The organism is Pseudomonas sp. B111 (assembly GCF_026428275.1).
In the GTDB taxonomy this organism is placed as follows: Bacteria; Pseudomonadota; Gammaproteobacteria; order Pseudomonadales; family Pseudomonadaceae; genus Pseudomonas; species Pseudomonas aeruginosa.
In genome coordinates, this window is sequence record NZ_CP097857.1 from 56,465 (window position 1) to 112,955 (window position 56,491).

Below are 56,491 nucleotides of genomic sequence, written 5' to 3' on the forward strand. Positions count from 1 at the left end.
CCTCGGCCGCCGCTACGCTGAGGCGCTCCATGGCGCCGGGCTGCGTGAGGTTGACCTGCTCGGCTACTGCTCCGGCGGGCTGGTCGCCCTGGAGACCGCCAAGTCCCTGGTCCAGCGCGGGGTGCGCGTGCGCCAGCTGGATATCGTCTCCAGCTACCGGATTCCCTACCGGGTGGACGACGAGCGCCTACTGTTGTTCAGCTTCGCCGCGACCCTCGGACTGGATACCGCGGCGCTCGGCTTCCCCGCGCCGGAACGTCTCGGCCAGGCGGTGCAGGCGGCGCTCGCGCAGACACCGGAGCGCCTGGGCGCCGAGGCGCTGGCGGAGCTACCGGGCCTGGCCGATCTCGTCGCCCTGCGCGGCCGCGTGCTACAGGCGGCCAGCGGTAGCGCCGACGCCGCCAGCGTCGAACGCGACACCCTCTACCGACTGTTCTGCCACTCGGTGCGTGCCAGCCAGGCCGCGGCGCCGGAGCCCTACGTCGGCGCGCTGCGGCTGTTCGTGCCGGACGCCGGCAACCCATTGGTGCCGTGCTACGCCGAGGCCCTGGAGACCCAATGGCGGGCCGCCGCGCTCGGCGCGTGCGGCATCCACGAGGTGCCCGGCGGGCACTTCGACTGCCTGGGCGAAGCCCTGGCGCAATCCCTGTCGAAACCCATGCCAGAGGAGGCGAGCCGATGAGCGACGTCCGTTCCGTGGTGGTCGCCGGTTCCCGGTTCGGCCAGTTCTATGCCGCCGGCGTCGCCGCCGATCCGCGCTTCGTCCTGCGCGGGATCCTTGGCCAGGGCAGCCGGCGTTCGCGGGCGTTGGCCGAGCGCCTCGGGGTGGAGATCTGGTGCGAGGTCGAGGCGTTGCCCGACGATGTCCGCCTGGCCTGCGTCGCGGTCGGCGGCGCGGCACGCGGCGAGCAGGGCCCGGCGCTGGCCGAGGCGCTGATGGCGCGTGGCATCGACGTGCTGATCGAGCATCCGTTGCTGCCGCGCGAATGGCAGGACCTGCTGCGCAGCGCCGAGCGCCTGGGCCGGCGCTGCCTGCTCAACACCTTCTATCCGCAGTTGCCGGCGGTGGCGCGTTTCATCGAACTGGGCCGCCAGTTGCACCACCGGCGCGGCATCCGCCACCTGGACGCGGCCTGCGGGGTGCAGGTCGGTTTCGCCACCCTGGACATCCTCGCCGCGTTGCTGGAGGGCGTCGGCCCCTGGTCGCTGGAGTCGCCCTCGAACGACCTGTCGGCGATGCGCGGGCTGTCCCTGGTGTTGGCGGAAGTGCCGTTGAGCCTGCACGTGCTCAACGAACTGGCGGCCGCCGACGACGGGCGCATGACCTTGTTGCAGCGCGTCAGCCTGACCACCGATCGCGGCACGCTGAGCCTGCTCAGCCCCCATGGCCCGTTGCTGTGGACGCCTGCGGTGGCGGTACCGGCAGAGGATGACGACGGCCTGTTCGCGCTGTTCGACGAGATAGCCGGCGAACCGCTGCCCAGCGCCCAGCTCTGGTATGCCGAACCGTGCAACTGGGCCCAGGTGCACCAGCGCCTGTGGCCGGCGGCGGCGGCCGAGGCGCTGGCGCTGCTCGCCGACGGCGACGAGGTGCGCCGGCGCAACCAGCGCAGCCTGGAGGTCGCCGCCCTGTGGCAGCGGATCGGCGAGCGCCTTGGCTTCCCCGAGGCGCCGCCGGCGTCGCTGGCGCCGGCGAGCCTGGAACAGGTGCTGGAGCAAGCCTCGTGACCCCGGTGCTGTGGCGCCTGCTGCGCACCTATCGCTGGCGGCTGGCGGCGGCCATGGGGTTGCAGGCCCTGGCCGGGCTCTGCTCGCTGTTGCCCTGGATGCTTCTCGCCTGGCTCGCCGAGCCGCTGGCGCGCGGCCAGGCGCAGCCGGCCCTGCTGGCCCTGGTGCTGCTGGCGGTGCTGGCCTGGCTGGGCTGCCAGGCGCTGGCCGCGCACCTGGCCCACCGGGTCGACGCGGACCTCTGCAACGACCTGCGCCTGCGCCTGCTGGCGCACCTGCAACGGCTGCCGCTGGACTGGTTCGGTCGCCAGGGCCCGGACGGCGTGGCGCGCCTCGTGGAGCAGGACGTGCGGGCCCTGCACCAACTGATCGCGCACGCTCCCAACGATCTCAGCAACCTGTTGGTGGTGCCGCTCGTCGCGTTGCTCTGGCTGGCCTGGCTGCACCCCTGGCTGCTGCTGTTCTGCCTGCTGCCGCTGGTGCTGGCCGCCGCCGGCTTCCTGCTGCTGCGCTCGGCGCGCTACCGCGACCTGGTGCTGCGGCGCAACGCCGCGCTGGAAAGGCTCTCGGCGGACTATGGCGAATTCGCCCACAACCTGCTGCTGGCCCGACAGTACCCCGGCGCCGGCATACAACAGGGCGCCGAGGCGTCGGCGGCGGCCTTCGGCGAAGCGTTCGGCGCCTGGGTGAAGCGGGTCGGCCACCTCGCCGCGCTGGTCTACGTGCAGTTGTCGACGCCCTGGCTGCTGGCCTGGGTCCTGCTCGGCGCGCTGGTCCTGGATGCCCTCGGCGTGCCGCTGGCGCTCGGCCAGGCCTGTGCCTTCCTGCTCCTGCTGCGGGCCCTGGCCGCCCCGGTGCAGGCGCTCGGCCACGGCGGCGACGCGCTGCTGGGCGCGCGCGCCGCCGCCGAGCGCCTGCAGCAGGTATTCGACCAGGCGCCGTTGGCCGAGGGCCGCTCGACCCGCGAGCCGGTCGATGGCGCGGTGGCGCTGCACGGCCTGGGCCATGCCTACGAGGGCGTGGAGGTCCTGGCCGATATCGATCTGGAGCTGAAGGATGGCAACCTGGTGGCCCTGGTCGGTCCCTCGGGCTCCGGCAAGAGCACCCTGCTGCACCTGCTGGCGCGCTACATGGACGCGCAGCGCGGCGAACTGGAGATTGGCGGCCTGGCACTGAAGGACATGCCCGATGCCGTGCGCCATCGGCATATCGCGCTGGTCGGCCAGCAGGCGGCGGCGCTGGAGATATCCCTGGCCGACAATATCGCCCTGTTCCGCCCCGATGCCGATCTCCCGGAGATTCGCCAGGCGGCCCGTGACGCCTGCCTCGACGAGCGCATCATGGCCCTGCCGCGTGGCTACGACAGCGTGCCGGGACGCGACCTGCAACTGTCCGGCGGCGAACTGCAACGACTGGCCCTGGCCCGTGCGCTGCTATCGCCGGCGCGCCTGTTGCTGCTCGACGAGCCGACCTCGGCGCTGGATCCGCAGACCGCCCGGCAGGTCCTGCACAACCTGCGCGAGCGTGGCGGCGGCCGGACCCGGGTGATCGTCGCCCATCGTCTGGCCGAAGTCAGCGATGCCGACCTGATCCTGGTGCTGGTCGCTGGCCGTCTGGTCGAACGCGGCGAGCACGCGGCGCTGTTGGCGGCGGACGGCGCCTATGCGCGCTTGTGGCGTGAACAGAACAGCGCGGAGGTGGCGGCATGACCCTGTTCGAACGAATGCGTGCGCTGCCCGAAGACTGCCGTGCCGCGTTGCGCCGGGCAAGCGCTTGGGCGGTCCTGGCGGCGCTGCTGGACGCCGCTTGCGGCGTATTGCTGGTGCCGTTGGTCGAGGCCTGGTTCGCCGAAGGCGCGTTGCCCTGGCGCTGGGTCGCCGCGTTGCTCGGCTTGAGCCTGGCGCAGGCGCTGTTGCAGTACCTGGCCCTGCGTCGCGGTTTCGCCGCCGGCGGCTCGCTGGCGGCTGGACTGGTGCGCAGCCTGGTGGCGCGCTTGCCGCGCCTGGCGCCGCCGGCGCTGCGCCGGGTCGCGCCGGCCGAAGGCCTGCTGCGCGGCCCGGTGATGCAGGCGATGGGCATTCCGGCGCACCTGCTGGGGCCGCTGATCGCCGCGATGGTGACGCCGCTCGGGGTGATCCTCGGGCTGTTCCTGATCGACCCGTCCATCGCCCTCGGCCTGCTCGTCGCCGGTGCCGTCCTCGCCGCGCTGTTGCGCTGGAGCGGGCGGCGCAATCTGGCGGCGGAGGATGCCCGGCTGGCCGCCGAGCGCGACGCCGCACGGCAGTTGCAGGCGTTCGCCGAACGCCAGCCGCTGCTGCGCGCGGCGCAGCGCGAAAGCGTCGCCCGCCAGGGGCTGGAAGAGGCCTTGCGCAGTCTCCACCGCAGCACCCTGGAACTGTTGCGGCGCAGCCTGCCCAGCGGCCTCGGCTTTGCCCTGGCGGTGCAGGCGGCGTTCGCCTTCGCCCTGCTCGGCGGCGCCTGGGCGGTGGAGCGGCAATGGCTGGACGGCGCGCGGCTGGTGGCCGTGCTGGTGCTGCTGGTGCGCTTCATCGAGCCGCTGGCCCAGCTCACCCATCTCGACCAGGCGTTGCGCGGCGCCTGGCAGGCGCTGGACACCCTGCTGCGGGTTTTCGCCCTGGCTCCGCTGCACAGCCCCGAGCCGGGCGAGCGGCCGCACGACGCCAGCCTGGCGGCCGAGGCCGTGGAATTGCGCCTGGAAGATGGCCGCGCCTTGCTCGAGGACATTTCCCTGAGGCTGGAGCCGGGTTCGCTGAACGTCCTCGTCGGACCCTCCGGGGCCGGCAAGAGCAGCCTGCTGGCGCTGCTCGGGCGGCTCTACGACGTCGATGCCGGGCGTGTCCTGCTGGGTGGCGTGGATATCCGCCGGTTGAGCGAAACGACCCTCGCCGCCAGTCGCAACCTGGTGTTCCAGGACAACGGCCTGTTCCGCGGCAGCGTTGCCTGGAACCTGCGCATGGCGCGAGCGGACGCCGATCTCGAAGCGCTGCGCGAGGCGGCGCGGGCGGTTGGCCTGCTGGAAGAGATCGAGGCCTGGCCGCAGGGCTGGGACAGCGACGTCGGCCCCGGCGGCGCACTGCTTTCCGGCGGCCAGCGGCAACGCCTGTGCCTGGCTCGCGGGCTGCTCTCGACGGCGCCGTTGCTGCTGCTCGACGAGCCCACCGCCAGCCTCGACGCCGCCAGCGAGGCGCAGGTGCTGCGCAGCCTGCTCGGGTTGCGCGGCCAGCGCACCCTGCTGGTAGTGACCCACCGCCCGGCGCTGGCGCGTCAGGCCGACCAGGTACTGCTGCTGGAGGAGGGGCGCCTGCGCCTCAGCGGACGTCACGCCGATCTGCTCGTCCGGGACGACTGGTATGCCGGTTTCGTCGGGCTGGCGGGCGAGGAAAGTTCCGCGACGGTCGTGGATCGATAGAGAAAGACCGGCAATCGAAAAAGCCCCGGAGACGATTTCTTCATAATGATAAGCATTATCAAATCGTATATCCCCCGAGGCTGTTCGAACGATGAAAACGGAGACGAAGGTGATCAAGGGACGCCAGGGCATCGCCCGCAATCGGCACACCCCGTTGTGCCTGGGGCTGCTGCTGGCGCTGAGTCCGCTGGCGGCGGCCGTGGCCGACGCGCGCAAGGACGGCGAGACGGAACTGCCGGACATGGTGATCAGCGGAGAAAGCACGTCTGCCACCCAGCCGCCGGGGGTGACTACCCTGGGCAAGGTGCCGCTCAAGCCGCGCGAGCTGCCGCAGTCCGCCAGCGTCATCGACCATGAGCGCCTCGAACAGCAGAATCTGTTCAGCCTCGACGAAGCCATGCAGCAGGCCACCGGGGTCACCGTGCAGCCGTTCCAGCTGCTGACCACCGCCTACTACGTGCGCGGCTTCAAGGTCGACTCCTTCGAGCTGGACGGGGTGCCGGCGCTGCTTGGCAATACTGCCAGTTCGCCGCAGGACATGGCGATCTACGAGCGGGTCGAGATCCTTCGCGGCTCCAACGGACTGCTGCATGGCACCGGCAACCCGGCGGCCACCGTCAACCTGGTGCGCAAGCGGCCGCAGCGCGAATTCGCCGCCAGCACCACCCTCAGCGCCGGGCGCTGGGACCGCTACCGCGCCGAGGTCGACGTCGGCGGCCCGCTGAGCGCCAGCGGCAACGTGCGCGGCCGAGCGGTGGCCGCCTACGAGGACCGCGACTACTTCTACGACGTGGCCGACCAGGGCACCCGCCTGCTCTACGGGGTGACCGAGTTCGACCTGAGCCCCGACACCCTGCTCACCGTCGGTGCGCAATACCAGCACATCGACTCGATCACCAACATGGCCGGGGTACCGATGGCCAAGGATGGGTCCAATCTCGGGCTGTCCCGCGACACCTACCTCGATGTCGACTGGGACCGCTTCAAGTGGGACACCTACCGCGCCTTCGGCTCCCTCGAACAGCAACTGGGCGGCGGCTGGAAAGGCAAGGTCAGCGCCGAATACCAGGAAGCCGATTCGCGCCTGCGTTACGCCGGCTCCTTCGGCGCCATCGACCCGCAGACCGGCGACGGTGGCCAGCTGATGGGCGCCGCCTACAAGTTCAAGAGCATCCAGCGCAGCCTCGACGCCAACCTCAATGGGCCGGTGCGACTGTTCGGCCTGACCCACGAACTGCTCGGTGGGGTCACCTACGCCCAGGGCGAGACCCGCCAGGACACCGCACGCTTCCTCAACCTGCCGAACACCCCGGTCAATGTCTACCGCTGGGACCCGCACGGCGTGCCGCGCCCGCAGATCGGCCAGTACACTTCGCCGGGCACCACCACCACCACCCAGAAAGGCCTCTATGCCCTGGGCCGGATCAAGCTCGCCGAGCCGCTGACCCTGGTGGTCGGCGGCCGCGAAAGCTGGTGGGACCAGGACACCCCGGCCACCCGCTTCAAGCCCGGTCGCCAGTTCACGCCCTACGGCGGGCTGATCTGGGACTTCGCCAGGGACTGGTCGTGGTATGTCAGCTACGCCGAGGTCTACCAGCCGCAGGCGGATCGCCAGACCTGGAACAGCGAGCCGCTGAGCCCGGTGGAAGGCAAGACCTACGAAACCGGGATCAAGGGCGAACTGGCCGACGGCCGCCTGAACCTGTCGCTGGCGGCGTTCCGCATCGACCTGGAGAACAATCCGCAGGAAGACCCGGACCATCCGGGGCCGCCCAACAATCCGTTCTACATCAGCGGCGGCAAGGTGCGCAGCCAGGGCTTCGAGCTGGAAGGCACCGGCTACCTGACGCCCTACTGGAGTCTCTCGGCCGGCTACACCTACACCAGCACCGAGTACCTCAAGGACAGCCAGAACGACTCGGGGACGCGCTACTCCACCTTCACCCCGAGGCACCTGCTGCGCCTGTGGAGCAACTACGACCTGCCCTGGCAGGATCGGCGCTGGAGCGTCGGCGGCGGACTCCAGGCGCAGAGCGACTACAGCGTCGACTACCGTGGCGTGAGCATGCGCCAGGGCGGCTACGCACTGGTCAACATGCGCCTGGGCTACAAGATCGACGAGCACTGGACGGCGGCGGTCAACGTCAACAACCTGTTCGACCGGACCTACTACCAGAGCCTGTCCAACCCCAACTGGAACAACCGCTACGGCGAACCGCGCAGCTTCAACGTCAGCCTGCGGGGCGCGTTCTGATGCCGCGCCGGCCGGGCTTCGGCTGGGCCTGGCGGGTTCCGCTGGCGCTCGCCGGCAGCCTGGCGGCGGCGACCGCCAGCGGCTATCTGTTGACTCGCGGGCTGCCCCTGGACGACCCGCTCGAGCGTCTCTACGCCGGGCTCTTCGGCGCGCTCGGGGTGGGCTTGTTGCTGCTTGTCGGCGGGTTGCTGGCGCGTGATCCGGGCAACTTCGCCTGGCGCCTGGGCGGTAGCCTGCTGGCACTGGGCCTGGCGTTGTGGCTGCTGGCGGGGCGCGGTTGAAGTGGCGGCGCGTCCTCTCCTGCTCTCGCTGCACGGTGGCGCCGGCGCGCTGTTCGGCGTGCTGCTGTTCGTGGTGCTGTTCAGTGGCGCCTGGAGTCTTGGCCACGACGACCTGCGCGAGTGGCTGCGGGCCCCGGCGCAGGCGGGAGGAGAAGCCCTTGCGCTGGAGCGCCTGCTCGAACGGGCGGGCGAGGAAGGCGTCGACATCGGCGATACGACCCTGCTGCTGCCCGCTCCCGGCCATGCCGCCTTCAGCGTCTGCGATGCGCGCCTGGACTGCCGGCTGGACCTCGACCCGGCCAGCGGCCGGGTGCTGCCACCGACGCCGGCGCTGGACCTCCTGCTGAACCTGCACAAGAGCCTGTTCGTCGGCTTCCCCGGGCGGGTGCTGGTCAGCCTGTTCGGTGTATCGCTGTTGCTGCTGTGCCTGGCCGGCGTGCTGCTGCACAGCCGCCGCTGGCGCGACCTGCGGCGTTGGCGGCGGGATCGCGGGCTGCGCCTGGCGCTGTTCGACCTGCATGGCCTGATCGGCATCTGGGGACTGCCCTGGCTGCTGTTGTTCGGTTTCACCGGCGCGCTCAGCGGGCTGGGCGCTCTCGGGACCCTGCTGCTGGCGCCGGTGGCCTACCCGCAGGAACCGAACCGGGTGTTCGTCGAGTTGATGGGACCGCCGCCGCCCGCCGCCGAGGGGCGGCCATTGGCGTCCCGCATCGATCTCGACCGCCTGCTTGCCGGCGATGCCGTGCGGGCGCCCGGCTTCGTTGCCCAGCGTTTGAGCCTCAGCCATGCCGGGGATGTCGCCGGCAGCGTGGAGATCGCCGGTATCCAGCGTGGCCTGCCGAGTACCGCGAACTTCGAGCGGCACCGCTATCGGCTGGCCGACGGCGCCCTGCTCGGCGAGCGCAGCTCGGCGCAGCGCGGGTTCTGGCTGCGCGCCTTCATCGCCGTGCAGCCGTTGCATTTCGCCCAGTACCAGTGGCTCGGGCCGGGCTGGTCCGCCGCGTTGCGCGGCCTGCACCTGGCGATGGGCCTCGGCGCCTGCCTGCTCTGCGCCAGCGGCCTGTACCTGTGGCTGCAACGACGCGCCTCGGCGCCGGACGCCCGCGTACGGCTCTTGCAGCGCCTGAGCCAGGGTTTCTGTGCCGGCCTGGTGGCGGCGGCCGCGTTGCTCCTGCTGGGGCTGCAACTCGCCCCCTCGGAGCTACTCGCCGGACCCTGGCCGGGGCGGCTGTTCCTTGTCCTGTGGGCCGCCGCTGGCCTGGCGGCGTTGCTGCTGCCGGGCGACTGGCCGCTGGCGCGCGGGTTGCTCGGCGTCGCCGGGTTGGCCTGCCTGGCGGCCGCCGTCGCGCACCTGGCGCCCTGGCTCATGCGCGGCCGGCTGCCGGCCCTGGGCTCCGACCTCACCTTGATCCTCTGCGGCGCGCCGCTCATCCGGCACGCCTGGATGCAGGCGCGCGCCGCCGCGCCACCCGCCCACCCCCGTGTCACCGGAGACCACCATGCTTGAGCTGTATCGCCACCGCCGCCTGGTCATCACCCTGGCGTTGCTCTACCTGTCCCAGGGCATTCCCATCGGCCTGGCCATGGACGCCCTGCCCACCCTACTGCGCCAGGATGGCGCGCCATTGCAGGCGCTGGCGTTCCTGCCCCTGGTGGGGCTGCCCTGGGTGGTCAAGTTCCTCTGGGCGCCCTGGGTTGACAACCATTGGTCGCGCCGTCTCGGCCGGCGGCGTAGCTGGATCCTGCCGATGCAATGCATCGTCCTCGCCTGCCTGCTCGGCCTGGCGACGCTCGGCCTCGGCGTGGCCAGCGCCGGTTGGGCGGTCGGCCTGCTGGCGCTGGCTTCGCTGGCCAGCGCGACCCAGGACATCGCCACCGACGGCATGGCGGCGGAGCACTTCAGCGGCGAGCTGCTGGCCAAGGTCAACGCGGTACAGATCGCCGGGGTGATGATCGGCTTCTTCGGCGGCGGCGCCGGCAGCCTGATCCTCGCCGGGCATTTCGGCCAGCGCACGGCGTTCCTGGTCATGGCCTGCGTGCCGCTGGCAAGCCTGTGCTGCGTGCTCGCCCTGGGGCGCGGCGACCCCCACGAACTCCCCCCGGCACCGGCCGCCAAGGCCAGCCTGCTGCGCTTCCTGCGTCGGCCGCTGGCGCCTTCGCTGCTGGCGCTGGCACTGCTGTCGGCGATGACCGCGGTATCCGGCTTCGGCCTGTCCAAGCTGTACCTCAGCGATGCCGGCTGGGCCTTGCAGGACATCGGCCGGCTGGGCATGAGCGGTGGCCTGGTCACGGTATTCCTCGGCTGCGGCGGCGGCGCCTGGCTGGTCAGGCGGATCGGCCTGTGGCGCGGTTTCGCCCTTGGCGTGGTGCTCGCCGGTTGTTCGGCGCTGCTCTGGTATCTGCAGGCCGGTCGCTGGTTGGCACTGAGCGAAGGATTGGCGTGGACCTGCGTGCTGATCGGCTCGCTGGCTACCGGCATCACCTCGGTGGCGATCCTCACCGCGGCGATGCGCTTCGCCGGCCAGGGCGGCCAGGCCGGCACCGATGTCACCGCGGTGCAGAGCACCCGAGACCTCGGCGAGATGCTGGCGTCTTCGTTCCTGGTCAGCCTCACCGCGCAGATCGGCTATGCCGGCGGTTTCCTCACCGGCAGCGCCCTGGCGGTGCTGGCCCTGCTGCTCGCCCTGCGCCTGCAGGCCGGCGAGGGGCGCGGGGAGTGGAAGGGGCGGGCGGAAGAGGCCTGAGGCGTTGCCGATAGGCGCGCAGCGCCCGGCACCCGCACGGATGCCGCCTCTCCCGCGGACGGGAGAGGCGGGAGAGGGCAGGCGCGGTGGCCTGCCCGGTATTGCTAGCGTGGCCGTTCCACTTGGTTGCGGTAGCTGCCGGTGATCGCTTCCAGCGCCGCGCTCTTCTCGGTCTTCGGTCGCGAAGCCGCGGCCCATTCCTCTTTTTCCCGTTCGCGGTTGGCCAGGATGATCTTGTTGGCGGTCGGCCGCCGCGCTTCTTCGTATTCGCGCAGGGCTGCGGCCACGTCGGCGTTGCGCGCCAGCGCGGCGGCCAGCTCGATGCCGTCGAGGATCGCCTGCGAAGCGCCGTTGGCGCCCATCGGATACATCAGGTGGGCGGCGTCGCCGAGCAGCGTGATGCGTCCCCGGCCCCAGTGCGGCAGCGGATCGCGGTCGACCATCGGGTACTGCAGGATCAACTGGTTGCGGGTCAGCAGGTCGCGGATGTCGAACCAGCCCAGGTCCCAGTCGGCGAAGAACGGCAACACGTCTTCCAGGCGTCCGTTGCGGTTCCAGTCGGCCTCGTTGTCGAGCTGGCCGACGGCGGCGCTCGGCACCATGCACACCCAGTTCACCAGCGACTTGCCTTCGGCCGCGTGGCGCGCCGAGATCGGATAGGCGACCAGGCGCGACCAGTGCTCGTCGTTGGCGACGATCATGGTCTTGCCGTCGAGGAAGCGGTCGAACTCGGTGACGCCGCGCCACATGGTGATCCCACCGTGGGACAGCGGCCCCTGGTCGGGATGCAGGTGCACGCGGACCGCCGAATGGATGCCGTCGGCGCCGACCAGCACATCGGCACCGAGCGCCAGGGGCTTGCCGTGTCCGTCGCGGGCGCCGATCAGTACGCGGCCGTCGCGCTCTTCGATGCGCTCCACGCCGAGACCGGTGCGTACCGCCTGTTGGCCGAGACGCTCGCGCACCGCGGCGAGCAGGATCATCTGCAGTTCGCCGCGATGGATCGAGTACTGCGGATAGGCGTTGCCGGCTTCCACCCCGCGCGGCTCGGACCATACCGTGGCGCCGCTCTGGTCGATGTAGCGCAGCTCGTGGGTGGGGATGGCGGTGGCCGCCAGCGCCGGGCCGAGGCCCAGTTCGGCGAGGGCCTCGACCGCCGCCGGCTGGATATTGATGCCGACGCCAAGGGGGCGTATCTCGCTGCTGCTTTCCAGCAGCGTGACCTTGCCGATGCCGGCCTGGTGCAGGGCCAGGGCGCAACTGAGGCCGCCGATGCCGGCGCCGGCAATGAGGATATCGATGGGTTCGCTCATGGGTGCTTCCTTTTCTCGAGTGTTCGAATCGATGGGGGTTCGGCTGGGACGGATGACCGTTTACCGCGATGAAACGTCGGCGCAGCGGCGGATAACGCCGGTGGCGTTATTCGCCCTACGGCCCGACTACGGGGCCGCGGGACGCATATCCGCCATGAAACGCCGGCGCAGCGGTGTCGTCACGGTTGCAGGTAGCGGTGCTTCCAGCCTCCTTCGTCGCGGTCGTAGCGCAGGCGCTCGTGCAGCCGCTCGGTGCCGTTGCCCCAGAACTCCACCGACTCCAGGCACAGTTCGAACAGGCAGTAGCCCGGCGGGCGCGGCAGCGGGCCGTCGGTTTCCGCCAGGCGCCGGGCTTCGGCGCGCAGGGCGTGGATGTCGGCGAGGGTTTCGCTCTGCCGCGAGGCGATCGACATCGGGTGGGTCTGGTACGGGCGGCTCAGCCACTGGGCGTCGGCACGCTCGTCGGGCAGGCGTTCGGCGTGGCCGTTGAGGATGATCTGCTGGCTGCTCTCGCGCCAGTACAGCACCCCCGAGGCCCAGGGGTTCTGCGCCAGTTCGCGGCCCTTCTGGCTATCGGCGTGGGTGGCGAACACCACCCCGCGCTCGCCCAGCTCGGCGATCACCACGATCCGCGTCGACGGCCGGCCCTGCCCGTCGACCGTGGCCAGGGCCAGTGCCCGCGGCTCGCGCACGCCGTAGCGGCGGGCGCGTTCCAGCCAGTTGCGCAGCACCTCCATGGGGTTCGCCGGCGGCGCCTCGAACTCCGGGAAAGGGGCTTCGATGGTCCCGGTGAGGGACTCGGAAATGTTCGCGTTGACGCCCATCATGGCGTTCCTCCGTTCTGCCCGTTCACAGGTAGGCCCGGCCTTCGGCGAAGGCCGCGCCGTTGCCCGACACTTCCACCGTCGAGACCCGCTCGCCGGCACCCTCGGCGCGGGCGTACATGCGCGACGGCCGGCCGATCTCGACGCCCTGGAGGATCTCGATCTGCTGCCCGTAGGGGATCTGCCGGTGGCGCGCCAGGTGGATCGCCAGCGGCCCGGCGGCGGAACCGGTGGCGGCGTCCTCGACCACGCCGTAGGCCGGCGAGAACATGCGGCTGCGCCAGTGCCGCCCGGCGCCGGCGAAGCAGTTCACCGCCAGGTCCGGGAAGTCGCACAGCGCGCGGTGGTCGGGGTGCAGCGCGGACAGCGCGGCGACGCTCTCCAGGCCGACGAAGACGTGGCGCGGGCCGTTGCGGTAGACCTCGATGGGAAAGGTCGAGCCCTTCAGGCCGAGGGCGGCGAGCAGCTCGGCCGGGCGGCTGAAGTGCTCCCAGGTGGGGATCGGCTGCTGCATGCTGCAGGCCACCACCTTGCCGTCCTGGCGCTCCAGGGCGAAGGGCACGGTGCCCATCCTGGTCTCCAGGAACAGCCTGTCCTTGTCGGTCTCGGCGCCCAGGGCGATGGCGGTGCCCAGCAGCGGGTGGCCGGCGAACGGCAGTTCGTTGACCGGGGTGAAGATGCGGATGCGCGCGTCGCCGTCCTGTTGCGGGCGGAGCACGAAGGTGCTCTCCGACAGGTTCATCTCCCGCGCCATGCGCTGCATGCGCTCGCCGCTGAGGTCGTCGCAGTCGAAGAACACCGCCACCGGGTTGCCTTGCAGCGGTTCGCTGGCGAAGGCGTCTATCACGACATATCTGTGCATGGGCTCTCCTGGCTCAGGGCCGCCGCTCGACCAGCGCGTGGCGCAGCAGGTCGGCGATGATGCGCGGACCCTCGCGGGTCAGCACCGATTCGGGGTGGAATTGCATGGAGGCGAAGCGCGGCCCGCGCAGGGCGTGGACCTCGCCGGTCTCGCGGTCGCGGCTGATCTCGATCGGGCCGACCTCGGGGATCTCGATGCGGTCCTGCAGGGCGCGCGCGGCGAAGGTGTTGTAGAAGCCGACGCGCTCGGCGGCGCCGAACAGGTCGATCTGTTTCTGCACGCCCTGGTTGGGTTCCTGCCGGCGTTGCAGGTCCAGGCCCAGGCACAGGCTCAGCACCTGGTGGCTCAGGCACACGGCGAGGAACGGCCGGCGCTCGCTGAGCAGCGAACGGATGGCCAGGTGCAGGTGGCCGATCTTCGGCTGGCCGATCTCGGTGGGGTTGCCCGGGCCGGGGCCCATGATCACCAGGTCGTAGCCGTCGAACGAGTACGGCTCCTGGAAGCCGCGCACGGTCACCGTCAGGCCCAGCGACTTGAGCTGCTTGGCGATCATCGAGGTGAAGGTGTCCTCGGCATCGACGATCAGCACCTCGCGTCCGGACAGGTCGGCCTGCAACTGCTGGCGCTCGCTGGCGCCGCGCAGCCAGAAGTCGGCGATCGGCGCGTTGCGGCTGGCCAGCGCCGCCACCACGTGCGGGTGCGAGCCCAGGCGCTGCGGCGCCTGGCTCTTCAGCGCGGCGATCAGCCCGGAAGCCTTGGCCCGGCTTTCCGCCGCCTCGCCCAGGGGATCGGAGTGGCGCACGATGGTCGAGCCGACGCCGATGCGCAGGCGGCCGTCGCCCTCGATCTCGGCGGTGCGGATCAGGATCGCCGAGTCCAGCGTGCGCCCGCCCTGGCCGTCGCCGCCGATCAGCGCCGCCACCCCGCTGTAGTAGCCGCGACCCTGCGGCTCGTAGCGGCGGATCACCCGGCAGGCGCTTTCCAGCGGGCTGCCGGTGACGGTCGGGGCGAACAGCGTCTCGCGCAGCACCTCGCGCACGTCGCGGTTGGTCTGGCCCTCGATGAAGTACTCGGTGTGCGCCAAGTGCGCCATCTCCTTGAGGTAGGGACCGAGCACCCGGCCGCCGTCCTCGCAGATCCGCGCCATCATCTTCAGCTCCTCGTCCACCACCATGTACAGCTCGTCGGCTTCCTTGCGGTTGTCGAGGAATTCCATGACCTCGGCCAGGTTCGGCCCGGCCGGCGGGTAGCGGTAGGTGCCGCTGATCGGGTTCATCACCGCCAGGCCGTCGCGCACGCTGATGTGCCGCTCGGGCGAGGCGCCGACCAGGGTGCGTTCGCCGGTGTGGACGATGAAGGTCCAGTAGGCGCCCTTCTCGCGCAGCAGCAACTGGCGGAAGAAACTCAGCGCGCTGGCCGTGGCGTAGCCGTCGATGCGCGCCTGGAAGCGCCGCTTGATCACGAAGTTGGCGCCTTCGCCGCGACCGATCTCGTCGGCGATGACCCGCCCGACCACTTCGGCGTAGGCCTCGTCGTCGAGGTCGAAAGCTTCCTCGCTCAGTTCCAGCGCCTGGTTCGGCAGCAGCGCCAGGGCCTGCTCCAGCGGCAGCAGTTCCTGCTCCAGGACCTTCAGCGCCAGCAGCGGCGTGCCGTCGTCGAGCGCCTCGAAGCCGCGCTCGGCGATCTGCCGGTAGGGAATCAGCGCCAGCAGGTCATGGCGCGGCAGGCCCGGGCCGGGCTCGTCCAGTGGCAGGTCGGCCAGGCCGTGCAGTTCGAGCGTCTCGCCGCGAATCACGTCGAGCAGGCCCGGGCCATTGCTTTCCGGGCGGTAGAGCAAGGCGAACGGCGCCGGCCGTTCGAGCAGGCGCTGCAACAGCGATGTGGGCAGGGCGTTCATTCCAGCACCTCGTCGGTGGTGACCACCATCGCGCAGCGGCTGGCGGCGTACTCCAGGGCCATGCGGTGGTGCGCCTCGCTGAAGTCGGCGATGGCGTCGGCCACCAGGAACGGCTGGATGTCGTTGGAGTAGGCGTCGACCGTGGAGATCAGCACCCCGACGTGGGCGTATACGCCGCACAGCACCAACTGGTCGCGGCCGGCGGCGCGCATCCGCTGGAGCAGGTCGGAGTGGAAGAAGGCGCTGTAGCGCCACTTGGTCAGCAGCCAGTCGTCCGGCCCCGGCGCCAGCTCCTCGACCACTTCGCGGTCGGCCGGACTGGCGCGCATGCCCGGCCCCCAGAAGTCCTTGAGCAGGCCGCGCTGCTCCTCGGTCATGCTGCCCGGCTGGGCGGTGTAGGCGATCTGCACGCCCTGCTCGACGCACCAGCGGCGCAGCCGCGCGGCGTTGGCCACCAGCCCGGCACGCAGGCTCTCGGGCAGCGGGCGCAGGAAGTAGCGCTGCATGTCGTGCACCAGCAGCACCGCGCGCCGCGGCTCCAGGCTCCAGCGCGCCAGGTTGGCCGGCAGCTGCTGGGCGGTCGGCAAGGGATAGGCGGTGATTTCGGGAATGCCGCTCATGCCACGGTCTCCAGGGGGAAGGTTGCGCTCGGGATCGCTTCTGCGCCGGACCAGGCCATCACCGCGCTGAGCGCCTGCCAGGGGTTCAGCCGCGGATCGCAGAGGCTGGTGTAGTGCCGGCTGACCTGGTGCAGGCCGCTGGAATCGGCGACGCACTCGGTGACGTCGTCCGGGGTGGTTTCCAGGTGCAGCCCGGCGGCCACGCCGCCGGAGCCGGACACCGCCAGGCGGAACGCCGCCACCTCCTCGGCGATGCTGCGCACCAGGCGGGTCTTGTTGCCGCAGGGCGCGACGATGGTGTTGCCGTGCATCGGGTCGCTCAGCCAGATCACCGGGTGCCCGGCCGCGCGCACCGCCTCCACCAGCGGTGGCAGGCGCTCGCCGACCTTCTGCGCGCCCATCCGCGCGATCAGCGTCAGGCGCCCCGGCTCGCGGCGCGGGTCGAGGCGCTCGCAGAGCGCCAGCAACTGGTCGCGGCCGATCTCCGGACCGACCTTGCAGGCCACCGGGTTGAGCACCTCGGCCAGCAGCGCCACATGGGCGCCGTCGACCTGGCGGGTGCGCTCGCCGATCCACGGCCAGTGGGTCGAACCGAGGTAGACCCGGCGCTGCTCGTCCTCGCGCAGCATCGACAGCTCGTAGTCGAGCAGCAGCATCTCGTGGCTGGTCCAGACCGGCGAGGCATTCGCCTCCTGCCCGGACGCGGCGTCCCAGCCCAGGTGGCGCATGATGTTGCGCGCCGCCGCGTAGCCCTTGAGGATCCGCTGCGGATCGGCCCGGCGCTGCTCGGCATGGGCCTCGCGGCCGTTGACCATGTCGCCACGATAGACCGGCAGGGTCTGCTCGCCGACCTGCTCGTGCGGCTTGGAACGCGGCTTGGCGTACTGCCCGGCGATGCGCCCGACGCGGATCACCGGCCGCCGGCCGGCCAGGCGCAGGGCGCCGGCCAGCAGTTCCAGCACGGCGGCCTTGCGCGCCACGTTCTCGGCATGGTGGTCGTCCATGTCCTCGGCGCAGTCGCCGCACTGCACCACCAGCGCCTCGCCGCGGGCGACCCGCGCCAGGGTCGCGCGCAGGGCCAGGATGTCGCCGGCGCGGATCAGCGCCGGACTGCCGCGCAGGTACGCCTGCACGTCGCGCAGGCGCGACGGATCGCCCCATTCGGGTTGCTGCAGCGCTTCGCAGCGCCGTACGCGTTGCAATAGATCGTCCATAGTTCACCCCTTCCAGGATGGCCTCAGGTGGGAATGCCTTCGCGTTTGATCTGCGGGACCGGAATGCTCAGGGCGCGCAATTGCTGGAAGACGTTCATGAATTCGCGGTTGCGCTTGATCTTGCCGTCGTCCAGCTCGAAGGAATGCAGGAAGTGGTTTTCGTAATAACCTTCGGGATATCCGGGGAAAAGAATCTTGCCGTGACCGTCGCATTCGACCCAGAAATGATTGGGGTCGTCGGTTCCGAATATATTTATGTTGTACCACTCCCAATCGGGAAAGCACTTCAATGACCAGACGGCATGTTCCGCAAGTTTGTCTTTGCCACGAATGACGATGGGCGAGCCGGTATCGGTGGTCCATAAACCGCCACAGCCGTCCTCGACGAAAAGTTCATGGCGGCGCAGGCGATCCTGGCCTTTGGTATTCATGTACTTCTCGACGGTGGCGCGATTCTTTTCGCGAAGTTCGTTGGCATCGGTGAAACCGATTGGATTTGTCGTGTCAGGCATCGTCAATGCTCCTTGGCGGTAGATGTCATTCAAGTGGGAATACCGTCACGTTTTATTTGCGGAACGGCTATTCCCAATGCACGCAATTTCTGCATCGGGTTCATGAACTCGCGATTGCGTTTTATCCGGCCGTTCTCGAGTTCGAAGGAATGGATGTAGTGGTTCTCGCAATAGCCCTGCGGATACCCCGGGACCAGCGCCTTGCCGCGCCCGTCGCACTCGACCCAGAAGTGGTTCGGATCCTCGGTCTCGAAGATCCGCACGTTGTGCCACTCCCAGTCGGGGAAGCAGCGCTCGAGCCACTCGGCGAGCCGCCTGAGGCTCTCATGGCCCCGGAAGACCAGGGGTTCACCGCTTTCCGTGGTCCAGTTACCGGCGCAGCCGTCCTCGACGAACAGGCTGTGCCGCTGTAACCGTTCGGCCCCCTTCATTGCCATGTAGCGCTCCACCGTGGCGCGATTCAGGCGCCGCAGACGCTCGATGTCGAGGGGTGTTTCCCTGTACCGCTGACCGTTCATGCGCCGCCTCCGAGAGGGCTCTCCAGGTATGCCGGAGAAACTTTTCCCTCGCGGCATCGGTTATTCGCTGGCGCGCAGGAGTTCGTCGCTCGGTAAGGGAGCGATATTCGCTGGGCGCATTGTTTATACGTAGGGTGAAATTTCGCGTTACATATGTTCGCCTGTCGTTTCCAGTTTTCGAAAGGCAATAGGAGTTTCATCCAGGGTTTCTTTTGGAAACCTGTCGGTAATGGATTCGCAATGCTTTCGTTAAGGTGCGACAGACGAGGTCGCGAAGACTTTCAGCGTCATTCCGTGAAGTGTTTCAAATAGCCAGCATCCCTGGTCGCTGATGTGGATTGCATAAAACACAGAACGCTCGTACCGGCTCAACTACAAGATCTGGTAGGTGCCAGACAGGGTATGCGGGATTGCTAAGCTGATGCTTCCTGCAATGCCGGAGGTTGTAGCCAAGTTGTAATTTTATTCTTTCGGTACGCAGGAAAAGGCTCTGGAACAGGCAGTTGGAAAGTTCCAGGGTTGTTTCCGCAACGAGATCCAGGCAGCGCTGATCCGGGGGATGAGCGCATTTTTTCTCAAAGTTCCGAATGAACCGGGGTGTTCTGCGGTATTTCTCGCCGAGCGGGCAAGAAGTGCGAAATAGAGCGCTTGGGTACTTCTCGGGTTACGGAAATGTGTAACGAGAGAGAATAAAAGATGAATAATTCGAATCTTGCTGCTGCGCGTAATTTGATACAAGTTGTTACCGGGGAATGGAAGTCCCGTTGCGTCTACGTCGCTACGCGCCTCGGGCTGGCCGATCTGATCGAGAGCGGGATCGACAGCGACGAGACGCTGGCCGCCGCGGTCGGTTCCGATGCCGAGCGCATCCATCGACTGATGCGCCTGCTGGTGGCCTTCGAGATCTTTCAGGGCGATACCCGCGACGGCTACGCCAATACCCCCACCAGCCACCTGCTGAGGGATGTCGAGGGCTCCTTCCGCGACATGGTGCTGTTCTACGGCGAGGAGTTCCACGCCGCCTGGACGCCCGCCTGCGAGGCACTGCTCAGCGGTACCCCAGGCTTCGAGCTGGCCTTCGGCGAAGACTTCTACAGCTACCTCAAGCGCTACCCGGATGCCGGCCGGCGCTTCCTGTTGGCGATGAAGGCGAGCAACCTGGCCTTCCACGAGATCCCCAGGCTCCTGGATTTCCGCGGGCGTAGCTTCGTCGACGTCGGTGGCGGTTCCGGCGAATTGACCAAGGCCATCCTGCAGGCCGAGCCCAGCGCCCGGGGCGTGATGCTCGACCGCGAGGGTTCCCTCGGCGTGGCCCGCGACAACCTCTCCAGCCTGTTGGCAGGGGAGCGCGTCAGCCTGGTGGGCGGCGACATGCTGCAAGAGGTGCCGTCCAACGGCGATATCTACCTGCTGTCGCGGATCATCGGCGATCTGGACGAAGCCGCCAGCCTGAGGTTGCTCGGCAATTGCCGCGAGGCGATGGCCGGCGACGGCCGGGTGGTGGTGATCGAGCGGACCATCTCGGCCAGCGAGCCGTCGCCGATGTCGGTGCTCTGGGACGTGCACCTGTTCATGGCCTGCGCTGGCCGCCACCGCACCACCGAGGAGGTGGTCGACCTGCTCGGGCGCGGCGGCTTCGCGGTGGAGCGGATCGTCGACCTGCCGATGGAAACCCGCATGATCGTCGCTGCCAGGGCCTGAATCGGAACTCTCAACGGTTGGCCCCGGCGGTTTCGCCGGCGGCCAGTTGGCCGGCGCCCGGCGCCAGGTCGCCGCTGCCCCAGCCGAGCGCCTTGTAGAGGGCGATGACGTTGACGAACGAGGCGGTCTCCGCCTGCGCCAGTTCCTCGCGGATCTGGTACAGCGCGCGCTGGTTCTCCAGCACCGCCAGGTAGCTGCCGGCGCCGGCGCGGTAGCGTTCGTTGGCGATCTCCAGGGCGTTCGCGCCATGGGTCGCGGACTGGAACAGGGCGACCAGCCGACGCTGGTGTTCGGCCAGTTGGTTGAGCGCGTTGCCGACGTCCTCCTGGGCCAGCAGCAGGGAGCGCTGGTAGCGCGCCAGCGCGGCGTCGGACTGCGCCTCGACGGCGCGCAGGCGGGCCCGTACGTTGCCCAGGCGGAACGCCGGCCAACTGACGCTGGGCGCCAGTTCGAAGGCGCGCGAGGCACTGCCGAGGTCGCCGCTGCGCAGGGCGAAGAAACCGATGAAGCCGCCCAGGTCGAGGCGCGGATAGAGTTCGGCGGTGGCCGCGCCGACGTCTTCGGTGCTCGCTGCCAGTTGCCGCTCGGCGCTGACTACGTCGGGGCGCTGGAGGATCAGGCGGTCGACGTCGCCCAGCGGCAGGTTCTTCGCCAATGGCGCGGCGCCGCTGCCGTCGAGGATCGGCGCGCCGCTGCCCGGCGCCTCGCCGCGCAGCACGTCGAGGCGATAGCGGGCGCTCTCCAGCGCGGTCGTCAGTGGCGGAATCGCCGCTTCGCTGCGCAGCAGGTTGGCCTGGGCGTTCTCCACGTCCTCCGGCAGCCCGCTGCCCAGTTGCAGGCTGCTGCGGGTCAGCTCCAGGGTGTCGCGCCAACTGCGCACCTGGGCGCGCGCCACGTCCAGTCGGCGCTGGTAGCCCTGGATCTCGAAGTAGGCGCGGGCGGTGTCGGCGGCGATGCTCAGGCGTACCAGCCGGAGGTCGGCGTCGGCCGCTTCGGCGCGGGCCAGGGCGGCGTCGGAAAGTCGGCCGAGGCGGCCGAACAGGTCGATTTCCCACTGCGCGTCGAAGCCGGCGCGGTAGCTCTCCGCCAGGCGCCGGCGCGGCTCGCCGTCGTAGTCCAGCTGTTGTTCGATGCTGCGGTTGTAGCCGGCCTGGCTGGTGACCTGCGGCAACTGGTCGAGCCAGCGGTCGTCGAACAGCGCGCGGGCGCTGCGCAGGTTGGCGCGGGCCTCGCGGATGTCGTGGTTGCGCGCCAGTGCCTGGTCGACCAGGCGCACCAGTTGCGGATCGTCGAAGAAGCTCCACCAGGGTGCTTCCCGCCGCTCGCCGGAGAATTCGCCGAGGTGCTCGCTGGCGACGCGTGGCGGCGGCGACTGCGGACGCTGGTAGTCGGGGCCGACGCTGCAGGCGGCCAGGCCGGTGCCGACCGCCAGGGCCAGCGCCAAGCGCGAAAGGTTCGGGTAGGAGCGCTTCATGCCTTGTTCACCAGCAGATCGGCCTCGGCCAGTTGCCGGCTGCGCGGGCTCTTGTCGACTTCCGCGTGGTTGCGCGCCAGCAGGGTATAGACGGTGGGCAGCACGAACAGGGTGAAGAGGGTGCCGACCAGCATCCCGGAGACGATCACCACGCCCAGGCCGAAGCGGCTGGCGGCGCCGGCGCCGCTGGCGAAGAGCAGCGGCACCAGGCCGAAGACCATTGCCGCAGTGGTCATCAGCACCGGCCGCAGGCGGATCTGCGCGGCGCGCAGGATCGCCGCGCGGCGGTCGAGGCGCTCGTGGAGTTGCAGTTCGTTGGCGAACTCGACCATGAGGATGCCGTGCTTGCTGATCAGGCCGATCAGGGTGACCAGGCCGATCTGCGTATAGATGTTCATCGTCGCGTAGCCCAGCGCCAGCGGCAGCAGCGCGCCGCAGATCGACAGCGGCACGGTGATCAGGATGATCAGCGGGTCGGCCAGGCTCTCGTACTGCGCGGCGAGCACCAGGTAGATCACCACCAGGGCGGCGAGGAAGGCGAACACCAGGGTGTTGCCTTCCTGGGTGTATTGCCGCGAGTCGGATTGCCAGTCGTGGCTGAAGCCGGCCGGCAGGCCGCGCGCCACGTCGTCGAGGAAGGCCACCGCCTGGCCCATGGAGACGCCGGGCGCGGGGATCGCCTGGAGGGTCGCGGCGTTCTGCTGGTCGAACTGGATCAGCTTGTTCGGTTCGACCTGAAGCTCCACCCGGACCACCGTCGACAGCGGCACCAGGTTGCCGTCCTGGGTGCGCACGAACTGTCGTGCCAGCGCTTGCGGAGTGAAACGCTGGTCGCGCAGGCTCTGTGGGATCACGTCGTAGGAGCGGCCCTCCATGCCGAAGCGGTTGACGTAGTTCTCGCCCACCAGCACCGCCAGCGACTCGCCGATGTCCTGCATGCGGATGCCCAGGCTGTTGGCCTTGGCGCGGTCGATGCGGACCTGGACCACCGGGTTGTTGTAGTCGAGGTCGCTGTCGACCACTACGAACAGCCCGCTCTGTCGGGCCTTCTGCTTGATCTCTTCCATGGTCCGGTAGAGCACCGGATAGTCCTGCGGGCTGCGCAGCACCATCTGCACCGGCAGGCCGCCGGTGGAGCCGGGCAGGGCGGCCAACTGGAAGGCGAAGATGCTGCTGCCCTCGACGTCGCCGACCTTGCCTTGCAGCTCGGACTGGATCGCCGAGGCGTCGCGCTCGCGTTTTTCCCAGGCCGCCAGGTTGATCCCGCCGAAGCTCGCCGCCGGTCCGTCGGTGCCGTTGATGATCCAGGTGCTCACGGTTTCCGGGATGCTGGTGTAGACCTGGTCGAGCTTGCGCGCGAACAGTTCGACGTAGTCGAGGTTGGCGTGCTGCGGCGCCTTGATCGCGGTGAGCACCGCGGCCTGGTCCTCGGTCGGCGCCAGTTCGCGCTTGGGCATTGAATACAGCAGCGGCAGGCTGATGCACACCAGCAATGCCAGGCCGCCGGTCAGCCAGCGGTGGCCCAGGGAGAACTCCAGGACCTGCCCGTAGCGCCGCGTCAGGCCGCCGAAGAACCACTCGGCGGCGCGGCCCATGCGCCCCTCGTTCTGGTGTGCCTGGAGCAGCAGCGAACTCATCACCGGCGACAGGGTCAGCGCCACCACCCCGGACACGATCACCGCGCCCGCCAGGGTCAGGGCGAACTCGCGGAACAGCGCGCCGGTGAGGCCGCCCATCAGGCCGATGGGGGTGTACACGGCGGCCAGGGTGATGGTCATGGCGATCACCGGGCCGGCCACTTCGCGGGCGCCGATCAGCGCCGCCGCCACCGGCGACTTGCCTTCCTCGATGTGGCGGTGGACGTTCTCCACCACCACGATGGCGTCGTCCACCACCAGCCCGATGGCCAGCACCATCGCCAGCAGGGTCAGCAGGTTGACGCTGAAGCCGAAGGCCAGCATCAGCGCGGCGGCGCCGAGCATCGACAGGGGAATGGTCGCCACCGGGATCAGCACGCTGCGCAGCGAGCCGAGGCAGAGGTAGATCACCAGCACCACGATCAGCAGCGCTTCCACCAGGGTCCGCACCACCTCGTCGATGGAGGCCTGGATGAAGCGCGAAGTCTCGTAGGCGAGGTCGACGCGGACATCCGGCGGCAGGGTCTTCTGGATCTCCGGCAGCAGCTTGCGGATGCCGTCGACGATCACCAGCGGGTTGCCGGTGGGCGTCGGGAACAACCCCAGGTGCACCGCCGGGTCGCCGTCCATCAGTGCGCTGGTCTCGGTGGCCGCGGCGCCCAGTTCGACGGTACCGACGTCGCGCAGGCGCACCAGGCCGTTGCCATCGTTGCGGATGACCATCTCGCGGAAGTCGTCGACGTTGGTCAGGTCGGTGTTGACCCGCACGTTGGACAGCACGTACTGCCCCTTCACCATCCCCGGCGCCGCCTGGTAGTTGTTGCGGCGGATCGCCTCGGCCACGTCGGAGGCGGTCAGGCCGCGCCCGGCGAGGCGGTCGGCGTCGAGCCAGAGGCGCATGGCCAGGCGCTGGCCGCCAAAGGTCTGGACCTTGGCCACGCCGTCGATGGAAGAGAACATCGGCTCGACCACCCGCGACAGGTAATCGGTCAACGCCGGGATCGGCAGGGTTTTGCTGGAAAAGCCAACGTAGGCTACCGCGGTGGTCTCGCCGGAAGAGCGTTCGATCACCGAGTCGTAGGCACGCTCGGGCAGCTTGTAGCGCACCGAGTTGACCTTGGCCATGGTCTCGGTCATCGCCTGGGTCGAATCGCGGTTGAGCAGCATGCGGATGGTCACCACGCTACGCCCCTGCACCGAGGTCGAGGAAAGGTAGTCGATGCCCTCCACTGACGACACCGCCTGGGCGATCGGCTGGGTGACGAAGCCCTGCATGAGATCGGCGGAGGCGCCGGGGTACTCGGTGGTGACGGTGATGGTCGAGCTTTCCAGCAGCGGGTACTGGCGGATCGGCAGCTTGCCCAGGGAGAACAGGCCGAGCAGCAGGATCAGCGTGCTGACCACCAGCGCCAGCACCGGCCGGCGGACGAACAGGTCGGTAAAGGTCATCGCGGGGTTCCTTCAGCGGCCGGCGACCGGCACGGGGGGCGCGGCACTGCTCAGGGTGTCTTCCTTGACCGGTTCCACGGCCATCCCGTCGCTCAGGTTGATCTGCCCGGAAGTCACTACCCGGTCGCCCTCGGCGAGGCCCTGGAGGATTTCCACGCGACCGTCCCAGCGCTCGCCGATCCGCACCGAGACGCGCTTGGCGCTGAGCGGCCGGTCGCCTTCCTGGTGGGCGACGAACACGGTGTCGCCGTAGGCGGTATAGGTGACCGCGGTTTCCGGCACGCTCAGCGACGGCGCGTCGGCTTTGCGCGAGACCCGGATGCTGGCGAACATGCCGGCGGCGAGGAGGCCTTCGGGGTTGTCCAGCAAGGCCTGGACCTGCACCGTGCGCGACTTGCCGATCAGCGGGTCGATGGCGCTGATGCGCGCCGGGAAGCTGCGCCCCGGATAGGCGTCGACCAGGACCTCGAGGGTCTGGCCGAGCTTCAGCTCGGGGCTGGTGCTTTCGTCCAGGGAGAAATTGCTTTTCAGGGTCCGCGCATCCACCAGGCTGGCCACCGGCTCGGCGACGCCGAGGTACTGGCCGAGGTGCACGCGGCGGATGCCGAGCTGGCCGGAGAAGGGCGCGCGGATCGCCTTCTGGTCGATCAGCGCCTGGGTCTGGCGCACCGCGCCGAGCGCCATGTCGCGGGCGGCGACGGCGTTGTCCAGCTGTTCCTGCGAGGCGACGTTGCGCTCTACCAGCTTGCGCGCACGGGCATGGAGGATCTCGGCATTGCGCAACTGCGCCTTGAGACGGATCAGCTCGGCCTGTTCCACCGCGTCGTTGAGTTGCACCAGCAACTGCCCTTGCTGCACCTGCTGGCCCGATTCGAAGGCGATGCGGGTGATCCGTCCTGCCGCTTCGGCGGCCACCTGGACCTGGCGACCGGCCTCCAGCTCGCCGACGCCATCGAAGACGCGCGGCACCACCCGCCGCTCCACCGAGGCGAGGGCGACCTTCACCGGCGGGTAGCCGGCGAAACCGCCGGCGTCTTTCTTCGCCGAGCCGGTGGCGTAGACGGCGATGCCGATAACCGCCGCGCAGATGAGCGCGGCACTGGCGATCAGGACGGGTTTCTGCATGATCGCCTCAGGCCTTCTGGTAGGTGGCGGCCACGGAGACGTCCTGGCGCAGCCGCTGGCGTTGCGCGCTGGCGATGGCCGTGGCGATCAGGCCGCCGATCACCGCGATGTGCTCGAGGGCGAAGAACATCGCCAGCTTGGCTTCGACGCCGGTCTTGCTCCAGAAGGTGTGGACGATGAGGATGGTCAGCAGCAGGAACACCGCCAGCGCCCCGGCGCCGAGCCATAGCTTGCGGTCCAGCAGGACCAGTGCGGAGCCGGCCAGCAGGGTCACGGCGGTGGCGATGTTGAACAGCCAGGCCGGCTCCAGGCCGGCGGCGCGCATTTCCTCCAGGCTGGCCTGATAGTCGAACAGCTTCGCCAGTCCCGAGGCGACGAACATCAGGGCCAGGCAGATCCGGGCGGTCAGCCAGAGCCAGTTGCTTTCGAGCGAGTTATCGATGAAGCGCTGCATGGGTCGTTCCTTGTGCTGGTCGCCATCCGGCGCCGCGAAGCGGCCGTGGGGGCGGTTCGTGGTCCTGGGGAAACGGGGCGGTATGACCGCAGCGGGGACTATAAAACCTCAAGTTAAGTTGAGGTCAAGGGCGTCTGTGATTAGCACTGTAGGCCTTGCTGGACGTGGGTCTCAGGTGGATTCGTTGGTGTCGCGGGACGGTGGGATGAGGGGCTGACGATTGGTCGCGGGGACTATTGGGGGAGGGGCTGGGTGTAGCTTGCGGGCAACCCGTCGCGACGGTTCCCCTGGAGCGAGACGCCTTCGCGGCATCACTGTCGCTCGACCCGCTGCGCGACGATTCGACCTCCTGCCGGGGCGAGTTAGCTACCCCATCGTCTGGAGGGTAAGCATGACAAACCTCTACGTGGCGGATCCTGGTTCCGTAGGGCGAATAACCGCTTGCGGTTATCCGCCGGTTCTTCGGGACAGCGGCGGATAACGCCCCTGGCGTTATTCGCCCTACAGGACTTGCCGTATGTGGGCGGAAGCTCCATGCCTGTGGGCCTCGGAGCCAGGGCGGGCTTCGGCTCTGGCTCCGTAGTGCGGATGACCGCTTAGCGCCGATCCGCCGGCCCAGCGGCGTATCGGCGGATGGCCGAGCGCAAGGTCACGGCACCGCCACGAAGCGCAGATCGCTCGGTGACCCCACCTCGACGCTTTGCAGCGTCTTGCCCACCTGGCCGCTCTGCGGATCGCGGGCGAACACCCGCAACTGGTCGCTGTTCTGGTTGGCCACGAGGACGAAGCGCCCGCCGGGCGAGAAGGCGAATTCGCGCGGTTCGGTGCCTTCCACCGAGCGCCGTTCGACGAAACGCAACTGGCCGCTGGCCGGGTCGACGGCGAAGGTCACCAGTTGGTTGTCGTCGCCGCGATTGAGTACGCCGAGGAAGCGGCCGTCGGCGGACAGGTGCAGGGCGCCGGCGCCGACCTTGCCCTGGAAGCCGGCAGGCGCCAGGTCGTGGGTCTGCAACTGGCGCAGGCGGCCATTGCCCTCATGGGCGAACACCATCACCTGGCCGCTCAGTTCCAGGGTCAGGTAGGCGAAACGCCCGTCGGCGCTGAAGATCAGATGGCGCGGGCCGCTGCCGGGCGGGGTCGGGACGAATGCCGGATCGGCCGCCTGCAGCGGACGTTCGGCCTGTTCCGGGGCGTAGCGGTAGACGAATACCTTGTCGGCGCCGAGGTCGGGGGCGAACAGGTACTGGCCGTCGGGCGAGGACACCACCGAGTGCACATGACCGGAAACCTGGCGCGGATGCACCTTGCTGGCCTGGTGCGACTCCACCTGCACCACCGGTGCCAGCGAGCCGTCCGCGCGCACCGGCAGTACCGCCACCGAACCTTCCGGCTGTACCGAGTAGTTGGCGACGAACAGGTAGCGACCGTCGTGGCTGAGGCTGCTGTAGGTCGGATGATCGCCGAGGGTCTGGACCTGGCTGATCTGTTGCAGGCGGCCGCTGATCGGATCGAAACGGTAGGACGTGGCGCGACCGACGGTGTCGCCCTTGCCGCCCCGTCCGTTCTCGTTGACCACGAACAGAGTGCGTTGGTCCGGGGCGACGGTCAGGTACGAGGGGTTGCTGGTATGGGCCACGCGCAGCGGGCCTTTCACCGAGCCGTCGGCGCCGTCGAAGCGGTAGACCTGGATGCCCTCGCTGGAGCCTTCGGTATAGGTCCCCACCAGCAGGTTGTAGAGGCTGGCGGCCTGGGCCTGGGGCGCCATGCCGGTGAGCGGCGCGAGGGCCAGCAGGCAGAGGGTGGGCAGTCTTCTCATGGGCAACTCCTTGGCTCGCTATTGTTCTGATGGCTCGGGGTTGGACCGGAGCCAGGCCGTTGGGTTCGCCCCTGGCCGCTCAGTCGCCGGCCTGGCCCAGCACGCCGCGCCAGCGTTCGAAGGCGGCGGTCGCGTAGCCTTCGCGCCAGACCAGCCAGGTGTCTACTTCGGCAAAGGGCAGGCTGCGCAGCGGCGGCGTGCCGAGCAGTTGCAGCACCGAGCGCGGCAGCACGCCGACACAGGCGCCGGCGGCGACGCAGGCGAGGATCGCATGGTAGGAGCCGACTTCCTGCACCGTCAGCGGCGCGCCCAGGCTGTCCTCGGCCAGTTGCCGGTAGGTGCAGCCACGGGCGAAGCCGGCCAGGGTGCGCAGGCGCACCTCGGCGACGTCGTGGACCGGCGGGTGTTCGGCCGGCAGGATCATCAGCAGGTCCTCGCGGAACAGCGGCTCGCCGCGCAGGCCGCTGCCATCGAGTTCGTCGGCCCAGCCCGGGCCGGCGGCCACCAGCGCGCAATCCAGGCGCCGCGCCCGCACCCCATCGAACAACGCGCGACTGGTGCCGGTGGAGACTTCCAGGGCGACCCGCGGACAGGCCTTGTGATAGCTCGCCAGCAGCGCCGGCAGGCGGCTGGCCGCGGTGCTTTCCATGCTGCCCAGGCGCAGGCGCCCGCCGGGCTCGGCGGGATGCATCGACTGGCGCGCCTCGTCGGCGAGAGCCAGCAACTGCTCGGCGTAGGCGAGAAATTCGCTGCCGCGTTCGGTCAGGCTCATGCGCTTGCCGTCGCGCAGGAACAGTTCGACGCCCAGGTCCTCCTCGAGCTGGCGGATCCGCGTGGTGACGTTCGACTGCGCTCGCTGCAACTGCTGAGCGGCGCGGGTGACGCTGGCTTCGCGGGCGACCGCGCGGAAGATTTCGAGGGAGGAAAGGTCCATCGATTTATCTCTTTATGAGAATGATTTGTTAAAAATATTCTTTTATGAAGATATATTGGTCAAGCGTCGGCCGACGCGGTGTCGTCCGACCGGGAGAGGGAATCGCCATGACTGACCGCTTCACGCGCCTGCTCGGCATCCAGCAGCCGATCGTCCAGGCACCCATGCTCGGCGTCTCCACGCCGGCGCTGGCCGCCGCCGTATCCAACGCTGGCGGGCTCGGTTCGATCGCCATCACCGGTAGCGCCGCCGAGAAAGGCCGGGCGCTGATCCGCGAGGTGCGCGGGCTGACCGACAAGCCGTTCAATGTCAACCTGTTCTGCCACCGCCCGGGTCAGGCCGACCCGGCCCGCGAGCGCGCCTGGCTGGACTACCTGAAGCCGCTGTTCGCCGAGTTCGGCGCCGAGCCGCCGGCGCGCCTGAACAACATCTACCTGAGCTTCCTCGAAGACCCGACCCTGCTGCCGATGCTGCTGGAAGAGCGGCCGGCGGCGGTCAGCTTCCATTTCGGCGCGCCGCCCCGCGAGCAGGTTCGCGCGTTGCAGGCGGCGGGCATCCGCGTACTGGTCAGTGCCACCACGCCGGAGGAAGCGGCCCTGGTGGAGGCCGCCGGCGCCGATGCGGTGGTCGCCCAGGGCATCGAGGCCGGTGGCCATCGCGGGGTGTTCGAGCCGGAGCGCGGCGACGCCGCCATCGGCACCCTGGCGCTGGTCCGCCTGCTGGCGGCGCGCGGTTCGCTACCGGTGGTCGCTGCCGGCGGGATCATGGACGGACGGGGCATCCGCGCCGCCCTGGAGCTGGGCGCGAGCGCCGTGCAGATGGGCACCGCCTTCGTCCTCTGTCCGGAGTCCTCGGCCAACGCCGCCTACCGCGAGGCGCTGAAGGGGCCGCGCGCGGCGCGCACCGCGCTGACCGTGACCCTGTCCGGGCGCAGCGCCCGCGGCCTGCCCAACCGGATGTTCTTCGATGCCGCCGCGCCTGGAGTGCCGCCCTTGCCGGACTATCCGTTCGTCTACGACGCGACCAAAGCGTTGCAGACCGCCGCTCTGGCTCGCGGCAACCATGATTTCGCCGCCCAGTGGGCCGGCCAGGGCGCGGCGCTGGCGCGGGAGCTGCCGGCCGCCGAACTGCTGCGCACGCTGGTCGAGGAACTGCGCGGCTGAGGGAGGCCGTTCGCTGCGCGCGACGATGACTGTCTCTGTTCAGTTACCCCTGTGTTGTGCTTTTCTGCCTCCAGCACTGGAACGACAGGTGGAACATGGGACAGGACAAGTTGAAGGTCGCCGTTCTCTTCGGCGGCAGCAGTGAGGAACGGGACGTCTCCATCGCCAGCGGCGCGCAGGTGATCCAGGCGTTGCGCAGCGCCGGCCACCAGGTGCTGGCGGTGGATACCGCCAGCGGCCTGCTCGGCGCGGAGGAAGAGCGCCGCCTGCTGGCGAGCAAGGTCAAGGAGGTCCCGCCGGACTCCGACTCGCTGGCGATCATCCGCAGCGGCAAGCAGAGCCTGCTGAGCGCCGGCGAACTGGCTGGGGTCGACGTGTTCTTTCTCGCCCTGCACGGCGGCACCGGCGAGGACGGCACCCTGCAGGCGCTGCTGGATGCCGGTGGTTTCGCCTATACCGGCAGCGGCCACCTGGCCAGCGCCATGGCGATGGACAAGGACGTGGCCAAGCGCCTGTTCCTCGCCGCCGGGGTGGAGACCGCCAGTTGGCTGATGGCGCCGGCCTCGGAAGAGGCGGTGCGCGAGCAACTGGGCTTCCCCCTGGTGGTCAAGCCGAACAGCCAGGGCTCCACTGTGGGGCTGTCCATCGTGCATTCCCAGGCCGAATTGCAGCCGGCTATCGAGCTGGCCGGGCGCTATGGCGACGAGGTGATGCTGGAGCGCTTCGTCGCCGGCCGCGAGGTCACCGTCGGGGTGCTCGACGACCAGGCGCTGCCGGTGGGCGAGATTCTCCTCGGCGGCCAGGAGGTCTTCGACTACGAGCACAAGTACCAGGCCGGCGCGGTGCGCGAGGTGTTTCCCGCCGACCTGCCGCCGGCGATCGCCGCCGAGGCCCAGCGTCTGGCGCTGAAGGTACACCGGGCGCTGAAGCTGAGCGGCTACAGCCGCACCGACTTCCGCCTCGACGAACAGGGCCGGCTCTGGTGCCTGGAGGTCAATACCCTGCCGGGAATGACCGCCACCAGCCTGCTGCCGCAGGCCGCGGCGGCGGCCGGGATCGGTTTCGCCGAACTCTGCGAGCGGATCTGCCGGCTCGGCATCGAGCGCTGCAAGGGCGCGCGCAAGGCGCGTTCCTGATTCCCGCGGCCCGCCGCCGGGGCGGGCCGCGCCTTTCGCTCAGGCCTCGAGGTTCTCGACCCGCTCGAGGGTGTCGTAGAGGCTGTAGCGCTCCTGTTCGTCGCGTCGCACCCGGCCCATGGCGACGCACGGATCATGGGTGAAGACCAGTCGGCCGTTGCGGGCGATGAGGCTGTCCAGCAGGCGTTCCTTTTCCTCGATCAGGCCTTCCGGGAAGCGGTCGTAGCCCATGGTCAGCGGCAGGTGTACCCAGGGTGCGCCGGGGATCAGGTCGCCGCTGAATACCACCGGGCCGTCGGGCATGGCGATCTCCGGGAGCATCTGGCCCGGGGTATGGCCTTCGCTGAAATGGAAACGCCAGCCCTCGCCCAGATGCGCCGAGCGCTCGCCGTCGTCGAGCAGCTCCAGGCGTCCGCTGGCCTGCAGCAGGTCGAGCAGTTCCGGCACGAACGAGGCGCGGTCGCGCGGGTGCGGCTGGCGCGCGCGCTGCCAGTGGCGGCGGCCGCTGACGAAATGCGCGTTGGGGAACAGCAGGCGCGCCGGCTGGCCTTCTTCCCAGGCGGCGAGCAGGCCGCCGGCGTGGTCGAAGTGCAGGTGGGTGAGCAGCACCACGTCGATGTCGGCGTCGTCCAGGCCGACCGCGGCGAGGCTGTCGAGCAGTACGTGGCGCTCTTCCTGGACGCCGTAGCGCTGGCGCAGGGCGGGCGGGAAGAACGCGCCGATGCCGGTCTCCACCAGTACGTTGCGCTCGCCGTCGCGCACCAGCAGGGCGCGGCAGCCGAGGTCGATGCGGTTCTCCGCATCGGGCTGCATCCAGCGTGACCAGAGCGCGCGCGGGGCATTGCCGAACATGGCGCCGCCGTCGAGTTTCTGGCTGTTGCCGAGGAGGGTGGTGAGGGTTCGCATGGATATGTCCTTGTTCCTGGTCTAGCGAATAACCGGCGGTTGCGTCGTTTTTCAGGAATGCCTGGCCGGCTTCCCGGGCGTCGGAGGGCGAATAACCGCTTCGCGGTTATCCGCCGTTATCGCGGGCTGTCGGCGGACAGCGCGTTGCATGCTGTCCCGGAAAAAACACGCGGCCCACGGGCCGCGCGACAACGCTCGACGGAAGCTTCAGAACTGTTCCGCCTCCAGGCCGTACAGGCTTTCGCTGCCGGCTTCGACGGCGGCGGCGAGGGAGTGCACGCGGGGCAGGATGCGGGCGAAGTAGAAGCGCGCGGTGGCCAGCTTGCCGTCGTGGAACGCCGGGTCGGCCTCGCGCTGGCGCCGCGCGGCGGCGGCCATGCGCGCCCAGAGGTAGGCGTAGGCGGTATAGCCGAACAGATGCAGGTATTCCACCGAAGCTGCGCCGATCTCGCGCGGGTCGTTGCCGGCGCGGGCGACGATGCCCTGGGTGAGGTTGTCCAGCAGGTCCAGGGCGGTCAGCAGCGGGGTGACGAACTCCGCCAGTTCGGCGTTGGCGCCGGCGGCGAAGGCTCGCACCTCGCGGCTGAAGATGGAGAGGAACAGCCCGCCGTTGGCGACCACCTTGCGGCCCATCAGGTCGAGCGCCTGGATGCCGTTGGTGCCTTCGTAGATCTGCGCGATGCGTACGTCGCGCACCAGTTGCTCCTGGCCCCATTCGCGGATGTAGCCGTGGCCGCCGAACACCTGCTGGCCGAGCACGCAGCTCTCCAGGCCGGTATCGGTGAAGAAGGCCTTGGCCACCGGGGTCAACAGGGCCACCAGGGCTTCGGCCTGGCTGCGTTCTTCCTGGTCCTCGGCGTACTTGGCCAGGTCGAGCTGCTGCCCGACATAGGTGGAAAAGGCGCGGCCGCCCTCGGTCAGCGCCTTCATGGTGAGCAGCATGCGGCGCACGTCGGGGTGCACGATGATCGGGTCGGCGGCCTTGTCCCTGGCCACCGGGCCGGTCGGCGCGCGGCTTTGCAGGCGCTCGCGGGCGTAGGCGACGGCGCTCTGGTAGGACATCTCGGCGCAGCCGATGCCCTGGATGCCGATGGACAGGCGCTCGTAGTTCATCATGGTGAACATCGCCGCCAGGCCCTTGTTGACTTCGCCGACCAGCCAGCCACTGGCGCCGTCGAAGTTCATCACGCAGGTGGCCGAGGCCTTGATCCCCATCTTGTGCTCGATGGAGCCGCAGTGCACCGCGTTGCGTGCGCCGAGCGCGCCGTCGTCGCCGACCAGGAACTTCGGCACCAGGAACAGCGAGATGCCGCGCGAACCGGCCGGCGCGTCGGGCAGCTTGGCCAGCACCAGGTGAATGATGTTCTCGGTGAGGTCCTGTTCGCCGCCGGTGATGAAGATCTTCGTCCCGCTGATCCTGTAGGAACCGTCGGCCTGCGGCTCGGCCTTGGTGCGGATGATGCCCAGGTCGGTGCCGGCATGCGGTTCGGTCAGACACATGGAGCCGGCCCAGGTGCCGGCGTACATGTTCGGCAGGTACCTGTTCTTCAGCTCCTCGCTGCCGTGCGCATCGAGGGCCAGGCAGGCGCCGGCGGAAAGGGTCGAGTAGAGGCTGAAGCTGGCGTTGGCCGCGTACATCATCTCCTCGAACTGCACTGCCAGCATCTTCGGCATGCCCATGCCGCCATGGGCCGGATTGCCGGTGAGGCCGACCCAGCCGCCCTCGGCGTAGGTCGCGTAGGCCTCGCGGAAGCCGGCCGGGGTGCGCACGGCGCCGTCCTGCCACTGCGCGCCTTCTTCGTCGCCACTGCGGTTGAGCGGCGCGAGCAGGCCGCCGGTGACCTTGGCCGCTTCCTCGAGGATGGCGTCGGCGGTGTCGGCGTCGATCCGCTCGGCCAGTCGCGGCAGGCGCTGCCACAGGGAGGGGGCGTCGAACACGTCGTTGAGCAGGAAGCGCATGTCGCGCAGCGGGGCGTTGTATTCAGGCATTGCACACCTCGTCGGTGAACGGCCGGCGGGACGGCCGCAGGTACAGGGTTGCCCGTGCGCATCCTGCCTACGGCCGCCGTGGCACGGCCGCTGCACGGGCAATTCGGCTGGCGGCGCTCAGAGGGCGGCGGCCCACTCGCGCAGCACGTATTTCTGGATCTTGCCGGTGGAGGTCTTCGGCAGTTCCGAGAACACCACGGTACGCGGAATCTTGAACGCGGCCAGGTGTTCGCGACAGAACGCGACGATCTCGCTCTCGGCGAGCCCCTGATGATCGCTCTTCAGGGTAATGAACGCACAGGGCGTTTCCCCCCACTTTTCGTCGGGCCGCGCCACCACCGCCGCCTCCAGCACCGCCGGGTGGCGGTAGAGCACGCCCTCCAATTCGATGGTGGAGATGTTTTCGCCGCCGGAGATGATGATGTCCTTGAGCCGGTCGCGGATCTCGATGTAGCCGTCCGGATGGCAGACCGCCAGGTCGCCGGTATGGAACCAGCCGCCGGCGAAGGCTTCCTCGGTGGCGCTGGGGTTCTTCAGGTAGCCCTTCATCACGGTATTGCCGCGCATGAAGATCTCGCCGATGGACTGGCCGTCGCGCGGCACCGGCTCGAGGGTCTTCGGGTCGGCCACCATCACCCCTTCGAGGGTCGGGTAGCGCACGCCCTGGCGCGACTTGATCGCGGCGCGTCGCTCCAGCGGCAGGTCGTCCCACTCGCCGTGCCAGGCGCAGACCGTGACCGGGCCGTAGACCTCGGTGAGGCCGTAGACATGGGTGACGCGGATGCCCATCTCTTCCACCGCGCCGATCACCTTGGCCGGTGGCGCGGCGCCGGCGACCATGGCATGCACCGGGTGGTCGATGGCGGCCTTGGCCGAGTCGGGCATGTTGATCAGGGCGTTGAGCACGATGGGCGCGCCGCACAGGTGGCTGACCTGGTGCTCGCGGATCAGGGTGAGGACCTTTTGCGGATCGACCCGCCGCAGGCAGACGTGGACGCCGGCCAACGCGGTCACCGTCCACGGATAGCACCAGCCGTTGCAGTGGAACATCGGCAGGGTCCAGAGGTACACCGGGTGCTGGCCCATGGACCAGGTCATCTGGTTGCCCAGCGCGTTCAGGTAGGCGCCGCGGTGATGGTAGACCACGCCCTTGGGGTTGCCGGTGGTGCCCGAGGTGTAGTTCAGCGAGATCGCCTGCCACTCGTCCCGGGGCCATTCCCAGGCGAACTGCGGGTCGCCCTCGGCGAGCAGCGCCTCGTAGTCCAGTTCGCCAACCGGGCGGCCTTCGCCATATTCGGGGTCGTTGACGTCGACCACCAGCGGCGGGTGGTCGAGCATGCCGATGGCGGCATGGATCACCTCGTGGAATTCGTAGTCGGTGATCAGCACCTTGGCTTCGCCGTGTTGCAGCATGAAGGCGATGGCTTCGGCGTCGAGGCGTACGTTGAGGGTGTTCAGCACCGCGCCGATCATCGGCACGCCATAGTGCGCCTCGAGCATCTCGGGGATGTTCGGCAGCATCACCGCCACCGTGTCGCCCTGGCCGATGCCGCGCCCGGCCAGGGCCGAGGCCAGGCGTCGGCAGCGTTGGTAGGTCTGCGCCCAGTCGCGGCGGATGTTGCCGTGGATCACCGCGGGGTAGTGCGGATAGACGCTGGCGGTGCGCTCGATGAAGCTCAGCGGCGTCAGGGCGATGTGGTTGACGGCGGCGGGCGCGAGACCCTGTTCGAAGATCGACATGAAGAGTACCCCGTGGCTGATTGTTAGCTCTGTTCTGGGTAAGGGTCACGATCTGCCGCGCGCGGAGAGACTGCGTCGAAAACGGCTGGTTTCTCTGGCTCGGCAGATCGTGAACAGCTTCCAAGGACCAGGCGAAGCGCTCCTTGGGTTGGGGCGATTTATAGCAACGATGAAAAATATATGGAAGTTAAACCATAAGCTTATAGTATAAATACCATATAAGTTCCCAGGATCATCTTCCGCCCATGAGTCCGCTTCCCGCTTCGCCTGCCCTCAACAGCCTCCTGCGCCTGCTGCGCGAGGGCGCGCCGCTGGTCGAGCGGGTCGGTGCACTGCGCCGCTTGCTGCTCGAACATCCGGGCACGCGCCAGGCCTGGTACCTGGCCTGGCAGCCGCAGGCGCAGACCTATACCCCGGTGCCGCCGTCGCCGGCGCTGCCGCCGGGCGCCGGCGAGCCGAACCGGGCCAGCGACCTGGCGTTGCGCGAGCGCCTGGCGCGCGACGGCCGGCTGGCGCTGGACGAATTGCGGCGTTCCGCGTCCTGGCTCGGCGCGCGCTTGCGGCGTGCCGGCGTGGAGCATGGCATGGCCTTCGCCCTCGACCTGCAGGCCGGCGACGAAGGCCTGCTGCTGGTGGCCAGCGATACGCCGCAGAGCGCCGCGCTGGACTGGCTCGGCCTGCTCCTCGCACCGTTGCTCGCCGCCGCCCGTGGCGTCACCCGCGCCGCGCCGTTCCTCGCCGCCGACCCGCAGCCCGCGCTGCTGCTCGACGGCGAGGCGCAGGCAGTGGAATTCAACCAGGCCTTCCTTGCCTTGCTTGGCGAGCGGCCGCGCGAGGCCTGGCGCGCCTTCCTCCCGGCCAACCATGGGCAACTGGTGCGCGCCAGCCTGGGGCAGGCGCGGGCCCTCGGCGAGGTGGAGGCGGAGTGCGACGGACGCATCCTGCTCTGGCAGTTCATTCCCGACAGCGCCGAGGCCCGGGTGCTGGCGCGCTGCCGCGACGCCACCGCCAGCCTGCGCGGCGAGCGCGAGGCGGCGCGGGCCAGCCGGCTGTACCGGCTGATCACCGAGAACACCACCGACCTGATTTCCCGGCATACCCTCGACGGCATTTTCCTCGACGCCTCGCCGGCCTCCTGGACCCTGCTCGGCTACTGGCCGGAGGAACTGCGCGGGCGTCCGGCGCAGGCGTTGTTCCACCCCCAGGACCGCGGCCAGGTGGCGCTGCGCGCGCGCGAAGCGCTGGAGCAGGACGGCTACCTGACCATCACCTACCGTATCCGCCACCGCGACGGCCGCTACCGCTGGTTCGAGACCGCCAGCCGGGCGATCCGCGAGACCTACACCGGGGCGGTGGTGGAGGTGGTCAGCGTGTCCCGCGATGTCACCCGGCGGGTCGAGGCGGAGGAGAACCGCCGGCGCCTGGCCGAAGTGGTCGAGGCGAACACCGACCTGGTGCTGTTCGTCGAGCATGGCGGCCGCGTCACCTACCTCAATCCTTCGGCACGCGCCGCCCTCGGCATCGCCGACGGGCAGGAGGCGCCGGCGCTGGAACACCTGCTGGCCGGCGACACTCCGGCGCGGCTGGCCGAAGAGGGTTGGCGACAGGCGCGCGATGGCGGCGTGTGGAGCCGCGAGGGGCGCCTGCAACCGCAGGACGGGCGTCCGTCGCTGCCAGTCTCGCTGGTGTTGCTGGCCCATCGCGGCCGCGGCGAGGAGCGCTATTACTCGCTGGTGGCCCGCGACATGACCGAACGCGAACTGCGCGAGGCCCAGCAGCGCCGTCACCAGGACGAACTGGCGCACACTGCGCGGCTGGTCACTCTCGGCGAACTGGCCTCGGGCATCGCCCACGAGATCAACCAGCCGCTGGCGGCGGTGATGAACTACGCCAGCGCCAGCCAGCGTTACCTGGCCGTCCTCGGCAGCCAGCCCGAGGCCGCCGGGCGGGTGGCCGAGGGGCTGGCGCGGATCGGCGAGCACGCCGGCCACGCGGCGGAGGTGATCAAGCGCCTGCGCGCCTTCCTGCGCAAGGGCCAGCGGCGCCTGCAGGCGCTCGACCTCAACCAGGTGGCACGCGAGGCCATCGGCCTCTGCGCGTGGGAAGCCGGGCACTGGCAAGTGGCGGTGGAAGAAGCGATGACCGACAATCCGCCGCCGCTGTATGCCGACCGCGTGCTGCTCGAACAGGTGTTCCTCAATCTGCTGCGCAACGCCATCGAAGCCAACCGCGAGGCGCATCCCGGCTCGCCGTCGCGGGTCGTCATCGGTAGCCGCGTCGAGCCCGGCGGGCTGCTCTGCCTGTGGGTTCGCGACCAGGGACCGGGAGTGCCGGCGGATCAGCTGGAACACATTTTCACGCCGTTCCACACCAGCAAGCCGGAAGGGCTGGGCCTGGGCCTGTCGATGAGCCGCAGCATCGTCGAGGGCTTCGGCGGCACCCTCGAAGCCGAGCTGCCGGCGGATGGCGGGTTGCTCATGAACTGCCGGCTGCCGCTCGCCGCCGGCGCCACGGGAGGTTAAGGATGGCTATGCCTGACGAAGCGCTGGTCTACGTGGTCGACGACGACCAGGGCATGCTCGAATCGACGGTCTGGCTGCTGGAATCGGTCGGCCTCAAGGCACGGCCCTTCACCCAGGGCCGGGACTTCCTCGACGCCTGCGAGGGCGGCCGCCATGCCTGCGTCCTGCTCGACGTGCGGATGCCCGGCATGGGCGGGCTGAACGTGCAGGACGAACTGCTGGCGCGCGGCATCGACCTGCCGGTGATCTTCGTCAGCGGCCATGCCGACGTGCCCATCGTGGTGCGCGCCTTCAAGGCCGGGGCGGTGGATTTCATCGAGAAACCCTACAACGAACAATTGCTGCTCGACAGCGTGCAGCAGGCCCTCGATCGCCACGCCCGTCGGCGCCGCCACCGCGATCTCGACGCCGGGTTGCGCGAACGCCTGGACAGCCTCACCCCGCGCGAGCGCGACGTGCTCTTGCCGCTGGTGCGCGGCTATACCAGCCGCGAGGTGGCCGAGCAACTGGAAGTCAGCGTGAAGACCGTCGACCTCTACCGCGCGCGGGTGATGAAGCGCATGCAGGCCCAGACCCTGCCGGAGCTGGTGGGCATGGCCATCGCCGCCGGGCTGGTGGACCCGCTGCGCTTGCGCGAGGACGCCTGAGGGCTCAGCCGCGCGGAGCCTCCAGGGACGGCGACCGCACCGGCTGATAGGAACGCTCGCCGCCCAGCGCTTCCGGCGCCCGGCTGCTGCCCTGCAGGGCGGTGTCGAAGACCCCGGCGAAGCGCTGGCGATCCTCCAGGCTGGTGGCCAGCGCATGGCCATAGGAGACGATCGCCTGGTTCACCGGGAAGCGTTCGGCCTGGTAGCCGGCCAGGGCATCCTCCAGCGCGCAGGCGTCGCGCAAGGCCAGGTCGAGGGCGTCGGCCAGGGCGCTGGCGTCCTCGATGGCCAGGTTCATGCCCTGGCCGGTGATCGGATGCACGTTGTGGATGGCGTCGCCGAGCATCGCCACGTTGTCCGCCCAGTAACGATCCAGGTTCAGGTAGCCGATGGGGATGCCCTTGAAGCGCGAAGTGCCGGTGACGGCGGCGATCGCCTCGGCGCTCTCGTCGCCGACGAAGCGTTGCAGGCGCCGGCGCAGCGACTCGCCGCAGGTGTCGGCCATCAGCTCGCGCGACTCTTCCCTGGGGAAGCTCACCACCAGTCGCGCGCGGTCGAAACCGATCGGGTAGAAATAGGCCAGCCCGCCCTGCGCGTCCACGTACAGGCGGTTGCGCTCGGCCACGCAGGGCGCCAGGGCGAAGGTGCCGACCAGCATCGGCGACGGGTAGGGGCGGCGTTCCACCTCGATATCGAGCAGCCGGCGGCGCACGTAGGAGGCGATACCGTCGGCGCCCACCACCACCCGCGGACGCAGCACGCGGCCGTCGTTCAGGCGCACCTGGTCGATCGCGTGGCGCTCGTCGCGCTGCACCGCTTCGATGCGGGTCTCGAACAGCATCTCGACGGTCGCTTCGCCGTCGATCTTTTCCAGTACCAGGCGGCGCAGCGACTCGCAGGGCATGAGGATGAAATAGCCGCGCGCGTCGACGCTGGAATAGTTGAAATAGCGAAGCAGCTCGCCGTCGTGATAGACCTCCAGCTCATGGCGGACCCGCCCGCCGCGACGGGTCACCTCGGCCAACAACCCGGCCGCCTCGACCACCCGGATGCCGGCCGGCTTGAGCAGGTCGGCGCCGTTGATCGCGCGTTCGCGCCGTGCCTGCTCCACTACCACCACGCGGTGGCCCTGGCGGCCGAGCAGGTAGGCGAGCATCGCCCCGCCGATGCCGCAGCCGTTGATCAGTACATCGATATGGTTGTCCGTCATGGATGAGTCTCCGTGTCGTTCCTGGCGGAAAAGGGAAGGGTGGAGGCAGCAGCATAGCGACGGAACGTTATGCAGAATGGGTGTTGTCTGCACTTGGTCGCCTGTCCGGCCCGGTTGTCCGGTCTCGCCGCCAGGCGGGAGTGCCGGCCCTTGCGGGCCGGACAGCTTCAGGAAGCGTCGATCCAGATGGTCTTCAGCTCTGTGTACTGGTCGTGTGCCCAGACCGACTTGTCGCGACCGCCGAAGCCTGACTCCTTGTAGCCGCCGAAGGGCGTCGAGGCGTCGCCCTCGCCGAAGCAGTTGACGGTGACGATCCCCGCGCGGATCTCCCGCGACAGGCGCAGTGCGTGGCGCAGGCTGCCGGTGTAGGCCGAGGCGGCGAGGCCGTAGACGGTGTCGTTGGCCAGGGCGATGGCTTCGTCGATGTCGTCAAAAGAGGTGACCGAGAGCAGCGGGCCGAAGATTTCCTCGCGGAACAGCCGGCTGTGCGGCGAGACGCTATCGACCACGGTCGGCTCGACGAAGATGCCAGCCTCGGTGGCGCCGCCGAAGCGCACCGCCAACCGCTCCGTCCTGGCCTGGTCGAGGTACGCGCGGACCTTCTCGAAGTGCGCCGGGCTGACCAGCGCGCCGAGGCGATTACGCGGATCCAGCGGGTCGCCCATGCGCCACTCGCGGAGCTGCGCGCCGATGCGTTCGAGCAGTGCCTCGCGGACCTCGGCGTGGACGATCAGCCGCGAGGACGCCGAGCAGTTCTCGCCCATGTTCCAGAACGCGCCGTTGACCACGTGTTGCGCCACCAGGTCGAGGTCCTCGACATCGTTCATCACCACCGCCGGGTTCTTGCCGCCGCACTCCAGTACCACCCGCTTGAGGTTGGACTCGGCGGCGTACTTGAGGAACAGGCGGCCGGTCGCGGTGGAGCCGGTGAAGCTGACCATCGCCACGTCCGGGTGGCGGCCCAGCGGTTCGCCGGCCTCGCGGCCGCCGCCGGGGACCACGTTGAACACTCCGGCGGGGATCCCCGCCTGGCTGGCCAGTTCGGCGACGCGCAGGGCGGTCAGGCTGGTCTCGGGGGCCGGCTTGACCACTACGGAGCAGCCTGCCGCCAGCGCCGGGCCGATCTTCCAGGCGAGCATCAGCAGCGGGAAGTTCCACGGCAGCACCAGGCCGACCACGCCGATCGGCTCGCGCACCACCATGGCCAGCGCCGCCGAACCGACCGGGGCGGTGCTGTCGTAGATCTTGTCGATCAGTTCGGCATGCCAGCGCAGGGTATTGATGGTTTCCGGCAGGTCGGTGTGCTGGCATTCGCGGATCGGCTTGCCGCTGTCGAGGCTCTCCATCACCGCCAGTTCCAGCAGGTGCTCTTCCAGCAGCTCGGCCAGGCGCAGCAGCGCCGCCTTGCGCTCGGCGGGCGTGCGCGAGCGCCAGCGGCCGTCCTCGAACGCCCGCCGCGCGCTGGCCACGGCGTGCCCGACGTCCTCCGCGTCGCAGGCGGCGACCTGCGCCAGCAGCTCGCCGGTGGCCGGGTTGGTCGAGGCGAAGGTGCGGCCGCCGCAGGCATCGCGGAACCCTCCGTCGATGAAGGCGCGCTGGGGAAGGTCCAGCGTCGCGGCGATGGCCGCGTATTCCTCCCGGCTCAGCAGCTCAGTCATGGCGGCCACCCTCGACGATCCGCGCGACCTCGCCCTTGAGCCTGGCGACGATCTCCGCCAGTGCCGCCTTGCCGGCCTCGTCCAGCGCCTTCAGCGGCGCACGTACGCCGCCGGCGCGCAGGCCGGCCAGCTCGCAGCCGTGCTTGATCGACTGGACGAAGTGACCGCTTTCGAGAAAGTCCATCAGCGGCATCATCGCCGCCATGATGCGCCGGCCCTTGGCGAAGTCGTTCTCGACCACGCAGGCCTGGTACAGGGCGAGGTGTTCGCCAGGGATGAAGTTGGAGCCGGCGCAGACCCAACTGCGCGCGCCCCAGGCGAAGAACTCCAGGGCCTGGTCGTCCCAGCCGCAGGACAAGGCGATCCGCGGGTGGCGGCAGGCCAGGCGGTGCAATTGCGCGGTGGAGCCGGAGCTTTCCTTGATCGCGACGATGTTGCGGCAGCCGGCGACGGCGGCGAAGAACGCCTCGTCCATCTCCACGCCCATCCGCGCCGGATAGTTGTAGAGCATGATCGGCAGGCCGGCGGCGCGGTCCACCGCCAGCACGTGCTCGGCGATCTCCCGCGAGGTCGGCAGCGCGTAGGGCGGCGAGCCGACCAGGATGGCGTCGGCGCCGATGGCGCGGGCGGCTTCGGCGTAGGCCAGCGAGTCCTCGGTGCGGATCGCGCCGGTTCCCACCACCAGCGGCAGGCGCCCGGCGATGACTTCGCTGGCGTGGGCGGCGAGGGCCAGGCGTTCCTCGGCGGTGTGCGCGTAGTACTCGCCGGTGGAGCCGCCGATCACGATGCCGTGCACCTTCGACTCGACGAGAAACTCCAGGACCTCGGCGAAGGCCTGGGTGTCGATGCTGCCGTCGGCGCTCAGCGGGGTGATGGCGGGGGTATAGATACCTTCGAATTTCACGGGGTTTCCTCCTGTGGGACGCTGGGCCGCGGCGCACCCGGCGGACGCTGCCGCGGCGGGTGGTTCAGGTGAGCGAAGCCGCCTGCTGCAGGTTCAGCGAACGGGTTTCCGGCGCCAGGGCCCAGGTCACGAGCAGCCCGAGCAGGGTCACCAGCGCGGCGGCGTACATGGTCTGGGCGGTACCCAGGGTTTCCAGGGAAAGCGGCACCAGGTAGGTGCCCACCGCGGCGCCGACGCGCGATAACGAGGTGCCGACGCCGACCGCGAAGGCGCGGATCTCGGTGGGGAACAGTTCGTTCGGGTAGACCAGTTGCAGCACCTGGGCGCCGCCGATGAACAGCGCGTAGGCACCGAACAGCCCGAGGATGGTCGCCTCCGAGCCGGCGTGGAAGACGCCCAGCCCGAGCAGCGCCAGGCCGGACCAGAGGAAGCTGTGCAGCAGCATGCAGCGCCGGCCGATGCGGTTGATCAGGCGGGTGGCGATGATGCAGCCGATGACGAACAGCAGGGTGATCGCCACCGAACCGTAGGAGGCCCAGTCGCCCTTCAGGTTCAGCGCCAGCAGCACCTTGGGCGCGAAGGCGTAGACGGCGAACACGGGGATCACCGAGCAGGTCCAGAACAGGGTGACGAAGAGCATGCGCTTGCCGTAGCCGGCGTAGAGCAGGTGCCAGATGGTGACCTTCCGTTCCAGCGCCTGTTCGGGCAGGTTCGCCAGCGAGAAGGCTTCGCCGTAGACCTGGCGGATGACCCGTTCTGCGTCCGCGTCGCGGCCCTTGCTCAGCAGCCAGCGCGGCGACTCGGGGGTACCGATGCGTAGCAGGAACAGCACGGCGCCGATCGCCGCGGTGCTGGCCAGTACCAGGCGCCAGGCGTCCTCGCCGCCGCTGCGCAGGATCAGGTCGCCGACCAGGTAGGCGAAGGCGGCGCCGGCGAACCAGAGGATGGTCAGGGTGGCCAGGCGCGGTCCGCGATACTTCTTCGGCAGGAACTCCACCAGCAAGGCGGTGGCGACCGGGTACTCGATGCCCACCGCCACGCCGATCAGGAAGCGCAGGACGAACAGCGCCGCCGCCGAGTCGACCCCGTACTGCGCCAGGGAAGCGAGGACGAACAGGCTGGGGCCGACGAAGAACAGCCTGCGGCGGCCCAGGCGGTCGGTCAGCCAGCCGCCGAGGAAACCGCCGAAGAAGATGCCGACCAGCGCCGAGGCGGCGATCATGCCCTGCCAGAAACTGCTCAGTTGCAATGCCGCGGTCATCTGCAGCATCGCCACCCCGATGATGCTCAGCACGTAGCCGTCGACGAAGGAGCCGCCGCCGGAGCGCAGGGTCAACAGCCGGTGGAAGGCGTTGAGGGGTACGTCTTCGATCGAGGTCGTAGGATTTGTCATTATTGTCTCCTGGTTCTAACCGCTGCCGGTGAATTCGGGCCGAGCGAATCCGCGAGGCTGGAACGCTCTCCAGCTCCGGTCTTCAATGGCCGTCTGAATCGAAGTCGGCGCCCGCGGGCGCGTTCCTAGGGATGCCTAGCTTTCTCTACCTGCTCGATACTGCCCCCACCTCAGGTTGAGGTTCACGCCAAGGGAAAGGAGTGGTTCGGGTGGATTGCCGCTGGGACCGGGCGCGCGCAGCAGGAAGTCGATCAGCTCGTTGCGTTCGCCCGCCAGCCAGTCGGCCAGCAGCTTCCCGGTGACGGTCCCGCGGGTTACCCCCAGGCCGTTGCAGCACAGGGCGCCATAGACGTTGGGCGCCAGCTCGCCGAAGTGCCCCATGTGGTTCCTCGACAGCGCCAGCGAGCCGCCCCAGGTGTAGTCGAAGCCGACTTCCGGGAGCATCGGGAAGCGCTGGCGGAACGAGGCGCGATGGCGTACGGCGAAGCGCTCAAGGTACTTCCCGGCGCTGCGTCCGTCAGGGTTGAAACTGAAGCTGTTGCGGATCAGCAGGCGGTTGTCCGGGGTACGCCTCACCGTGGTGCCGTAAGGGTCGGCCGGGATCAGGCCCCAGTAGGGGCGCCCGCCGAGGCTGGCCTGCTCCTCGGCATCGAGCGGCCGGGTCAGGCTGGCGTAGGTGAAGATCGGCAGCATCCGCCCCTGGAGGAAGCCGAAGCTCATGCCGAAGGCGTTGTTGGCGAGGACCAGGCGGTCGGCCAGGATGCTGCCGTGGGGATGGCTCAGCAGGGTCCTGTCGCCATATTCCACGGCGGTGATCGGTGTGTGTTCGTAGAGGCTGACGTTGCCCGGCAGGCTGTCGGCCAGGCCCTTGACCAGGGCCGAGGGCTGCACCAGCAGGGTACCGGGGGTGAACAGGGCCTTGCGATAGAAAGCGGTGCCGATGTGTCCCGGGAGGTCGTCCGCCTCGATCACCTCGTAGGCCTGGCCGAGCCGATCGAGGCCGCGCCGGTAGGCGTCGAGCACAGCCACGCCGCGCGCCTCGACGGCCGCCTGGTACTTGCCGCAGGCCTTCATCTGGCAGTCGATGGCATGGCGCTGCACCTGTTCGCGGAGCAGCGACTGGCCGGCGAGATTGAGCTTCAGGCCGATCCGGGCGGTCGCTATGTCGCCGATGTAGTCGTCGGCGCCGATGTCGTGGGGCAGGTCGATGGCGAAGCCGGCGTTGCGCCCGGCGGTACCGAAGCCGACTTCCTGGGCCTCGACCAGGACGATCTCCTCGTCGGGAAAATGCAGCGCCAGCTGGCGCGCGGCGGCGAGGCCGGTGAAGCCGGCGCCGACCACCACCCAACGGGCGGCGCTCCTGCCGTAGTGGGCCGGCTTCGGCCGCCGCGGCGGGCTGAGGTGATACCAGCCGCAGGAACGGTCGTCGGCCGGAAGGTGGGTTACTTTCGTCATCGCAGGGACCTGACTCTTGTTATTGGAACCCGGTAACCATCCCCTGCGTGACCGCCTCCGCTTCTCGGGCGGGGCCGTGGCGCGGGGGGCTCGCTAACCCTCGTAGACCAGCGCCACCTCCACTCCGGCCGGCGCCGCGTACTCGGCCATGCGCCGGCGCGACAGCTCGAAATGCGCACGGACGATGTCCGCCGCCGCATCCGGATCGCGCCGCTGGATGGCATCGACGATCTGGTCGTGCTGGTCGCAGGCGAGTTCCAGGTCGCGTTGCATGTCGTCGGTGGTCGGATGGCGGTAGAAGATCTTGCCCAGCCGCGCATGGTCGATCAGCAAGCGGCGCAGGCTGGGCATGAGGTAGTCGTTGTGGGCCATCCTGCCGATCTCCAGGTGGAAGGCGTCGTTGTGGATGACGCGGTTTTCCACATGCTTCTCTTCGATGGCCTTGCGGAAATCTTCCTGGATCGCCTTGAGCGTCTCGATCTCCGCTTCGCTGGCATGGGTGGCCGCCAGTTGTGTGGTGGCGATGTAGATCAGCGGCGCGGCGAGAAAGAAGGCGTGCAGCGAGTCGTGGCTCATGGCCGCGACGCGCGGCGCACGGTTGGCTTCCAGTTCGATGTAGCCCTCGGCGGCGATCTGCCGCAGCAGTTCGCGCACCGGCGGGCGCGAGAGGCCGAACTCGTCGCACAGGGCGAGTTCGTCGACGACCGCGCCGGGCGCCAGTTCCATGCTCAGGATCCGCCGGCGCAGCGCATCGCCCAGCACCGCCTTGCGGTCGAAGGGGGCATCGGCGCTGTTCGAGTCGACGTCGGGTTGGGCTTTCATGGAGGCCTTTCTACTTGTCATGGGCTGTGTCTACAGTTTGTATAATGACTATAGGATTCTGTTAGACAATATGTCTACAGGTTTTTCGGGGCGTTTCCGTACCGTTCGTCCGCGCTGTTTCCGCTGACGCCGTGGCGTGCGAAAGGGGCAGCCCCCCGAGGGCGTATTTGAGCATATTCCCCCGGCGCGCCAGGAAGGCGCCAAGTCACATGGCTTGCGCATATGATGGAGCGCCCGGGGTTTTCGCCGCGACGGCAGGCGTCGCGGCCCGCTGGCCGGGAACAAGAAGAACAAGAGGCACGAATCGATGGAAAGAAGGCGTTTCAGCGCCGCCCTGCAAGGGCAGAACCTCAGGTTCACCGGGGCCGGGGAGGGGGGCTCGGCACGGGCACGGGTGGGCTTCCTGCTGCTCGAACACTTTTCCCTGCCGGCCTTCACCCAGGCGCTGGACACCCTGGTGACCGCCAACCTGATCCGCAGCGAGTCCTTCGCGGTGAGCAACTTCAGCCTGAGCGGCGAGCCGGTGACCAGCGACCTCGGGTTGCTGATCTGCCCGGACCTGGCGCTCGCCTCGGCGGCGCGGCAAGGACTCGACCTGCTGGTGGTCTGCGGCGGTTTGCGCACGCCCCTGCGCTCGTCCGCCGCGCTGCGGGAAGCGTTGCAGGACGTGGCGTCGCGCGGCGTCGCCCTGGCCGGGCTGTGGAACGGTGCCTGGTTCCTCGGCGACGCCGGCCTGCTGGATGGCTACCGCTGCTGCATCCATCCCGAGCACCGCGCCGCCCTCGCCGAGATCGCCCGCAACAGCCAGGTGACCAGCGACAGCTACATGGTCGACCGCGACCGCCTGACCGCGGCCAGCCCCACCGGCGCCTTCAACCTGGCGCTGGAGTGGATCGCCCGGCGCCACGGGCGCGACCTGGTGGAGGCGGTGGTGGATATCCTCGCCTTCGAGGAGTCGCGCTACCGACGGGTGCGCCCGGCCCTGCACGAGAAGATGAGCGAGCCGCTGCGCGAAGTGATCAACCTGATGGCGGCGAATATCGAGGAACCGCTCAGCCAGGAGCAGCTCGCCCACTACGTGGGGCGCTCGCGGCGGCAGATCGAGCGGCTGTTCCAGCAGCAGCTCGGAACCACGCCGGTGCGCTACTACCTGGAGTTGCGGATCACCGAGTGCCGGCGCCTGCTGCAACATTCCGACCTGACCATGCTGGAGGTCCTGGTCGCCTGCGGCTTCGTCTCGCCCAGCCACTTCAGCAAGTGCTACACCGCCTTCTACGGCTACCCGCCGTCGAAAGAAGTGCGCTACGGCAACGTCCGCTCGACGAAATGAGGGCGTTTCGCCGGACGCGGCCGGCATGCTAGAACGGACCTTTCGCCCTGACCTGCGGAGGTCCTGCGCCATGTCCCAGCCTTTTCTCTGGCGTCGCGTCAACGACTCGTCCGGTTTCGCCGAGCCGCGGGTGTTCATCCGTGTCTACCTGGAACCGGGCAGCATCGATGCGGCCATCGCTTTCTACGAAGACCTGCAGGGCGTCGCCCACGACATGCGCTTCGACTTTCCCGAGAAACGCCTGACACTCGCCGCAGTCGGCGCCTTCCTCCTGCTGGAGGGCAGCGACGAGGCGCTGGCGCCGTTCCGCAGCACCACTGGCACCCTGCTGGTGGACGACATCGAGCCCTATCACCGGCGCTTGCTGGCTGCCGGCGCGCAGATCATCTTCGGGCCGGCGCGCGCGCCCACCGGTGCCTGCTTCAATGCGCTGCTGCCGGACGGCACGGTGGTCGAGTTCGTCCACCACCGGCCGCAGCCGGGCGAGGCCTGAGCCTCAGCCGTCGCGCCGGGCGGCGCAATCGTCCATGGCCGCGCCGATCGCCTGTTCGCCGCGGGCCAGCAGCGCTGCGCTGGCGCCGCGGATATCGCGGGCTTCCTTGTTCTGGCTGAGCTTGAACTTGCCGACCAGGCGGGTGATCTCGATTTCGATGCCGACGATCAGCCGGAGCATCTCGTCGATGTAGTCGGCGGGGCCGTCGGTCATTTTCCAGGGCGTTTCCTGGGTCGCCTCGTGGGTGCGGGTCAGGCGGGCCACCAGTCCGCGCACATAGCGTTCGTCGTCGCGGATCCGCACCCGGCCGTGGGCGTGGACCACCCGGTAGTTCCAGGTCGGCACCTGGCGGTGGTGCTCCTGCTTGCTCGGGTACCACTGCGGCGAGATGTAGGCATCGCCGGCGCGGAACACCACCAGCACCTCGTCGCCGTCGCGCAGCTCGCTCCAAACCGGGTTGTTGCGCGCGACATGGGCTTCCAGGGTGCCTTGCGCGCCCTTTGCCGGGCTCAGCTCGAACGGCAGGTGGTTGGCGTCCAGGCCCGCTTCGCCGTGGCTGACCAGCAGGCCCAGCGGATAGTCCCGGATCAGCGCGTGCAGCGCCTGCGGGTCGGACTCTTCGAAATGCGAAGGCAGGTACATGTTCTGTTCTCCTCGGGGACTGGGTCCTTATACGCTGTCGGCGGGTACCGTCGCCACGCACAGCAGGCGCGAGTCGGCGCGCATGCCGGGCATCATCAGGCGCAATTCGTCGAGCAGCAGGCCGCCCGCTTCGTGCAGGGCCGCCAGCGGCATTTCCGGCAGGCTCTCGAGGATGAACCACATGCGCCGGGCGCTGGCATCCAGGCGGGTGCGCACGCCCTGGCGCCAGTTCCAGCGGCGGCAGGTGACGCCGAGGTCGTCGCGCCAGACCACCTCGCCGGGGTCGGGGGATTCGTCGACCGCCTCGCCGTTCTTCAGGGTGTCGAAGGTCTCGCTGCCGTCGGCGACCACCAGGCGCGGCGGGCCGGCATAGGCGGCGAGATTCTCGCCGCCTACCGGAATGGCGAATTGCACGCTGATGGCGTTGTACAGGTCCACCACCGGGTCGATGCTCGGCAGCCCGCCGTCGCGCAGCGCGCGTTTGCGCAGGGCTTCGGCGGAGCAGGGGGTACGCTGCGGCTTGGCGCCGAAGCGGCGGAACGCCTCGGCCCAGGCTGCCAGGTGCGCCTCGGCCCAGTCCGGTTCGCCACGCGCCAGCGCCTGGCAGGCGCGCTCCACGGCGCGGCCGGCGATTTCCGGACGAACGATCGGCGCCGCCTCGACGGTGAGGCTCAGGGCGCGGAAACCGGGGGCGAGGGCGGCCACCTCGGCGGCGATGACGGGGAGGATCGGGGCGTGCTCGGGCATGGTCGTCTTCAGGGTTCGGTGAGATGGAGGGGCGCGGCGCGTAAAGCGGTAGGTGGATTTCTACCATCCGGGCTCCGCCCTCACCATGAAATCAGCGAATGAATTATTAGCTGTGCTGATGATCGGGTGGTCGGGTTCAGCTGCGCTAATGGCGGGAGCGGCGTTCGCTTGCCGGCGAAGCCGGCGCCAGAGCCTTCCGCCGGCCGGTCGGGGCTGGACAGCGAGGCGCGAGGGGCGCAGTGTTCGAGCGGTCAGAACCGCCACCACCCGAGGTAGAACGCAGATGGCCAAGGCAGCCGATGTGGTTGTGCAATGCCTGGAAAACGAGGGCGTGCAGTACGTCTTCGGAATTCCCGGCGAGGAGAATCTCGACCTGCTGGAGTCCCTGCGCAAGTCGCAGATCCGGCTGGTGCTCACCCGTCACGAGCAGTCGGCCGGTTTCATGGCCGCCACCTACGGGCGCCTCACCGGCAAGACCGGGGTCAGCCTGTCGACCCTCGGCCCGGGCGCCACCAACCTGGTCACCGCCGGCGCCTACGCCTACCTGGGCGGCATGCCGATGCTGATGATCACCGGGCAGAAGCCGATCAAGAAGTCCAAGCAGGGCCGCTTCCAGATCCTCGACGTGGTCGGCATGATGCAGCCGCTGACCAAGTACACCCACCAACTGGCCTCCGCCGACAACATTCCCTCGCGGGTCCGCGAGGCGTTCCGCCTGGCCGAGGAAGAGAAGCCCGGCGCGGTGCACCTGGAGCTGCCGGAGGACATCGCCGCCGAGCAGACCGACAGCCTGCCCATCCCGCCGAGCCTGAGCCGCCGGCCGCTGGCGGAATACAAGGCGATCTGCGCCGCGGTGGAGAAGCTGCGCGCCGCGCGCAGCCCGATCCTGGTGATCGGCGCCGGGGCCAACCGCAAGATGACCGCCAAGGTCCTCAAGCAACTGATCGACAAGACCGGCATTCCCTTCGTCACCACCCAGATGGGCAAGGGCGTGGTCGACGAGCGTCACCCGCGCTTCCTCGGCAACGCCGCGCTGTCCGCCGGCGACTTCGTGCATCGCGCGGTGGAGGCGGCCGACCTGATCGTCAACGTCGGCCACGACGTGATCGAGAAGCCGCCGTTCTTCATGGTTCGCGGCGGTACCGAGGTGATCCACGTGAACTTCCGTTCCGCCGAGGTGGACCCGGTGTATTTCCCGCAGATCGAAGTGGTGGGCGACATCGCCAACGCCATCTGGCAGATCGGCGAGGCGCTGGACGATACCGCGCACTGGGACTTCACCCGCCTGCTGGCGATCCGCGAGGCCAACGAGGCGCAGGTCGCCGAAGGCGCCGACGACCCGCGCTTCCCGCTCTATCCGCAGCGCCTGGTGGCCGACGTGCGCCGGGCGTTGCCGTCGCAGGGCATAGTCGCCCTGGACAACGGCATGTACAAGATCTGGTTCGCCCGCAACTACAAGGCGCACATGCCCAACACCGTGCTGCTGGACAACGCCCTCGCCACCATGGGCGCCGGCCTGCCCTCGGCGATGGCCGCGCACCTGGTCTACCCGGACCGGCCGATCGTCGCGGTGTGCGGCGATGGCGGCTTCATGATGAACAGCCAGGAACTGGAAACCGCGGTGCGGCTGAAGATGAACCTGACGGTGATCATCCTGCGCGACAACGGCTACGGGATGATCCGCTGGAAGCAATCGAACATGGGCTTCGCCGACTTCGGGCTGGACTACGGCAACCCGGACTTCGTGCGCTATGCCGAGGCCTACGGCGCCCACGGCCACCGGGTCGACAGTGCCGAGGGCTTCCTGCCGTTGCTGGAGCGCTGCCTGGGCACGCCCGGGGTGCATGTGATCGATTGCCCGGTGGATTACTCGGAGAACGACCGCATCCTCAACGTCGAGCTGCGCGAACGCGCCCTGGCGGTCTGAACCGCCGGAGCGTCGCGCCGGTGTGCGTTCCGGCGCGACGGCTCAGAACAGCGACAGGTTGTAGCTGGCGATCAGGCGCACCTCGTCCACGTCGCGCGCCGAGCGCTCGAAGTCGGTGCGGTAGGTGGCGTTGCGCAGGCGCAGGCTGAGGTCCTTGAAGCGGCCGCTCTGCACCACGTACTTCAGCTCGATGTCGCGCTCCCATTCCTTGCCCTCGTCGCCGTTGGCCAGGCGGATATGGTCGCCGTTGACGTAGCGGGTCATGAAGCTCAGGCCGGGCACGCCGACGCTGCGCAGGTCGAAGTCGTAGCGCAGTTGCCAGGAGCGTTCCTCGGGGTTGGCGAAGTCGTTCACCTGCAGGTAGTTGGCCAGGTACGGATTGCTGCCGTCGAGGTAGGGCATAGAGCTGGCGCCGTTCATCCGCTGCCAGCCGGCGCTGAGCGTGTGGCCGCCCTCGGCGTAGGCGAGCAGCAGGCTGAGGGCGCGGTTGTCGATCTTGCCGGCGCGGGCCGCGCCGGCGTCCTCGCTGTCGAACCAGCGCAGGTCGGCGCTCAGCTTGCCGGCGCCGAGCTGCCGCTTGCCCACGGCACCGAGGTAGCGCTGGCGATAGACGTTGCGCAGGCCGCCCTGGGCGTATTGCAACAGCAGGCCGTCGTTGACCTGATAGTCGAGTTGGTAGGCGTCGAAGCGGTTGCCGGTGGTGTCGCAGGCGTAGCGTTTGTTCTTGCAGTGCAGGCGGATGTCCTGGGCATCGCTGGAGTCCCGCGCGGTGTAGCGCTCCAGGCGGGTGGCGGAGAGCCTGAGCCCGGCGATCTCCTCGCTGGTCAGCTGGGCGCCGTGGAACAGGGTCGGCAGCAGGCGTCCGTCGTTGTATTTCAGCAACGGCATGTCCGGCAGCATCGCCCCGTACCCGAACTGTGTCTGCGAGAAGCGCATCTTGCCGGCTACGCCGGCCTTGGCGTACTGGTCGACCGAGCGACGCGGATCGTGGCCGCTGGAAGGCAGCAGGCCGCTGTTGCTGTCCGCGGGGCTGGAGTCGAGCTTGATCCCGAGCATCGCCAGGGTATCCACGCCGAAGCCCAGCGCGCCCTCGGTATAGCCCGAGCGCAGGTCGAGGATGAAGCCCTGCGCGGCTTCCTCGCGCTTGGAGGCGCCCTGGGGGTTGGCCGAGCTGCCGTCGCGGAAGTCGCGGTTGAAGTAGACGGTGCGCGCTTCCAGGCGCGCGCTGCCGTCCTCGAGGAAGGCGGCAGGGGCCGGGGCGACGAATCCGCCGCACAGGGCGAGGGCGCCCAGGCCGCGAAGGGTGCGGGGCGAACGGGGGGAAAACGGGGCGGACATGCGGTGACTCTCGACAGCGGGGGGTAAAAAAGCGCGCGAAGGTGTCACAGATGGTCGGCGGGGTCTTTGCGACCTTGGTCTAGCCGAGAAGGCGCGCACGGATCGTCGGCCAGGCAGGCCTCTAGCGGGTCGGACGCAGCGTGCCGAAAGCGACGAAGAATCCTCCGCAGCCCCCTGTGAAACGCTGCCCCGCCCGTGCCAGCCTGATCGTCACGTTTGCGCCAGGATATCCGGAGGCTAGCGCTTCACGCAGACGAACAGGGCATTCCCGGAGCTGCCGGCCCAGGGCGTGATCCGTTCGTAGTCGTGTTCGAAGACCTGCACCTCGAAATGCGTCTGCAACAGGTGCTGCAGCTCGGCGAAGCTGAGGGCGACCATGGGGTGTTCGTCCTCCCAGGTCTGGGTCGTTCCGTCCGTGGTTTTCTCGATACCGAGGCGCAGCGCCTGGCGCTCGCCCTCGCCGCTGTAGTACCAGCCGGAACCGAAGGTGAAGCGGCTGCCTCGATGCTCCACGGAATGGCGGACGAACGAGCGATTGTCGATCTGCCCCTTGTCCACCGTGTTGAAACAGAACACGCCGCCATCCGCCAGTGCGCCATGCACGCTGGCCAGGCATGCGCGCAAGCGCTCCAGCCCTGCGTTGTAGTGGATCGAATAGAGGAAACAGGTGATCAGGTCCAGCGGCTCGTCCACCTGGAAGCCGGCCATGTCCTGCCGGCTGAAGTGCGCTTCGGGGCAGCGCTGTCGGGCGAGGTCGAGCATCGGCTGGTTGATGTCCAGGCCGGCGCTGCGATAGCCGAAATCGAGGAAGTGCCTCACGTGAGGGCCGGTACCGCAGGCCAGGTCCAGGTGCCGCCGGCCCTGGTTGCCGAACAACTGGTGCAGGCGACGCACGCAGTGGCTCTGCGCCTGGTAGTCGATGTCGGCGCACATCAGGTCGTAATAGTGGGACAGGTCGGTGTACAGCGCAGTGGCGGACATGGGCGGCAAGGACCGGCGGCGAAGGGCGCGGCATGGTACCCCAGGCCCGGGCTTTGCCGGCGAAAAAACAGGCACCGGCCGGCGGATCGCGGGCGGACTTCAGTCGAACCGCGGCCAGTCGTCGGCTATCCGGTACCAGCAGGCCATCGACGCGACCTGGACATGCTTCTGTTTCGCCGCTGGGAAGGGCGTGTCCAGGCTGCCGAGGGCGACCGATACCCAGTCGGCGAACTTGCCTTCGCTCCTCGACCAGAACAGCGGCGAGCCGCAGCGCGAGCAGAAGCGCCGGAGCACGGCGGGGGAGGAGCTGAACGCGACGAGCAGGTCGGCGCCGCGGTCGATGTGCAGGTCCGCGACGGGGACGCTGCCATAACTGGCGAATGCCGCCCCATGGGCCTTGCGGCACTGGCTGCAATGACAGTGGGAGAGCGCCCGCGGGGGCGACGACAGGCGGTAGCGCAGCGCGCCGCACAGGCAACTGCCGTGGAAAGTCTGGCTCATCGGAAGGCGTTCCCGGATTCGCAAAGGCGGCGAGTCAAGCAGCCCGCGCCATGCTTGTCGAGTGCCTCCTCTGGTCGTGGGCTGTCGGTGCTGGCGTCGATGTCTGCTAGGCTCTGCCGTTTCACCCTAGGAGTATTTCCCCATGGCCCGAGCCACTGCCCGCCACATCCTGGTTTCCAGCGAAGCCAAGTGCAACGAACTGAAAACCGCCATCGAAGGTGGTGCGGATTTCGCCGAAGTCGCCCGCGAGCATTCCACCTGCCCCTCCGGCCGCGACGGCGGCAACCTGGGCTCGTTCGGCCCCGGCCAGATGGTCCGCGAGTTCGACCAGGTGGTCTTCAGCGCGCCGTTGAACGTGGTCCAGGGCCCGGTGAAGACCCAGTTCGGCTACCACCTGCTGGAAGTCACCAGCCGCCAGGACTGAACGTGCGGCGGCGCATAACGCCCCTCTTCCACGCGCCGATCCAGGCGTGGGGCGAAAACCGCTGCACGGGATAAACGGCGGATAACGCCGTTGGCGTTATGCGCCCTACCTGTCCCGGACCGATGAAGGAAGCCGCACTTCCACGCGCCAATCCGGGTGTGGGGCGAATAACCGCTGCGCGGGATAAACGGCGGATAATGCCGTTGGCACCTGTTCCGGACCGATGAAAGAAGCTGCACTTTCACGCGCCGATCCAGGCGTAGGGCGAATAACCGCTGCGCGGTTATTCGCCGGTGCGCGATCGATAGCCTGGCTGGCCTCAGGGCGCGAAGTAGCGGGATATCTGCGAATAGACGCCGCTGAAATCGGAGAAGTAGTCATTGCGCTGAGAGGTGGGCGCGCCGCAGTACGAGGGGCCGCCGTACAGGCCACCGCGTAGCTGGTAGGAACCGTCGCCGGCGACGGTCAGCAGGCCCGAGCCGGACGAGCCGCCTTCGACCACCGCCGACGGCCAGTCGACGCGGGTCAGGGCGGTATGCCCGTCGTAGGTGACGCCCACTGCCGAGACGTTGCCCTGCGAGTACTTCTTGGCGTCGCCGCGCGGATGGTGGATGTCATGGCCGAGCGAGCCGTTGGCGATCGGCGTGGCGCTCCAGCCCTGGTAGAACACGCCGGCCGGCGGAGTACGCTTGAGTTCCAGCAGCAGGGTGTCGCGCTTCGCGTCGCGGTGCAGGATATTCGCCCCGCCGGTCAGCACGGTGACGCTCTGGTTGATGGTCGAGGCGTCGCCGTAGCACTGGGTGGTGTTGTAGAACCAGATGGTCTGCAGCGTCGCGGCGGTGGCCTGGTCCTCGATGCAGTGCGCGGCCGACCAGAACAGCTGGCGCTTGGGCGAGTTGCCGTTGTTCAGCAGGGTGCCGGTGCAGATGTAGCTGCCGCCGTCCGCCGAGCTGGTGAAGACCATCTTCGCCACCGCGGCGGTGGCGTTGTCGTAGGCCCGCGTGCCGCTCTGGGTCGCGCAGACCGCATCCACCTCGCAGCTGCCGCTGGCGCCGAAGCCGTCGCGGTAGCCGGCCTTGTACAGGGAGTCGGCGAAATACGATACCTGGGGTACCGACAGGCGCAGGTCGCCCGGTTGCAGGTTGGCCGGCAGCACCAGTTCGACGGTCAGGGTATCGCCCTCGATGACCGGGCTCCAGTAGGGACGGTTGAGCGAGAGGTCCTTGCCGCTGGCCTCGAAGATTTCCTTGCCGGCGCCGGCGAAGTGCAGCAGCACGTCGTCGGGCAGCGAGCCGCTGCGGGTTTCCAGGCGAATCGCGGCGCGTAGGCTGGCGGCCCCCGCGGCGCTGATCGGGAAGCGCGCGGTGTGGCGCCCGTCCGGGGTGTCGATCCATTCGAGGGTTGCCAGGTCGATTTCCGGAGTCGCCGTCTTCAGGCCCACGCCTACTTGCAGCGGCGTACCCGGTTTCGGCGCCAGCGGCGCGGCGCGGGCCACGCGGCGGGCGGGGGGCGCGGCGAAGTGAATGCCGGCCGCCGAGGTCGCCGCGTTGGGGTTGGCGAAGCGGGCGTGGCCGGTGCTCGCCGGAGAAGCCTGGAGCACGGCGACGTCGCCAGCCATTTCGCTCGCACCGGGCGCGGCCGAGGCCTGGCTCGCGCCCGCAGCCAGCGCGAGAACCAGGCATGCATTCAGGTACGTTCTCTTATGCATGAATCGACTCCTTCAGTTTGGGGAGGGAAACTTCCTTAATCGTTCGCGTGGCGAAAGATATGCAGGGG

46 protein-coding genes (1 of these 46 only partly in view) are annotated in these 56,491 nt (G+C 69.0%); 17 read left to right on the plus strand and 29 right to left on the minus strand.

All coding sequences use genetic code 11. The annotated features are described in order from the left end of the window. The 8 genes from pchF to M6E97_RS00335 form a co-directional block, all read left to right on the plus strand. A protein-coding gene (gene pchF / locus M6E97_RS00300) for a pyochelin non-ribosomal peptide synthetase PchF (RefSeq protein ID WP_023094437.1) crosses the window boundary here: on the plus strand, positions 1 to 682 show its final stretch. Its footprint begins 4,748 nt before the window's first position; 682 of the gene's 5,430 nt are visible here — the last part of the coding sequence; its start codon lies beyond the left edge, outside the window; it ends in the stop codon at positions 680 to 682. Next, positions 679 to 1,728, plus strand: a complete 1,050-nt coding sequence (gene pchG / locus M6E97_RS00305) for a pyochelin biosynthesis thiazoline reductase PchG (RefSeq protein ID WP_033938961.1) — start codon at positions 679 to 681, stop codon at positions 1,726 to 1,728. The genes pchF and pchG overlap by 4 nt, the downstream gene beginning before the upstream one ends. Continuing rightward, entirely contained in the window at positions 1,725 to 3,437 is a 1,713-nt protein-coding gene (pchH, locus tag M6E97_RS00310; protein WP_033938960.1) for an ABC transporter ATP-binding protein PchH, read from the plus strand. Before pchG ends, pchH begins: the two co-directional genes overlap by 4 nt. After that, entirely contained in the window at positions 3,434 to 5,158 is a 1,725-nt protein-coding gene (gene pchI / locus M6E97_RS00315; protein WP_023094440.1) for an ABC transporter ATP-binding protein PchI, read from the plus strand. Before pchH ends, pchI begins: the two co-directional genes overlap by 4 nt. Positions 5,159 to 5,249: 91 nt before the next feature. Then, on the plus strand, positions 5,250 to 7,412 hold the full coding sequence (gene fptA / locus M6E97_RS00320; protein ID WP_003111969.1) for a Fe(3+)-pyochelin receptor FptA: 2,163 nt from the start codon (positions 5,250 to 5,252) through the stop codon (positions 7,410 to 7,412). Further along, positions 7,412 to 7,693 (plus strand): hypothetical protein, encoded by a 282-nt coding sequence (locus tag M6E97_RS00325; RefSeq protein ID WP_003111968.1) that lies wholly within the window; start codon positions 7,412 to 7,414, stop codon positions 7,691 to 7,693. Before fptA ends, M6E97_RS00325 begins: the two co-directional genes overlap by 1 nt. Before the next feature lies 1 nt (position 7,694). Next, positions 7,695 to 9,200 carry a PepSY-associated TM helix domain-containing protein gene (locus M6E97_RS00330; RefSeq protein WP_034005961.1) on the plus strand — a complete coding sequence of 502 codons (1,506 nt, stop codon included), beginning with the start codon at positions 7,695 to 7,697 and terminating at the stop codon, positions 9,198 to 9,200. Beyond that, positions 9,193 to 10,437 carry a RhtX/FptX family siderophore transporter gene (locus M6E97_RS00335; protein ID WP_003112118.1) on the plus strand — a complete coding sequence of 415 codons (1,245 nt, stop codon included), beginning with the start codon at positions 9,193 to 9,195 and terminating at the stop codon, positions 10,435 to 10,437. Before M6E97_RS00330 ends, M6E97_RS00335 begins: the two co-directional genes overlap by 8 nt. A gap of 104 nt (positions 10,438 to 10,541) precedes the next feature. On the opposite strand, the gene phzM (M6E97_RS00340) is transcribed toward M6E97_RS00335, so the two are convergent. The 8 genes from phzM (M6E97_RS00340) to phzA form a co-directional block, all read right to left on the minus strand. Continuing rightward, positions 10,542 to 11,750 carry a pyocyanin biosynthetic protein PhzM gene (gene phzM, locus M6E97_RS00340; protein ID WP_023111322.1) on the minus strand — a complete coding sequence of 403 codons (1,209 nt, stop codon included), beginning with the start codon at positions 11,748 to 11,750 and terminating at the stop codon, positions 10,542 to 10,544. Positions 11,751 to 11,929: 179 nt separating this feature from the next. Then, positions 11,930 to 12,574, minus strand: a complete 645-nt coding sequence (phzG, locus tag M6E97_RS00345; RefSeq protein WP_033939565.1) for a phenazine biosynthesis FMN-dependent oxidase PhzG — start codon at positions 12,572 to 12,574, stop codon at positions 11,930 to 11,932. A 25-nt stretch (positions 12,575 to 12,599) separates the two neighbouring features. Beyond that, complete coding sequence (gene phzF / locus M6E97_RS00350; protein ID WP_003117652.1) at positions 12,600 to 13,436, minus strand: phenazine biosynthesis protein PhzF; 837 nt, start codon at positions 13,434 to 13,436, stop codon at positions 12,600 to 12,602. 13 nt (positions 13,437 to 13,449) lie between these two features. After that, positions 13,450 to 15,333 carry a phenazine biosynthesis protein PhzE gene (gene phzE, locus M6E97_RS00355; protein WP_031642762.1) on the minus strand — a complete coding sequence of 628 codons (1,884 nt, stop codon included), beginning with the start codon at positions 15,331 to 15,333 and terminating at the stop codon, positions 13,450 to 13,452. Then, positions 15,330 to 15,953: a phenazine biosynthesis protein PhzD gene (gene phzD / locus M6E97_RS00360; protein WP_003093625.1), complete on the minus strand. Its 624-nt coding sequence runs from the start codon at positions 15,951 to 15,953 to the stop codon at positions 15,330 to 15,332. Before phzD ends, phzE begins: the two co-directional genes overlap by 4 nt. Continuing rightward, entirely contained in the window at positions 15,950 to 17,167 is a 1,218-nt protein-coding gene (gene phzC, locus M6E97_RS00365) for a phenazine biosynthesis protein PhzC (protein ID WP_003093621.1), read from the minus strand. The genes phzD and phzC overlap by 4 nt, the downstream gene beginning before the upstream one ends. 23 nt (positions 17,168 to 17,190) lie before the next feature. Continuing rightward, a complete protein-coding gene (gene phzB, locus M6E97_RS00370; protein ID WP_023105015.1) occupies positions 17,191 to 17,679 on the minus strand; it encodes a phenazine biosynthesis protein PhzB in 489 nt (162 codons plus the stop codon). 29 nt (positions 17,680 to 17,708) lie between these two features. Beyond that, complete coding sequence (gene phzA / locus M6E97_RS00375; RefSeq protein ID WP_014604080.1) at positions 17,709 to 18,197, minus strand: phenazine biosynthesis protein PhzA; 489 nt, start codon at positions 18,195 to 18,197, stop codon at positions 17,709 to 17,711. A 696-nt stretch (positions 18,198 to 18,893) separates the two neighbouring features. Here phzA and phzM (M6E97_RS00380) point away from each other — a divergent pair. Further along, a complete protein-coding gene (phzM, locus tag M6E97_RS00380) occupies positions 18,894 to 19,898 on the plus strand; it encodes a phenazine-1-carboxylate N-methyltransferase PhzM (RefSeq protein WP_034005644.1) in 1,005 nt (334 codons plus the stop codon). A gap of 10 nt (positions 19,899 to 19,908) precedes the next feature. On the opposite strand, the gene opmD is transcribed toward phzM (M6E97_RS00380), so the two are convergent. The 6 genes from opmD to nmoR all read right to left on the minus strand — a co-directional run bounded on the left by opmD (position 19,909) and on the right by nmoR (position 28,787). Next, positions 19,909 to 21,372: a multidrug efflux transporter outer membrane subunit OpmD gene (gene opmD / locus M6E97_RS00385; RefSeq protein ID WP_003093612.1), complete on the minus strand. Its 1,464-nt coding sequence runs from the start codon at positions 21,370 to 21,372 to the stop codon at positions 19,909 to 19,911. Continuing rightward, a complete protein-coding gene (gene mexI, locus M6E97_RS00390) occupies positions 21,369 to 24,458 on the minus strand; it encodes a multidrug efflux RND transporter permease MexI (protein WP_003093610.1) in 3,090 nt (1,029 codons plus the stop codon). The genes opmD and mexI overlap by 4 nt, the downstream gene beginning before the upstream one ends. A gap of 12 nt (positions 24,459 to 24,470) precedes the next feature. Beyond that, complete coding sequence (gene mexH, locus M6E97_RS00395) at positions 24,471 to 25,583, minus strand: multidrug efflux RND transporter periplasmic adaptor MexH (RefSeq protein WP_009313275.1); 1,113 nt, start codon at positions 25,581 to 25,583, stop codon at positions 24,471 to 24,473. Between the two features lie 7 nt (positions 25,584 to 25,590). Beyond that, entirely contained in the window at positions 25,591 to 26,037 is a 447-nt protein-coding gene (mexG, locus tag M6E97_RS00400) for a multidrug efflux RND transporter inhibitory subunit MexG (protein ID WP_003093607.1), read from the minus strand. Positions 26,038 to 26,686: 649 nt separating this feature from the next. Next, positions 26,687 to 27,853, minus strand: a complete 1,167-nt coding sequence (gene ppgL / locus M6E97_RS00405; protein WP_015502311.1) for a gluconolactonase PpgL — start codon at positions 27,851 to 27,853, stop codon at positions 26,687 to 26,689. Between the two features lie 79 nt (positions 27,854 to 27,932). Next, positions 27,933 to 28,787 (minus strand): LysR family transcriptional regulator NmoR, encoded by an 855-nt coding sequence (gene nmoR, locus M6E97_RS00410; protein ID WP_019485245.1) that lies wholly within the window; start codon positions 28,785 to 28,787, stop codon positions 27,933 to 27,935. Positions 28,788 to 28,894: 107 nt separating this feature from the next. Here nmoR and nmoA point away from each other — a divergent pair, with 107 nt between their 5' ends. Continuing rightward, positions 28,895 to 29,950: a nitronate monooxygenase gene (nmoA, locus tag M6E97_RS00415; protein ID WP_019485244.1), complete on the plus strand. Its 1,056-nt coding sequence runs from the start codon at positions 28,895 to 28,897 to the stop codon at positions 29,948 to 29,950. Positions 29,951 to 30,045: 95 nt separating this feature from the next. Beyond that, positions 30,046 to 31,086: a D-alanine--D-alanine ligase gene (locus M6E97_RS00420; RefSeq protein ID WP_003093601.1), complete on the plus strand. Its 1,041-nt coding sequence runs from the start codon at positions 30,046 to 30,048 to the stop codon at positions 31,084 to 31,086. Positions 31,087 to 31,125: 39 nt separating this feature from the next. On the opposite strand, the gene M6E97_RS00425 is transcribed toward M6E97_RS00420, so the two are convergent. From M6E97_RS00425 to M6E97_RS00435, 3 genes are all read right to left on the minus strand, one after another. Then, positions 31,126 to 31,992, minus strand: a complete 867-nt coding sequence (locus M6E97_RS00425) for an MBL fold metallo-hydrolase (protein WP_003093600.1) — start codon at positions 31,990 to 31,992, stop codon at positions 31,126 to 31,128. Positions 31,993 to 32,199: 207 nt separating this feature from the next. Next, a complete protein-coding gene (locus tag M6E97_RS00430; RefSeq protein ID WP_033937673.1) occupies positions 32,200 to 33,981 on the minus strand; it encodes an acyl-CoA dehydrogenase C-terminal domain-containing protein in 1,782 nt (593 codons plus the stop codon). A gap of 117 nt (positions 33,982 to 34,098) precedes the next feature. Next, positions 34,099 to 35,721, minus strand: a complete 1,623-nt coding sequence (locus tag M6E97_RS00435) for an acyl-CoA synthetase (RefSeq protein ID WP_003093598.1) — start codon at positions 35,719 to 35,721, stop codon at positions 34,099 to 34,101. Between the two features lie 245 nt (positions 35,722 to 35,966). Between M6E97_RS00435 and bfiS the strand changes: the two genes are divergently transcribed. Both bfiS and bfiR read left to right on the plus strand, forming a co-directional pair. Beyond that, positions 35,967 to 38,243 (plus strand): two-component system sensor histidine kinase BfiS, encoded by a 2,277-nt coding sequence (gene bfiS / locus M6E97_RS00440; protein ID WP_034005645.1) that lies wholly within the window; start codon positions 35,967 to 35,969, stop codon positions 38,241 to 38,243. A 2-nt stretch (positions 38,244 to 38,245) separates the two neighbouring features. Then, on the plus strand, positions 38,246 to 38,890 hold the full coding sequence (bfiR, locus tag M6E97_RS00445) for a two-component system response regulator BfiR (protein WP_003129339.1): 645 nt from the start codon (positions 38,246 to 38,248) through the stop codon (positions 38,888 to 38,890). Positions 38,891 to 38,894: 4 nt separating this feature from the next. Here the strand turns inward: bfiR and pqsL are convergent, their stop codons facing one another. The 6 genes from pqsL to M6E97_RS00475 all read right to left on the minus strand — a co-directional run bounded on the left by pqsL (position 38,895) and on the right by M6E97_RS00475 (position 46,332). Next, positions 38,895 to 40,100, minus strand: coding sequence for an FAD-dependent monooxygenase PqsL (gene pqsL / locus M6E97_RS00450; RefSeq protein ID WP_031635727.1), 1,206 nt, complete (start codon positions 40,098 to 40,100; stop codon positions 38,895 to 38,897). Between the two features lie 167 nt (positions 40,101 to 40,267). Continuing rightward, positions 40,268 to 41,758, minus strand: coding sequence for an aldehyde dehydrogenase (locus M6E97_RS00455; protein ID WP_022580516.1), 1,491 nt, complete (start codon positions 41,756 to 41,758; stop codon positions 40,268 to 40,270). Further along, positions 41,751 to 42,662, minus strand: a complete 912-nt coding sequence (locus tag M6E97_RS00460) for a dihydrodipicolinate synthase family protein (protein ID WP_003093588.1) — start codon at positions 42,660 to 42,662, stop codon at positions 41,751 to 41,753. The genes M6E97_RS00455 and M6E97_RS00460 overlap by 8 nt, the downstream gene beginning before the upstream one ends. 64 nt (positions 42,663 to 42,726) lie before the next feature. Further along, positions 42,727 to 44,055: an MFS transporter gene (locus M6E97_RS00465; RefSeq protein WP_003129340.1), complete on the minus strand. Its 1,329-nt coding sequence runs from the start codon at positions 44,053 to 44,055 to the stop codon at positions 42,727 to 42,729. A 135-nt stretch (positions 44,056 to 44,190) separates the two neighbouring features. Continuing rightward, positions 44,191 to 45,510 carry an NAD(P)/FAD-dependent oxidoreductase gene (locus tag M6E97_RS00470; protein ID WP_009877094.1) on the minus strand — a complete coding sequence of 440 codons (1,320 nt, stop codon included), beginning with the start codon at positions 45,508 to 45,510 and terminating at the stop codon, positions 44,191 to 44,193. 93 nt (positions 45,511 to 45,603) lie between these two features. Beyond that, entirely contained in the window at positions 45,604 to 46,332 is a 729-nt protein-coding gene (locus tag M6E97_RS00475; protein ID WP_003101372.1) for a GntR family transcriptional regulator, read from the minus strand. 307 nt (positions 46,333 to 46,639) lie between these two features. Between M6E97_RS00475 and M6E97_RS00480 the strand changes: the two genes are divergently transcribed. Then, positions 46,640 to 47,662 (plus strand): GlxA family transcriptional regulator, encoded by a 1,023-nt coding sequence (locus M6E97_RS00480; RefSeq protein WP_003129343.1) that lies wholly within the window; start codon positions 46,640 to 46,642, stop codon positions 47,660 to 47,662. A gap of 25 nt (positions 47,663 to 47,687) precedes the next feature. After that, positions 47,688 to 48,155 carry a VOC family protein gene (locus M6E97_RS00485; protein ID WP_025921192.1) on the plus strand — a complete coding sequence of 156 codons (468 nt, stop codon included), beginning with the start codon at positions 47,688 to 47,690 and terminating at the stop codon, positions 48,153 to 48,155. 3 nt (positions 48,156 to 48,158) lie between these two features. On the opposite strand, the gene M6E97_RS00490 is transcribed toward M6E97_RS00485, so the two are convergent. Then, positions 48,159 to 48,797 carry an FMN-binding negative transcriptional regulator gene (locus M6E97_RS00490; protein WP_003112977.1) on the minus strand — a complete coding sequence of 213 codons (639 nt, stop codon included), beginning with the start codon at positions 48,795 to 48,797 and terminating at the stop codon, positions 48,159 to 48,161. A 27-nt stretch (positions 48,798 to 48,824) separates the two neighbouring features. Continuing rightward, positions 48,825 to 49,544: a B3/4 domain-containing protein gene (locus tag M6E97_RS00495; RefSeq protein ID WP_023096439.1), complete on the minus strand. Its 720-nt coding sequence runs from the start codon at positions 49,542 to 49,544 to the stop codon at positions 48,825 to 48,827. A gap of 283 nt (positions 49,545 to 49,827) precedes the next feature. Here M6E97_RS00495 and M6E97_RS00500 point away from each other — a divergent pair, with 283 nt between their 5' ends. Then, the gene (locus tag M6E97_RS00500; RefSeq protein ID WP_003093568.1) at positions 49,828 to 51,471 is read left to right on the plus strand and encodes an acetolactate synthase large subunit; all 1,644 of its coding nucleotides are present in this window, start codon (positions 49,828 to 49,830) and stop codon (positions 51,469 to 51,471) included. A 42-nt stretch (positions 51,472 to 51,513) separates the two neighbouring features. On the opposite strand, the gene M6E97_RS00505 is transcribed toward M6E97_RS00500, so the two are convergent. The 3 genes from M6E97_RS00505 to M6E97_RS00515 form a co-directional block, all read right to left on the minus strand. Continuing rightward, a complete protein-coding gene (locus M6E97_RS00505; protein WP_034064655.1) occupies positions 51,514 to 52,809 on the minus strand; it encodes an OprD family porin in 1,296 nt (431 codons plus the stop codon). Positions 52,810 to 53,046: 237 nt separating this feature from the next. Continuing rightward, the gene (gene eftM / locus M6E97_RS00510; protein ID WP_003093564.1) at positions 53,047 to 53,790 is read right to left on the minus strand and encodes a class I SAM-dependent methyltransferase EftM; all 744 of its coding nucleotides are present in this window, start codon (positions 53,788 to 53,790) and stop codon (positions 53,047 to 53,049) included. A gap of 99 nt (positions 53,791 to 53,889) precedes the next feature. Further along, a complete protein-coding gene (locus tag M6E97_RS00515; protein WP_033989901.1) occupies positions 53,890 to 54,291 on the minus strand; it encodes a GFA family protein in 402 nt (133 codons plus the stop codon). Between the two features lie 142 nt (positions 54,292 to 54,433). Here M6E97_RS00515 and M6E97_RS00520 point away from each other — a divergent pair, with 142 nt between their 5' ends. Continuing rightward, on the plus strand, positions 54,434 to 54,715 hold the full coding sequence (locus tag M6E97_RS00520) for a peptidylprolyl isomerase (RefSeq protein WP_003093561.1): 282 nt from the start codon (positions 54,434 to 54,436) through the stop codon (positions 54,713 to 54,715). Between the two features lie 319 nt (positions 54,716 to 55,034). Here the strand turns inward: M6E97_RS00520 and piv are convergent, their stop codons facing one another. Continuing rightward, positions 55,035 to 56,423 (minus strand): protease IV, encoded by a 1,389-nt coding sequence (piv, locus tag M6E97_RS00525; protein ID WP_003110541.1) that lies wholly within the window; start codon positions 56,421 to 56,423, stop codon positions 55,035 to 55,037. Between the last annotated feature and the right edge of the window lie 68 nt (positions 56,424 to 56,491).

What these genes read in the sequence shown, in the direction of transcription:
- pchG (WP_033938961.1), top strand. Translation starts at nt 679, where the DNA reads ATGAGCGACGTCCGTTCCGTGGTGGTCGCCGGTTCCCGGTTCGGCCAG.
- pchI (WP_023094440.1), top strand. Translation starts at nt 3,434, where the DNA reads ATGACCCTGTTCGAACGAATGCGTGCGCTGCCCGAAGACTGCCGTGCC.
- fptA (WP_003111969.1), top strand. Translation starts at nt 5,250, where the DNA reads ATGAAAACGGAGACGAAGGTGATCAAGGGACGCCAGGGCATCGCCCGC.
- M6E97_RS00325 (WP_003111968.1), top strand. Translation starts at nt 7,412, where the DNA reads ATGCCGCGCCGGCCGGGCTTCGGCTGGGCCTGGCGGGTTCCGCTGGCG.
- M6E97_RS00335 (WP_003112118.1), top strand. Translation starts at nt 9,193, where the DNA reads ATGCTTGAGCTGTATCGCCACCGCCGCCTGGTCATCACCCTGGCGTTG.
- phzM (WP_023111322.1), bottom strand. Translation starts at nt 11,750, where the DNA reads ATGAGCGAACCCATCGATATCCTCATTGCCGGCGCCGGCATCGGCGGC.
- phzG (WP_033939565.1), bottom strand. Translation starts at nt 12,574, where the DNA reads ATGGGCGTCAACGCGAACATTTCCGAGTCCCTCACCGGGACCATCGAA.
- phzF (WP_003117652.1), bottom strand. Translation starts at nt 13,436, where the DNA reads ATGCACAGATATGTCGTGATAGACGCCTTCGCCAGCGAACCGCTGCAA.
- phzE (WP_031642762.1), bottom strand. Translation starts at nt 15,333, where the DNA reads ATGAACGCCCTGCCCACATCGCTGTTGCAGCGCCTGCTCGAACGGCCG.
- phzD (WP_003093625.1), bottom strand. Translation starts at nt 15,953, where the DNA reads ATGAGCGGCATTCCCGAAATCACCGCCTATCCCTTGCCGACCGCCCAG.
- phzC (WP_003093621.1), bottom strand. Translation starts at nt 17,167, where the DNA reads ATGGACGATCTATTGCAACGCGTACGGCGCTGCGAAGCGCTGCAGCAA.
- phzB (WP_023105015.1), bottom strand. Translation starts at nt 17,679, where the DNA reads ATGCCTGACACGACAAATCCAATCGGTTTCACCGATGCCAACGAACTT.
- phzA (WP_014604080.1), bottom strand. Translation starts at nt 18,197, where the DNA reads ATGAACGGTCAGCGGTACAGGGAAACACCCCTCGACATCGAGCGTCTG.
- phzM (WP_034005644.1), top strand. Translation starts at nt 18,894, where the DNA reads ATGAATAATTCGAATCTTGCTGCTGCGCGTAATTTGATACAAGTTGTT.
- opmD (WP_003093612.1), bottom strand. Translation starts at nt 21,372, where the DNA reads ATGAAGCGCTCCTACCCGAACCTTTCGCGCTTGGCGCTGGCCCTGGCG.
- mexI (WP_003093610.1), bottom strand. Translation starts at nt 24,458, where the DNA reads ATGACCTTTACCGACCTGTTCGTCCGCCGGCCGGTGCTGGCGCTGGTG.
- mexH (WP_009313275.1), bottom strand. Translation starts at nt 25,583, where the DNA reads ATGCAGAAACCCGTCCTGATCGCCAGTGCCGCGCTCATCTGCGCGGCG.
- mexG (WP_003093607.1), bottom strand. Translation starts at nt 26,037, where the DNA reads ATGCAGCGCTTCATCGATAACTCGCTCGAAAGCAACTGGCTCTGGCTG.
- ppgL (WP_015502311.1), bottom strand. Translation starts at nt 27,853, where the DNA reads ATGAGAAGACTGCCCACCCTCTGCCTGCTGGCCCTCGCGCCGCTCACC.
- nmoR (WP_019485245.1), bottom strand. Translation starts at nt 28,787, where the DNA reads ATGGACCTTTCCTCCCTCGAAATCTTCCGCGCGGTCGCCCGCGAAGCC.
- nmoA (WP_019485244.1), top strand. Translation starts at nt 28,895, where the DNA reads ATGACTGACCGCTTCACGCGCCTGCTCGGCATCCAGCAGCCGATCGTC.
- M6E97_RS00420 (WP_003093601.1), top strand. Translation starts at nt 30,046, where the DNA reads ATGGGACAGGACAAGTTGAAGGTCGCCGTTCTCTTCGGCGGCAGCAGT.
- M6E97_RS00425 (WP_003093600.1), bottom strand. Translation starts at nt 31,992, where the DNA reads ATGCGAACCCTCACCACCCTCCTCGGCAACAGCCAGAAACTCGACGGC.
- M6E97_RS00430 (WP_033937673.1), bottom strand. Translation starts at nt 33,981, where the DNA reads ATGCCTGAATACAACGCCCCGCTGCGCGACATGCGCTTCCTGCTCAAC.
- M6E97_RS00435 (WP_003093598.1), bottom strand. Translation starts at nt 35,721, where the DNA reads ATGTCGATCTTCGAACAGGGTCTCGCGCCCGCCGCCGTCAACCACATC.
- bfiS (WP_034005645.1), top strand. Translation starts at nt 35,967, where the DNA reads ATGAGTCCGCTTCCCGCTTCGCCTGCCCTCAACAGCCTCCTGCGCCTG.
- bfiR (WP_003129339.1), top strand. Translation starts at nt 38,246, where the DNA reads ATGGCTATGCCTGACGAAGCGCTGGTCTACGTGGTCGACGACGACCAG.
- pqsL (WP_031635727.1), bottom strand. Translation starts at nt 40,100, where the DNA reads ATGACGGACAACCATATCGATGTACTGATCAACGGCTGCGGCATCGGC.
- M6E97_RS00455 (WP_022580516.1), bottom strand. Translation starts at nt 41,758, where the DNA reads ATGACTGAGCTGCTGAGCCGGGAGGAATACGCGGCCATCGCCGCGACG.
- M6E97_RS00465 (WP_003129340.1), bottom strand. Translation starts at nt 44,055, where the DNA reads ATGACAAATCCTACGACCTCGATCGAAGACGTACCCCTCAACGCCTTC.
- M6E97_RS00470 (WP_009877094.1), bottom strand. Translation starts at nt 45,510, where the DNA reads ATGACGAAAGTAACCCACCTTCCGGCCGACGACCGTTCCTGCGGCTGG.
- M6E97_RS00475 (WP_003101372.1), bottom strand. Translation starts at nt 46,332, where the DNA reads ATGAAAGCCCAACCCGACGTCGACTCGAACAGCGCCGATGCCCCCTTC.
- M6E97_RS00480 (WP_003129343.1), top strand. Translation starts at nt 46,640, where the DNA reads ATGGAAAGAAGGCGTTTCAGCGCCGCCCTGCAAGGGCAGAACCTCAGG.
- M6E97_RS00485 (WP_025921192.1), top strand. Translation starts at nt 47,688, where the DNA reads ATGCTAGAACGGACCTTTCGCCCTGACCTGCGGAGGTCCTGCGCCATG.
- M6E97_RS00490 (WP_003112977.1), bottom strand. Translation starts at nt 48,797, where the DNA reads ATGTACCTGCCTTCGCATTTCGAAGAGTCCGACCCGCAGGCGCTGCAC.
- M6E97_RS00495 (WP_023096439.1), bottom strand. Translation starts at nt 49,544, where the DNA reads ATGCCCGAGCACGCCCCGATCCTCCCCGTCATCGCCGCCGAGGTGGCC.
- M6E97_RS00500 (WP_003093568.1), top strand. Translation starts at nt 49,828, where the DNA reads ATGGCCAAGGCAGCCGATGTGGTTGTGCAATGCCTGGAAAACGAGGGC.
- M6E97_RS00505 (WP_034064655.1), bottom strand. Translation starts at nt 52,809, where the DNA reads ATGTCCGCCCCGTTTTCCCCCCGTTCGCCCCGCACCCTTCGCGGCCTG.
- eftM (WP_003093564.1), bottom strand. Translation starts at nt 53,790, where the DNA reads ATGTCCGCCACTGCGCTGTACACCGACCTGTCCCACTATTACGACCTG.
- M6E97_RS00515 (WP_033989901.1), bottom strand. Translation starts at nt 54,291, where the DNA reads ATGAGCCAGACTTTCCACGGCAGTTGCCTGTGCGGCGCGCTGCGCTAC.
- M6E97_RS00520 (WP_003093561.1), top strand. Translation starts at nt 54,434, where the DNA reads ATGGCCCGAGCCACTGCCCGCCACATCCTGGTTTCCAGCGAAGCCAAG.
- piv (WP_003110541.1), bottom strand. Translation starts at nt 56,423, where the DNA reads ATGCATAAGAGAACGTACCTGAATGCATGCCTGGTTCTCGCGCTGGCT.